At 61.6% G+C, this 57671-nt stretch carries 49 protein-coding genes, 2 tRNA genes and 1 pseudogene (2 of these 52 running past the window's edge); 28 read left to right on the forward strand and 24 right to left on the reverse strand.

Annotation, left to right across the window (positions count from 1 at the left end):
• A protein-coding gene (locus tag ACP7B9_RS02690; protein ID WP_425860512.1) for a macrolide 2'-phosphotransferase crosses the window boundary here: on the reverse strand, positions 1-103 show its 5' end (the start). 1118 nt of this gene lie to the left of the window's left edge; 103 of the gene's 1221 nt are visible here — the first part of the coding sequence; the start codon lies at positions 101-103; its stop codon lies beyond the left edge, outside the window.
• 198 nt (positions 104-301) lie between these two features.
• Here ACP7B9_RS02690 and nudC point away from each other — a divergent pair, with 198 nt between their 5' ends.
• Positions 302-1279 carry an NAD(+) diphosphatase gene (nudC, locus tag ACP7B9_RS02695; RefSeq protein ID WP_425860514.1) on the forward strand — a complete coding sequence of 326 codons (978 nt, stop codon included), beginning with the start codon at positions 302-304 and terminating at the stop codon, positions 1277-1279.
• Positions 1276-3423 (forward strand): ATP-dependent DNA helicase UvrD2, encoded by a 2148-nt coding sequence (locus ACP7B9_RS02700; RefSeq protein WP_425860516.1) that lies wholly within the window; start codon positions 1276-1278, stop codon positions 3421-3423. Before nudC ends, ACP7B9_RS02700 begins: the two co-directional genes overlap by 4 nt.
• Here ACP7B9_RS02700 and ACP7B9_RS02705 read toward each other — a convergent pair.
• Positions 3384-4457 (reverse strand): TOMM precursor leader peptide-binding protein, encoded by a 1074-nt coding sequence (locus ACP7B9_RS02705; RefSeq protein ID WP_425860518.1) that lies wholly within the window; start codon positions 4455-4457, stop codon positions 3384-3386. The two genes, ACP7B9_RS02700 and ACP7B9_RS02705, sit on opposite strands and share 40 nt — an antisense overlap.
• Positions 4458-4615: 158 nt before the next feature.
• Here ACP7B9_RS02705 and ACP7B9_RS02710 point away from each other — a divergent pair, with 158 nt between their 5' ends.
• Positions 4616-5263, forward strand: coding sequence for a M48 family metallopeptidase (locus tag ACP7B9_RS02710; protein ID WP_425860520.1), 648 nt, complete (start codon positions 4616-4618; stop codon positions 5261-5263).
• Between the two features lie 114 nt (positions 5264-5377).
• On the opposite strand, the gene ACP7B9_RS02715 is transcribed toward ACP7B9_RS02710, so the two are convergent.
• A complete protein-coding gene (locus ACP7B9_RS02715; protein WP_425860728.1) occupies positions 5378-6811 on the reverse strand; it encodes a zinc-dependent metalloprotease in 1434 nt (477 codons plus the stop codon).
• 266 nt (positions 6812-7077) lie between these two features.
• On the opposite strand from ACP7B9_RS02715, the gene ACP7B9_RS02720 reads away from it, so the two are divergent.
• The 3 genes from ACP7B9_RS02720 to ACP7B9_RS02730 all read left to right on the forward strand — a co-directional run bounded on the left by ACP7B9_RS02720 (position 7078) and on the right by ACP7B9_RS02730 (position 11498).
• Complete coding sequence (locus ACP7B9_RS02720) at positions 7078-8172, forward strand: YlbL family protein (protein ID WP_425860522.1); 1095 nt, start codon at positions 7078-7080, stop codon at positions 8170-8172.
• A 178-nt stretch (positions 8173-8350) separates the two neighbouring features.
• Positions 8351-11284: a UPF0182 family protein gene (locus ACP7B9_RS02725; RefSeq protein WP_425860730.1), complete on the forward strand. Its 2934-nt coding sequence runs from the start codon at positions 8351-8353 to the stop codon at positions 11282-11284.
• A 140-nt stretch (positions 11285-11424) separates the two neighbouring features.
• Positions 11425-11498: transfer RNA gene (locus ACP7B9_RS02730), tRNA-Met, on the forward strand.
• Between the two features lie 82 nt (positions 11499-11580).
• Here the strand turns inward: ACP7B9_RS02730 and ACP7B9_RS02735 are convergent.
• The gene (locus ACP7B9_RS02735) at positions 11581-13389 is read right to left on the reverse strand and encodes an SLC13 family permease (RefSeq protein ID WP_425860524.1); all 1809 of its coding nucleotides are present in this window, start codon (positions 13387-13389) and stop codon (positions 11581-11583) included.
• 195 nt (positions 13390-13584) lie between these two features.
• On the opposite strand from ACP7B9_RS02735, the gene ACP7B9_RS02740 reads away from it, so the two are divergent.
• The 4 genes from ACP7B9_RS02740 (at position 13585) to cls (ending at position 18683) form a co-directional block, all read left to right on the forward strand.
• Positions 13585-13962 (forward strand): SHOCT domain-containing protein, encoded by a 378-nt coding sequence (locus ACP7B9_RS02740; protein WP_425860526.1) that lies wholly within the window; start codon positions 13585-13587, stop codon positions 13960-13962.
• Positions 13963-14026: 64 nt separating this feature from the next.
• Positions 14027-15580: an AbgT family transporter gene (locus ACP7B9_RS02745; protein WP_425860527.1), complete on the forward strand. Its 1554-nt coding sequence runs from the start codon at positions 14027-14029 to the stop codon at positions 15578-15580.
• A 29-nt stretch (positions 15581-15609) separates the two neighbouring features.
• Complete coding sequence (locus ACP7B9_RS02750) at positions 15610-17115, forward strand: leucyl aminopeptidase (RefSeq protein WP_425860529.1); 1506 nt, start codon at positions 15610-15612, stop codon at positions 17113-17115.
• A gap of 101 nt (positions 17116-17216) precedes the next feature.
• Entirely contained in the window at positions 17217-18683 is a 1467-nt protein-coding gene (gene cls, locus ACP7B9_RS02755; RefSeq protein ID WP_425860731.1) for a cardiolipin synthase, read from the forward strand.
• A 51-nt stretch (positions 18684-18734) separates the two neighbouring features.
• On the opposite strand, the gene ACP7B9_RS02760 is transcribed toward cls, so the two are convergent.
• Positions 18735-19865, reverse strand: coding sequence for an AI-2E family transporter (locus ACP7B9_RS02760; protein ID WP_425860531.1), 1131 nt, complete (start codon positions 19863-19865; stop codon positions 18735-18737).
• A 140-nt stretch (positions 19866-20005) separates the two neighbouring features.
• Here ACP7B9_RS02760 and ACP7B9_RS02765 point away from each other — a divergent pair, with 140 nt between their 5' ends.
• From ACP7B9_RS02765 to ACP7B9_RS02775, 3 genes are read left to right on the forward strand one after another with little or no spacing between them, the layout of a single operon-like run.
• On the forward strand, positions 20006-21223 hold the full coding sequence (locus ACP7B9_RS02765) for an acetyl-CoA C-acetyltransferase (protein ID WP_425860533.1): 1218 nt from the start codon (positions 20006-20008) through the stop codon (positions 21221-21223).
• A gap of 19 nt (positions 21224-21242) precedes the next feature.
• Positions 21243-23408: a 3-hydroxyacyl-CoA dehydrogenase NAD-binding domain-containing protein gene (locus ACP7B9_RS02770; protein WP_425860535.1), complete on the forward strand. Its 2166-nt coding sequence runs from the start codon at positions 21243-21245 to the stop codon at positions 23406-23408.
• A complete protein-coding gene (locus ACP7B9_RS02775) occupies positions 23408-24238 on the forward strand; it encodes a crotonase/enoyl-CoA hydratase family protein (protein ID WP_425860537.1) in 831 nt (276 codons plus the stop codon). Before ACP7B9_RS02770 ends, ACP7B9_RS02775 begins: the two co-directional genes overlap by 1 nt.
• Before the next feature lie 91 nt (positions 24239-24329).
• Here ACP7B9_RS02775 and ACP7B9_RS02780 read toward each other — a convergent pair whose 3' ends face one another.
• Complete coding sequence (locus ACP7B9_RS02780) at positions 24330-24866, reverse strand: MarR family winged helix-turn-helix transcriptional regulator (RefSeq protein ID WP_425860539.1); 537 nt, start codon at positions 24864-24866, stop codon at positions 24330-24332.
• Positions 24867-25102: 236 nt separating this feature from the next.
• Between ACP7B9_RS02780 and ACP7B9_RS02785 the strand changes: the two genes are divergently transcribed.
• The 6 genes and pseudogenes from ACP7B9_RS02785 to ACP7B9_RS02810 all read left to right on the forward strand — a co-directional run bounded on the left by ACP7B9_RS02785 (position 25103) and on the right by ACP7B9_RS02810 (position 30437).
• Positions 25103-26056, forward strand: coding sequence for a cytochrome b/b6 domain-containing protein (locus ACP7B9_RS02785; RefSeq protein WP_425860541.1), 954 nt, complete (start codon positions 25103-25105; stop codon positions 26054-26056).
• A 110-nt stretch (positions 26057-26166) separates the two neighbouring features.
• Complete coding sequence (locus ACP7B9_RS02790) at positions 26167-27303, forward strand: acyl-CoA dehydrogenase family protein (protein WP_425860543.1); 1137 nt, start codon at positions 26167-26169, stop codon at positions 27301-27303.
• An 18-nt stretch (positions 27304-27321) separates the two neighbouring features.
• Positions 27322-28386 (forward strand): enoyl-CoA hydratase/isomerase family protein, encoded by a 1065-nt coding sequence (locus tag ACP7B9_RS02795; protein WP_425860545.1) that lies wholly within the window; start codon positions 27322-27324, stop codon positions 28384-28386.
• Positions 28387-28451: 65 nt separating this feature from the next.
• Positions 28452-29417: pseudogene (gene mmsB / locus ACP7B9_RS02800) on the forward strand (3-hydroxyisobutyrate dehydrogenase); the annotation flags it as partial.
• A 62-nt stretch (positions 29418-29479) separates the two neighbouring features.
• Positions 29480-30256: an enoyl-CoA hydratase gene (locus tag ACP7B9_RS02805; RefSeq protein WP_425860547.1), complete on the forward strand. Its 777-nt coding sequence runs from the start codon at positions 29480-29482 to the stop codon at positions 30254-30256.
• Between the two features lie 107 nt (positions 30257-30363).
• A tRNA-Met gene (locus ACP7B9_RS02810) sits at positions 30364-30437 on the forward strand.
• A 60-nt stretch (positions 30438-30497) separates the two neighbouring features.
• Here ACP7B9_RS02810 and ACP7B9_RS02815 read toward each other — a convergent pair.
• The 6 genes from ACP7B9_RS02815 to ACP7B9_RS02840 form a co-directional block, all read right to left on the reverse strand.
• Positions 30498-31448 carry an alpha/beta fold hydrolase gene (locus tag ACP7B9_RS02815; protein ID WP_425860549.1) on the reverse strand — a complete coding sequence of 317 codons (951 nt, stop codon included), beginning with the start codon at positions 31446-31448 and terminating at the stop codon, positions 30498-30500.
• A gap of 255 nt (positions 31449-31703) precedes the next feature.
• A complete protein-coding gene (locus ACP7B9_RS02820; protein WP_425860550.1) occupies positions 31704-32762 on the reverse strand; it encodes a sulfate/molybdate ABC transporter ATP-binding protein in 1059 nt (352 codons plus the stop codon).
• Positions 32759-33616, reverse strand: a complete 858-nt coding sequence (locus ACP7B9_RS02825) for an ABC transporter permease (RefSeq protein ID WP_425860733.1) — start codon at positions 33614-33616, stop codon at positions 32759-32761. The genes ACP7B9_RS02820 and ACP7B9_RS02825 overlap by 4 nt, the downstream gene beginning before the upstream one ends.
• A gap of 1 nt (position 33617) precedes the next feature.
• Positions 33618-34427: a molybdate ABC transporter substrate-binding protein gene (gene modA, locus ACP7B9_RS02830; protein WP_425860552.1), complete on the reverse strand. Its 810-nt coding sequence runs from the start codon at positions 34425-34427 to the stop codon at positions 33618-33620.
• Complete coding sequence (locus ACP7B9_RS02835; protein ID WP_425860554.1) at positions 34424-34834, reverse strand: TOBE domain-containing protein; 411 nt, start codon at positions 34832-34834, stop codon at positions 34424-34426. The genes modA and ACP7B9_RS02835 overlap by 4 nt, the downstream gene beginning before the upstream one ends.
• Before the next feature lie 167 nt (positions 34835-35001).
• Positions 35002-35877 (reverse strand): helix-turn-helix transcriptional regulator, encoded by an 876-nt coding sequence (locus tag ACP7B9_RS02840; protein WP_425860555.1) that lies wholly within the window; start codon positions 35875-35877, stop codon positions 35002-35004.
• 162 nt (positions 35878-36039) lie between these two features.
• Between ACP7B9_RS02840 and ACP7B9_RS02845 the strand changes: the two genes are divergently transcribed.
• Complete coding sequence (locus ACP7B9_RS02845; RefSeq protein ID WP_425860557.1) at positions 36040-36891, forward strand: aldo/keto reductase; 852 nt, start codon at positions 36040-36042, stop codon at positions 36889-36891.
• Positions 36892-36974: 83 nt separating this feature from the next.
• On the opposite strand, the gene ACP7B9_RS02850 is transcribed toward ACP7B9_RS02845, so the two are convergent.
• Positions 36975-37751, reverse strand: a complete 777-nt coding sequence (locus tag ACP7B9_RS02850) for a PspA/IM30 family protein (protein WP_425860559.1) — start codon at positions 37749-37751, stop codon at positions 36975-36977.
• A 129-nt stretch (positions 37752-37880) separates the two neighbouring features.
• On the reverse strand, positions 37881-39950 hold the full coding sequence (locus tag ACP7B9_RS02855) for a TPM domain-containing protein (RefSeq protein WP_425860561.1): 2070 nt from the start codon (positions 39948-39950) through the stop codon (positions 37881-37883).
• Positions 39951-40207: 257 nt separating this feature from the next.
• On the opposite strand from ACP7B9_RS02855, the gene ACP7B9_RS02860 reads away from it, so the two are divergent.
• On the forward strand, positions 40208-41905 hold the full coding sequence (locus ACP7B9_RS02860; RefSeq protein WP_425860563.1) for a S1C family serine protease: 1698 nt from the start codon (positions 40208-40210) through the stop codon (positions 41903-41905).
• A 116-nt stretch (positions 41906-42021) separates the two neighbouring features.
• Here ACP7B9_RS02860 and ACP7B9_RS02865 read toward each other — a convergent pair whose 3' ends face one another.
• Together ACP7B9_RS02865 and ACP7B9_RS02870 are read right to left on the reverse strand one after the other, a co-directional pair.
• The gene (locus ACP7B9_RS02865) at positions 42022-43371 is read right to left on the reverse strand and encodes a permease (RefSeq protein WP_425860565.1); all 1350 of its coding nucleotides are present in this window, start codon (positions 43369-43371) and stop codon (positions 42022-42024) included.
• Positions 43368-44195 carry an ABC transporter ATP-binding protein gene (locus ACP7B9_RS02870; protein WP_425860566.1) on the reverse strand — a complete coding sequence of 276 codons (828 nt, stop codon included), beginning with the start codon at positions 44193-44195 and terminating at the stop codon, positions 43368-43370. Before ACP7B9_RS02870 ends, ACP7B9_RS02865 begins: the two co-directional genes overlap by 4 nt.
• Positions 44196-44432: 237 nt before the next feature.
• Between ACP7B9_RS02870 and ACP7B9_RS02875 the strand changes: the two genes are divergently transcribed.
• Positions 44433-45257 (forward strand): electron transfer flavoprotein subunit beta/FixA family protein, encoded by an 825-nt coding sequence (locus ACP7B9_RS02875; protein ID WP_425860567.1) that lies wholly within the window; start codon positions 44433-44435, stop codon positions 45255-45257.
• Between the two features lie 10 nt (positions 45258-45267).
• Positions 45268-46236: an electron transfer flavoprotein subunit alpha/FixB family protein gene (locus ACP7B9_RS02880; RefSeq protein ID WP_425860569.1), complete on the forward strand. Its 969-nt coding sequence runs from the start codon at positions 45268-45270 to the stop codon at positions 46234-46236.
• Positions 46237-46329: 93 nt separating this feature from the next.
• Here ACP7B9_RS02880 and ACP7B9_RS02885 read toward each other — a convergent pair whose 3' ends face one another.
• The 3 genes from ACP7B9_RS02885 to ACP7B9_RS02895 form a co-directional block, all read right to left on the reverse strand.
• Entirely contained in the window at positions 46330-47133 is an 804-nt protein-coding gene (locus ACP7B9_RS02885) for a class I SAM-dependent methyltransferase (protein ID WP_425860571.1), read from the reverse strand.
• A gap of 62 nt (positions 47134-47195) precedes the next feature.
• Positions 47196-47669 (reverse strand): tRNA (cytidine(34)-2'-O)-methyltransferase, encoded by a 474-nt coding sequence (locus ACP7B9_RS02890; RefSeq protein WP_425860573.1) that lies wholly within the window; start codon positions 47667-47669, stop codon positions 47196-47198.
• A gap of 57 nt (positions 47670-47726) precedes the next feature.
• Positions 47727-48698: a DnaJ domain-containing protein gene (locus ACP7B9_RS02895; protein WP_425860574.1), complete on the reverse strand. Its 972-nt coding sequence runs from the start codon at positions 48696-48698 to the stop codon at positions 47727-47729.
• Between ACP7B9_RS02895 and ACP7B9_RS02900 the strand changes: the two genes are divergently transcribed.
• Both ACP7B9_RS02900 and ACP7B9_RS02905 read left to right on the forward strand, forming a co-directional pair.
• A complete protein-coding gene (locus ACP7B9_RS02900) occupies positions 48675-49769 on the forward strand; it encodes a diacylglycerol kinase family protein (RefSeq protein WP_425860576.1) in 1095 nt (364 codons plus the stop codon). The genes ACP7B9_RS02895 and ACP7B9_RS02900 overlap by 24 nt on opposite strands.
• Before the next feature lie 50 nt (positions 49770-49819).
• The gene (locus tag ACP7B9_RS02905) at positions 49820-50539 is read left to right on the forward strand and encodes a hypothetical protein (protein WP_425860578.1); all 720 of its coding nucleotides are present in this window, start codon (positions 49820-49822) and stop codon (positions 50537-50539) included.
• A 14-nt stretch (positions 50540-50553) separates the two neighbouring features.
• On the opposite strand, the gene ACP7B9_RS02910 is transcribed toward ACP7B9_RS02905, so the two are convergent.
• The 4 genes from ACP7B9_RS02910 to folE form a co-directional block, all read right to left on the reverse strand.
• Positions 50554-51381: a pyrimidine reductase family protein gene (locus ACP7B9_RS02910; protein ID WP_425860580.1), complete on the reverse strand. Its 828-nt coding sequence runs from the start codon at positions 51379-51381 to the stop codon at positions 50554-50556.
• Positions 51338-52291, reverse strand: coding sequence for a dihydropteroate synthase (folP, locus tag ACP7B9_RS02915; RefSeq protein ID WP_425860582.1), 954 nt, complete (start codon positions 52289-52291; stop codon positions 51338-51340). The genes ACP7B9_RS02910 and folP overlap by 44 nt, the downstream gene beginning before the upstream one ends.
• Before the next feature lie 8 nt (positions 52292-52299).
• On the reverse strand, positions 52300-53556 hold the full coding sequence (locus ACP7B9_RS02920) for an NAD(P)/FAD-dependent oxidoreductase (protein ID WP_425860584.1): 1257 nt from the start codon (positions 53554-53556) through the stop codon (positions 52300-52302).
• 111 nt (positions 53557-53667) lie between these two features.
• A complete protein-coding gene (gene folE, locus ACP7B9_RS02925; RefSeq protein WP_425860586.1) occupies positions 53668-54261 on the reverse strand; it encodes a GTP cyclohydrolase I in 594 nt (197 codons plus the stop codon).
• A 138-nt stretch (positions 54262-54399) separates the two neighbouring features.
• Here folE and ACP7B9_RS02930 point away from each other — a divergent pair, with 138 nt between their 5' ends.
• Both ACP7B9_RS02930 and ACP7B9_RS02935 read left to right on the forward strand, forming a co-directional pair.
• Complete coding sequence (locus ACP7B9_RS02930; protein ID WP_425860588.1) at positions 54400-55113, forward strand: helix-turn-helix transcriptional regulator; 714 nt, start codon at positions 54400-54402, stop codon at positions 55111-55113.
• Positions 55114-55265: 152 nt separating this feature from the next.
• Positions 55266-55412, forward strand: a complete 147-nt coding sequence (locus tag ACP7B9_RS02935; protein WP_425860590.1) for a hypothetical protein — start codon at positions 55266-55268, stop codon at positions 55410-55412.
• Between the two features lie 97 nt (positions 55413-55509).
• On the opposite strand, the gene ACP7B9_RS02940 is transcribed toward ACP7B9_RS02935, so the two are convergent.
• Positions 55510-57015: a S8 family serine peptidase gene (locus ACP7B9_RS02940; protein ID WP_425860592.1), complete on the reverse strand. Its 1506-nt coding sequence runs from the start codon at positions 57013-57015 to the stop codon at positions 55510-55512.
• 97 nt (positions 57016-57112) lie between these two features.
• On the opposite strand from ACP7B9_RS02940, the gene ACP7B9_RS02945 reads away from it, so the two are divergent.
• Positions 57113-57671, forward strand: partial view of a cysteine desulfurase family protein gene (locus tag ACP7B9_RS02945; protein WP_425860593.1) — the 5' portion only. The gene runs 662 nt beyond the window's last position; only the first 559 of its 1221 coding nucleotides appear in the window; its start codon is at positions 57113-57115; the stop codon falls past the right edge of the window.

Raw genomic sequence — 57671 nt, forward strand, 5'->3', positions numbered from 1 at the left:
CCGAGCAGAAATCGGCCGTATCATCAGGCTCTGGCCCAAACGCTGTGACATTAAGTCCGGGCACGGCGGCGCTGGCGATCGCGGCCAATTCGATTGCTGTCATTCGTCTCACCCCTCCACCGTAGAACGCGAACGCGCCAACGCCGCGCCGTTGGGGCGGCGAGTCGCGAGAAGTCGTTCGGCGGGATGCCTGACACTCGATCCTCAATAAATGGTCGTGGACCCCGTCAGGACGCCGAAGTTGTCCACAATCACGCCTGCAGGAATGTAAATATTCGTCACCGATGCGTACGGTAGAAACATGACCAATTCCAACCCGTCCCCCGAAACCCTGCTCGATCGCCAGTGCGAACAGCGCAGTGAGCCCGGGTATCTGGAGACGGTGCTGGAATCCGGCACCCGCCGCGTCGTGATTTTCCACCGCGGCAAGGCCCTCATGAACGGTAGTTCGTTGGGCTACTTTGCCCCGGCAACGCTTCCGTCGGAGCCGCCCGCCGGCACCACATATGTTTATCTCGCCAAGGCGCTCGCCGGTCATGGCCTGCCCGTGGGCACCGACCTTGTGCTCCAAGTTCTCCCGTACGACGCCGGAGATCTCACCTGGGTGCCTGCCGGAACCGAATTTGCCGGGTACCGGGACGTCGCCAGTGCGTTGACTGCCGGAGATGTTGAGGTGTTTGTTGAGGCGCAAGCCGTGGCCAACTGGCACGCAACGCATACGCATTGCCCGCGATGTGGCACGCTCACGGAGTCCCTCAGCTCGGGCTGGATGCGTCGTTGCGGCCAGGACGGTTCCGAACATTTCCCGCGCACTGACCCGGCCGTCATTGTGGCGATCGTTGGCCCGGACGACCGGATCTTGTTGGCCAACAACTTCGCGTGGGCTGAAAATAAGTACTCCACCGTGGCCGGTTTTGTTGAGGCTGGCGAGAGCAGCGAGCAGGCGGCTGTCCGTGAAATTGCCGAAGAGGTGGGGGTTGTTCTTGATTCCCTGAGTTATGTGGGCTCGCAGGCCTGGCCGTTCCCGCGTTCCTTGATGCTTGGATTCATGGGTTACACCAATTCGAGCGTATCCACTCCCGATAACGTTGAGGTCAGGGCTACCCGCTGGTTCAGCCGCGAAGAACTGCAGGCCGAAGTTCTCAGCGGCAGCGCTGGGATTCCGGGCAGGCTCTCCATTGCACGCGAACTGGTGGAGCGTTGGTACGGCGGACGCATCACGGAACCCGGTGACGTGGTGGAACCAGCTGAACTTGTGGCTCCCGGTGCTGCCGTATGAGTTTTGACCCGCTGCAGTCAGGACTTCCGGTCATGGATGAGCGCACGGCCGAGGAACGCATCCTTGCCGGTCTAGATGACGAACAACGCACGGTGGCAACCACCCTGAACGGCCCCTTGTGTGTTTTGGCTGGCGCCGGAACCGGTAAAACCCGGGCCATCACGCACCGCATTGCCTACGGCGTGCATACGGGTGTTTACAACCCCAATCGTTTGTTAGCGGTCACCTTTACCGCACGGGCGGCTGCCGAAATGCGTACCCGGCTGCGTGATCTTGGTGTGGGCACCGTCCAGGCCCGGACCTTCCACGCCGCGGCGTTGCGGCAGCTGCAGTATTTCTGGCCCCACGCAGTCGGCGGCCAGTTGCCTGGCTTGCTCGATTACAAGGCACAGATCATTGCCGAGGCCGCACGTCGTCTGCGGCTGCCCACCGACCGGGCGGCCATCCGCGATCTTGCCGCCGAAATCGAGTGGGCCAAGGTCTCCATGCTGACGCCTGAAACTTACCTCCTCAAGGCCGAGGACCGTGGTGAGCCCGGCGGCCTGGACAAGGTCGCCGTTGGCCGGTTGTTTCAGGCATATGAGGACGTCAAGGCTGATCGAAACCTCATCGACTTTGAGGACGTCTTGCTCATTACGGTGGGCATCTTGCAGGAGGACCCACGCGTTGCCGCCACGGTGCGTGACCAATACCGGCACTTTGTGGTTGATGAGTACCAGGATGTTTCCCCGCTCCAGCAACGCATGCTTGATTTGTGGCTGGGCGGGCGTGATGAACTCTGTGTTGTGGGTGACGCGAGCCAGACCATTTACTCCTTCACGGGTGCAACTCCGCGGCACCTGCTGGACTTTCCCAAGCGTTTCCCCGACGCCAACGTTGTGAAGCTCGTGCGGGATTACCGTTCCACGCCGCAGGTGGTTGGACTGGCCAATTCACTGCTGGGCAACCGCCGCAGTGGCGGGCTAAGCGCGGATGCCCTGTGGTCAAAGCCCCTGGAGTTGGTAGCCCAGCGCCCCGGCGGGCCGGCGGCCGAGTTCCTTGAATGCAGCGATGATGAGGCCGAGGCCGCAGCCGTTGCCACCCGGATCAAGGCGCTGATTGCCAATGGCACCAAGGCCAGTGAAATAGCTGTGCTCTTCAGAACCAATGGACAGTCCGAGGCCTACGAACAGGCCCTGACCTCAGCCAATGTTGGTTACCAGCTGCGCGGTGGTGAACGCTTCTTTGCCCGCAAGGAAGTCCGCGATTCCATGTTGCAATTGCGGGCGGCCTCAAGGGCGGCCGAAGATGAACCGTTGGGCCAGCTGGTTCGGGACGTGTTGAACAACCTCGGCTACCAGGAGGAAGCGCCAAAGACAGGCGGCGCAGTGCGTGAACGGTGGGAGTCACTTGCTGCCATTGTCGCCCTGGCGGATGAATTGGTGGTTTCACGGAGCACGCCGGAGCACACCTTCACGCTCATTGATTTTGTCGCCGAACTTCAAGATCGTGCCACGGCCCAGCATGCGCCAACGGTCCAGGGCGTTACTCTTGCTTCCTTGCACTCTGCCAAGGGTCTCGAATGGGACGCCGTGTTCCTTGTGGGGTTGAGCGAGGGGCTCATGCCCATTTCCTTTGCCGACACTCCCGAGACTGTGGATGAAGAGCGCAGATTGCTTTATGTGGGGATCACCCGTGCTAGGGAATTCCTGAATTTTTCCTGGTCAACCGCCCGCACACCCGGCGGTCGCGCCAACCGCCGGCCGTCACGATTCCTTGATGGACTGCGCCCCAATACAACGGCCAGCGCACCCGCGTCGGACCGGGTGCCCGGCGCCCGGAAATCACGCAAAGCCGTTGGACCGTCCGTGTGCAGGGTCTGCGGGAAGATCCTCAACACGGGTGCTGAACGTAAGGTTGGCCGTTGCCCCGACTGTCCACCCGGCTACGACGAAGCTGTTTTTGAGCAGCTTCGTGAGTGGCGGCTGGGCGAGTCCACCAGCGCGTCGGTCCCTGCTTTCGTGGTGTTCACCGATGCAACCCTGATGGCCATTGCCGAGGCGTCCCCGCAGGATCTGGATGAACTTGCGGCGCTGCCTGGGGTGGGTCCGTCAAAGCTCGAACGCTATGGCGAGGCTGTGCTGGATATCTTGGCGAACGGCTGATTCTGCCACTGGCAGCCGCAACCCGGATGCGGGGCAAATTCCTGCCGCGACCAGCGGCCGTTACCGGGGTGAAAGGTCATAACCGCCGAGTAGGAACCGGGCTGGTTGACGGCGTCCAAGAACAGCAGGGCATGTGTTGCCGCCATGCCGGCCAATGTTGTCGCCAAGGCGACGTTTTCCAAAAATCCTGAATAGCGCCCCGACACAGCCGGCGGGAGCTGCGCATCCTGCCATCCGGGGTTATGCACGCCGCGATGGCGTTCAACGCACTCGGCGCACGCCGTTTCTCCCGGGACAACGAGCGGTCCCAGAGTTCCGTCCTGCTCTCGAAGCAAAACGAAAATGTGCGGCCGTTCGGCAGTCAGAAAGCGGGCAGCGGTATCGGCGGGGACAATATCGTGGTCTGTCACAACGGCAAGGTCAAGGCAACGGGCATCGGGGCCTCCGGTCCCGCCGTCGTGCACTATGTGGGCATGGGCACCGGGGTCGATGCGCAGCAGGCGGCGGCGGACGGCCACCGAACGGGCAAGGCCCAGATCGCTGAGCTTGAACGAGCCTGGCCCAACGTCGCTGGGGACTACCGGTAGGTCATCTTCAAGCAAGAGGGTGCCCACCCCGGCACCCACGAGAACACCAGCCAGGGCAGCGCCCGTGCGGCCCAAGCCCACGAGATGCACCACGGCATGCTCGCGCCTGGCCATCAAGGGTTTACAAGACTTCTGGTGGATTCCCAGCAGGGCAACGTGCTCGGGCAATAGCCGCTCGCCGCGGAAACCTTCGACATGCAGCTCGGCGTCGCTGAAAAGGTGGGTGGCCAGCTTGTTGCAAATTTCCGTGGCCCGCCGTTCTTCCACGCCCAGTGCATCTGCGCGGTCCAAGACCTCCGAATCGGGGATTCCTTGACCGAGCGCATCCAGGAATGCGAGTTCACAATCCTGGAGCCCTGCCAAGATCATGCCCCCTGAGCCAAGGCCGATCTGGACGCTGGTGGCGGAGAGGCGAACCATCCGGAGGCCCGGATTGATGGTGGTCATGGCACCCTCCTGCAACAAAAGCCTTCGTGGGTTGTGCTTCTGTTCTGATCTTGGCACTTAAGACCAGAATGCGTGCGGAGTTATCCACAGGTCCACGTTATCCACAGAGGGCGTCGAGAAGATTCGAAACCACGGGCTTGAGGTTGTACCGTCGAGGTATGGCAGCACGAACAGCATCGCGTCCCAAAACCATCGGCCGGGGAACCCCCGGCCCATTGGGTGATTCAGTTTCTGCCCACAAGCTAAGCAATGGCGAACAGGTTGTTGTCAGGCGGACCGCCCGGCGGAAAACGGGTTTGTCGGCATTCTTCGAAAGCGGACAGGCAGTCATAGCCGTCCCGGCACGCTTGAGCGTTGAAGATGAAAGCTACTGGGTGCCGCTCATGGTGGCTCGGCTGGAACAAGGTGCCGAGCAGCGCGGCGGACGCCGTGGAATCCCCGCCAGCAATGACGTGCTCATGCAACGTGCCTTGATGCTGTCAAAAACATTTCTGGGCTCACGCGCCATCCCGGTATCTGTGCGTTGGGTGACCAACCAAAATAGCCGCTGGGGATCCGCGACCCCTGCCCGCAAGTCCATCCGAATCTCTCACCACGTGGAAGGCATGCCTGATTGGGTGCTGGACTATGTACTCCTTCACGAGTTGTCCCACCTGATTCATGCGGACCACAGTCCCGCGTTCTGGGCCCAAATGGATGGCTACCCCCATCTTGAACGCGCCAAGGCGTTCCTCGATGGCGCCTCGTTTGCGGCGGCAAGGAACATCAGCGGCGCCAATGGTGTCGAGGACATCGACCAGGCCTAGTTCGCTAAAGAAAAACGGCGGTCGATTCGGCCATTCGCAGGCGGTGGGAACCACCAGCGAACAAGCAAATCGACCGCCGAAGCGTAAAACGTGAAACTACCGTGAGATGGGGAACTACTTCAAGGGATCTTCCGGCCCTGCGCTGAGGTCAGTGCCGTCCTCTGTACCGTCGGCCGTGCCATCCTCCTGCTCTAAGTTCTCCTGCGCTAAGTCCTCGAAGCCGCCGTCGAGCAGCTTGGCCAGGGCCGCGTCGACATCCGATTCGGAAGCGTCTTCGGCGCTGCGCCGGGCGCTGAAGCCCGCTGCGTCGTCGAGGTCGGCAGAGGTGGGAAGCAGATCCGGGTGGGCCCAGATGGCGTCACGGCTGGCAATGCCGCGCTGCTCCTTCAAGGATGCCCATAGTGCCGCTGCCTCGCGAAGCCTGCGCGGGCGCAGCTCCAAGCCGACAAGGGAGCCAAAGGCGTGCTCTGCGGGACCGCCCGTTGCCCGGCGGCGGCGGATGGTTTCACGGATGGCTGCGGCGGCCGGCAGATTGGCGGCCGCCTCAAACGTCAGCTCGTCAACCCAGCCTTCAACCAGCGCCAAGGCAGTTTCCAGTTTGGCCAGTGCCGCGTCCTGCTCAGGGGTGCGGGCCGGCATGAAAACACCCTCGGAGAGGGCCGCCTGCATGGATTCGGGATTGGCAGGATCAAGGTTGTGGGCAAGATCCTCGATCCGTGACATGTCGATGTGGATGCCGCGGGCATACGATTCGATGGCACCGAGTAGATGACCGCGCAACCACGGAACCTGTACAAAGAGGCGGGCGTGTGCGGCCTCTCGCAGGGCAAGGAACAACCGGATTTCCTGTTCGGGAACCTCAAGGCCCTCACCGAATTCCTTGATGTTGGTGGGCAGCAGCGCCATCTGAAGATCAGCCAGCGGGATGCCGATGTCGGTTGACCCAACAACTTCCTTGGCCAGTGCGCCAACGGCCTGGCCCAGCTGCAGACCGAACAGCGCGCCACCCATGTTCGTCATCATGTTGGCGGCATCGCCCACCATGTTCTTCATTTCCTCGGGCAACTGCTCATTCATGGCCTTGGAGATGGCAAAGGCGATGCTGTTCGCTACCGGTTCGGTCAAACGCTGCCAGGTACCGAGAGTTTCCTCAACCCACTCGGCGCGCGACCAGGCCCGGCCGATGATGCCGGTCGGGGCCAGGTCCGTGAGGGGATCCAGCCACAGTTCGGCAAGGCGCAGCGCTTCATCGATGGCCTGCTGCTGTGCCTGCGTGACCGAGGGATCGTCTCCGGCTGCCGCCTTGCGGGCGGCATCGCGGGCAAGCTCCCAGTTCACCGGAGTGTCAGAAGAACCGCTCATCATGGCCTGAACCTGGGAAAACATCTGGGCCAGCACGTTTGGATCTGAGGGAAGGCCGGCGGCCTTGGCCAGCTCGGCAGGGTCAAAGCCTTCCATGCCCTGGCCACCCAAAAGGTTCGCCAGCATTTCCTGCAGCGGATCCTTCGGGGTGTCGTCGTCGTCGTTATTGGCTGGTGTGGATGACATGATGGCCCGTTCCTTGGCATTGATGCTGAATGACTTCACGTTACCGCCGTCCTTCGGCGTTGTCGCCCCATGGGCGCCCCCTGTTCGCTATAGGCAAAGGGGCTCGCAACCGCGCCGGGCCAAGGCCGGGAAACTGCCTCGATTCATTGTCAACTCTCAGTGCTGGCACACACGGGGCACACAATCACAGCGTAGGCTTAGGGTTCGGTGCCCGTTTTTGCGTGGGATGCCGGTGAGGTCCGGGAAAACTTGGAAAGGTCACAGCGTTGAGCCAGGAGATTTTAGAGACGGCGGCACAGCCAGAGACTTTCCGTGATCGCAGAATCACCATGATGATGGTTTCCGGGGTCATTGCCGTGGTGCTGGCCGTTGCCGCGATGACGCTGCCCGTGCCGTATGTTGTTGAATCCCCGGGACCGGCCATCAACACGATCGGCAAGCTCAACGGACATCCCATTATTACTGTGACGGGCCGCGAGAGTTTCCCTGCCAGCACCGGCAGCCTCGATCTCACCACGGTCCACTTGAATGGTGGCTTGCCCGACAGTCAGATTAACTTCTTCGAGGCGCTCACCTCTTGGCTCACGCCGTCGAACACGGTTTACCCTGCCGAGATGATCTACGCGCCCGGCGTCAGCCAGGACGCTGTCAACAGCGAGAATTCGGCAGCCATGACAGGCTCACAGGAAAATGCCACCGCTGCCGCACTGAAAGCTCTCGGGATCGACTTCGAGGCGAACCTTGCGGTTGCTTCCATCCCCGACGACGGGGCCTCGGCCGGAATCCTTAAGCCCGACGACGTCCTTCTCACCATCGGCGCCCAGCAAGTGAGCGACCTTTCGGTCATCCAAACCGTACTCGCCGACGGCAAAGGCGCCCCGGTGGAACTCAAGGTTCGCCGTGATGGGAACGAGAAGACGCTGACGGTGACGCCCAAGTTGGGCAGTGAAGGTAAATACTTGCTGGGAATTGCCCTGCAAAACACGTTCAAGTTCCCCTTCGACGTGAAGATCTCCCTTGAAAATATTGGTGGTCCAAGTGCCGGCATGATCTTTGCCCTTGGCATCATGGACAACCTCACCGAAGGCGAGCTCACCGGCGGCAAGGAGTTTGCCGGGACCGGAACCATCGATCCGGAGGGAAACGTTGGTGCCATCGGCGGAATCGCCCAGAAGATGATCGGTGCACGCGAGAACGGGGCCGACTACTTCCTGGCCCCCGGCGCCAACTGTGGCGACGTCGTCGACCATATCCCCAAAGGTCTCCAGGTCATCAAGGTCGATACCTTGACCGAAGCCTATGACGCGGTCTCCCTGATTGGTTCGGGCCAAGACGGCTCGGCCCTGGCGGGCTGCAAGTAACAATTGAGCATCACACGGAACTTTGGCCGCGAACCATTCGTGGCACAACTATAGAAGTAACCGGCATGAACGTTTATGCCCCCAGTTGAATAACCAGTTGAGTAAGAGGTAGAGAGTGACATCCCGACCATCCCCATCGCCCAGCAGGCCGGTCAGGCCTAAACGCCGCAGCGCGCTCATGCCCACCATCATCGTGGTGGCCGCATTGGTGGTGGCCCTGCTGATCTTCTCGGGGGCCTATACCGAGCTGCTGTGGTTCAATCAGGTTGGCTTCACTGAAGTCTTCTGGACAGAACGCATTGCAAAATTGCTGATCTTCCTTGCAGCGTTCCTGGTCATGGGGGTCGGAGTTTATTTCTCGATCCGTGTGGCCTACAAGGCCCGTCCCGTCTACGCCCCCGACAGTGCGCGTGAGGACAACCTCAACCGCTACCAACTGCAGCTTGAGCCCGTGCGTCGCGTGGTCATGATTGGTATTCCCATTGTCTTTGGCCTGTTCGCCGGAACTGCCGCTATGGCCCAATGGGAAAAGGTCATGCTTTTCCTGTACCGAGTGCCCTTTGGCTCCACCGACCCGGAGTTTGGCCTTGACATCGGCTTTTACACGAACACCTTGCCTTTCCTTGGTTTCGTGACCGGCATGCTCATCAGCGCCACCGTGATTGCCTTTATTGCCGGGCTGCTCACGCACTACCTTTACGGCGCCATCCGGCTGACCGAACGCGGTGTCTTCGCCTCGCGCGCTGCCCAGATTCACATTTCGATTCTGGCTGGATTCTTCCTGCTGCTGCTGGGTGCGAACTTCTGGCTTGGCCGTTTTGAGACCCTGCAGGACAACGGCGGCTACCGTGCCGGTGCAATGTTCACAGACGTCAACGCCGTGATCCCCACCAAGGCCATCCTGGCTGCGGCTGCCATTATCGTGGCCATCCTGTTCATCGTTGCGGCCTTCATTGGCAAGTGGAAACTTCCGCTGATTGGCACCGGCGTGCTCGTTGTCACGGCCATCGTGGCTGGCGGCATCTACCCGTGGGCTGTCCAGGAATGGCAGGTGAAACCTTCACAGGGATCCAAGGAAGCGGCGTTCATTGACCGCAATATTGAAATGACTCGGGACGCCTATGGCCTGACAGACATGGAAGTCACCCCCTACAATGCAACGGTTGACGTGGAAGCCGGAGCACTGCGGCAGGATGCCGACACGGCAGCCAATATCCGGCTTCTGGACCCCAACCTGCTCTCGGCCACCTTCCGTGAGCTGGAGCAGTACCGCCCGTACTACGAGTTCCCCAAGACTCTCAACGTTGACAGATACACCATCGACGGCAAGGTCCAAGACGCCGTTCTGGCCGTGCGTGAACTCAACCCCCAGGGATTGAACCCCGCGCAACAGAACTGGTACAACCAGCACCTCGTCTACACACACGGTTACGGTGTTGTGGCAGCTTATGGCAACACCGTCACCTCGGACGGCAAGCCGGAATTCATGCAGAAGGGTGTGCCTTCCGAGGGCGTTCTGGGCACCGACAGCAGCTACCAGCCACGCATTTACTTCGGTCAGTCCATGACCGATTATTCCTTGGTGGGTGCCCCGGAAGGCACCGCTCCCATTGAGCTGGACCGCCCGCAGGGCACGACGGCGGCTGAAGTCAAGGACGGTGCCGGTGCCGAATCATTGACAACGTTCGCTGGTGACGCTGGTCCGAACGTCGGCAACTGGTTCAACCGCATCATGTATGCGCTGAAGTTCCAGTCGACTGACTTGCTGCTGACAAATGGGGTCAACGAAAGTTCGCAGATCCTCTACGATCGCACCCCGGCGGAACGCGTGTCCAAGGTGGCACCGTACCTGACCCTTGACGGCAACCCGTACCCGGCCATCGTTGACGGCAAGGTCAAGTGGATTGTTGATGGTTACACCACCAGCTCCGCCTATCCGTACTCCCAGCAGCAGCAGCTGCAGGAAGCAACCACGGATTCCGTGACCGCAGCCGGCGGCCCCGCGGCACTTCCGAACGCATCCGTGAACTACATCCGCAACTCGGTCAAGGCCACGGTTGATGCCTATGACGGTTCGGTTGACCTCTTTGCTTGGGATACCGAAGATCCCATCCTGAAGACGTGGCAGAAAGTGTTCCCTACGAGCATCAAGCCGTTGACGGAAATGTCGGCAGATGTCATGTCGCACGTGCGCTACCCGGAAGACCTCTTCAAGGTCCAGCGTGAACTGCTTGGCCAGTACCATGTCACGGATCCGGACAAGTTCTTCGCGAACACTGAAGCGTGGTCCGTCCCCGATGACCCCACCACCAAGGCCGTTGACAAGCAGCCGCCGTACTACCTGTCGCTGAAAATGCCGGGCGCAGACAAGACCGCGTTCTCCCTGACAACTTCATTCATTCCGCAAGAGGTTGCTGGAAAGTCGCGCAACGTGTTGTACGGCTTCATGGCGGCCAACGGCGACGCCGGAAACACCAAGGGCGTCAAGAGCGCCGACTACGGGAAACTGCAGTTGCTCGAGCTGCCGGTGGATACCCAGGTTCCCGGACCGGGACAGGTGCAAAACAAGTTCCAGACCGACCCCACGGTCTCGAACGAGTTGAACGTGTTGACCCTTGGCCAATCCGAGGTCAAGAACGGCAACCTACTCACGCTGCCCGTGGGTGGCGGGCTCCTGTACGTACAGCCGGTGTATCTGCAGTCGACAGGTTCGACGTCGTACCCCACACTCCAGCGTGTGCTGGTGGCGTTCGGCAGTAAAATCGGCTTCGCAGCCACCCTGGATGAGGCCCTGGACCAGCTCTTCGAAGGTGACTCTGGTGTTGCAGCCGGGGACGCCGGAGTAGACAAGGCGCCAGATGCGGGAGGTGCTCCGTCAGGCGGGTCGACGCCACCAGCAGCCAGTGACAATGAGGCGCTGTCCAAGGCGCTCACTGACGCCAGTGCCGCTATCACGGAGGGTCAGGCCGCTTTGGCCAAGGGCGACTTCACCGCCTATGGGGCGGCGCAGAAGAAGCTCGAGGCAGCCATTGCGGCAGCCATCGCAGCCGAAGGTGCTGCACCGGCAACGGCTGCACCCACTGCGACAGCGACGCCGACCGCGGCACCCTAGTTCCGCCGTCGTGCTTGTGTAGCGTGCTTGAGTAGGAGGGGTCTGGCCATCACGGCTGGGCCCCTCTTGCTGTAGGAGATGAACGTCACGTGCCCTCAGTTTGTCCGCAGAGTTAATGGACGGTAAAGTAATAATCACATCGCGGGGTGGAGCAGTTCGGTAGCTCGCCGGGCTCATAACCCGGAGGTCACAGGTTCAAATCCTGTCCCCGCAACTCCACAAGAAAAGCTCCTAGTCTTCGGACTAGGAGCTTTTCTGTTTCTCCAGGCGCTCGCTCAAATCAGGGCCCGCTAAAGCTAAAACGGCCAGAACACGGGCACCAGGAACACGCCAACGGCCAGGTAGAGAACCATGATGACGCCGCCAAACTTCCAGTAGTCGCCAAATCTATAGCCAGCGGGGCGCATGATCATCATGTTGGCCGGTGTGGCAATGGGCGTCAGCAGTGCCGCCGCAGATGCCACGCTGACGCACATCAGCACCGTGAAAGGGGACAGCCCGGCCTCAGTTGCCACGGAAAGCGCGATCGGGATGATGATCAACGCCGTGGCCGTGTTGCTGATGAGTTGGCCCAAAACAGCTGTGACGAGGAAGATTCCGATCAGCAGCAGATAAGGGCTGCCTCCGCCAGTAAGAGTGATGATGCCATCGGCCAGCAGCGTGGCCGTGCCGGTCTTAGTGATGGCGGCTGAGAGTGGAATCATTCCCGCCACCAGAATGAGCGTCTGCCACGCCATGGACTTGTGCGCCTGGCCCATGGTGACAACGCGGCTCAGGACCATTGCCATGGCCGCCAATAGCGCAGCTACCGCCGCCGGAACAATGTTGCTTGTCATCAGGATCACCATGGCGAGAAGGATGATCAGGGCCGGTATGGCGCCGGGCCCCAGTGGGACGGTTTGGCGGCGGATCGCATCGGGTGAATCAACGAGCAGTACGTTATGGTCCAGCGTGTGCTTGTCCAAGGCCTGCCAGCTACCGTGCAACAGCAGCGTATCGCCGGCTTTAACGTGGTTGACCTCGGTTGCCGCCGATTTACCTGCACGTTGATGAGCGAGCACCACCAGCGAACCACTCTCGGTGATCATTCCCGGGAACACCTCAGTGCCAATCAGCTTCGAGCGCGGTGAGACCAGCACCTCCGCCACACCAAAGGACCTACTGACCAGCCCGCACGCAACCTCAGCGGAGCCGTTGGTTTCCGTCGCAAGTTCGTGCTCCATGGCGAAGTTTGCAATGTCCGACGCCGTTCCCCGAACCACCAAGTAGCTCCCGGCTTCCAAAGATTCCGCTGTAAGTGGTTTCCCGGCTGCGTTCTGAATACTCAGCAGGTGGACGGCGCCGCGGGTTGTGGGCAGGACTCCGGCAATGGCCTCGCCAACATGCGCTGAACCGGCCGGAACCTGCAGCCTGACCAACTCATGCGCATCGGGCCAATAGTGCTTGAGGATCACCCGGGGATGTTCGCCAAGATCCTTGGGTGTCATGTCCGGGACGCGAGCCGGTAACAGCTTCGGCCCCAGATAGACGGCGGCCAAGATGGTGCCGGCCAGCAACGGCAAGCCCACCAAGGCAAATTCAAAGAACCCAATGCCTTTGCCGGTGGCGTCGAGTGCAGCCTCAAGGATCAAGATATTCACCGGGGAGCCGGTCAGAACCAGGAGAGAGCCAGCGTGGGCGGCAAAGGCCATAGGCATCAATAACTGGCCGGGCTCGCGTTTGAGCCGCACGGCCAAAACCACCACCATCGGCAGGAGCGCGGCCACGGCGCCGTTGACGCTGATGACCGCGGTGAGCAAAGCGGTGAAAAGCATAATGAGGGCGATCAGCCGTGGGCGGCTGTCGCCGGCGAATCTCACTAACTGTCCGCCCATCCAGGTGGTGATGCCAGCCGCATCTATGGCTTCTGCCACCACAAAGAGTGCGGCGATCAGGATGACTGTTTGAGATCCAAAGCCTGAAAATGTTTCATTTACATCAACAATTCCTGTGGCGAAAAGAAGTAGAGCAACACCGAGTGCGACTATTTCTACGGGAATCTTATTCCACACGAATATGACAATCGTGATTGTCAGAATAAATAGCATTGCGGTGATATCGCTCATACGTATAGGCTAATGAACGGCGACTGTCAGGGCAATTATGTGGCACCGCTGGATATTCGGAAATTTGTCCATTTGGCTATATGCAAATGCTTTGTTGTGCTGCTACTGTGGCAAAACAATCACGCAAACGGGCATTTTGTGCTCCGTCGTGGAATTTATCGAGCCTTCGGGCATAAAAAAATATTGGGGAAAATAATGCAGTTCTTTGAAGTATTTTGGTCCATTACCGTAGCATTTTTGTTCCTTGCCTACCTCATCCTGCTCTTTCAAATTGTCGGCGACATTTTCCGGGACTCCAGCCTTTCCGGAGTGTTCAAAGCAATATGGATCTTCTTCCTGCTGGTCACACCCTATATTTCGGCGCTAATTTACATCGTTGTACGTGGAAATGGCATGACCGAACGCAACGTGAAAGCCGCTGCTTCTGCGCAGCAACAAGGAGAAGAATACCTGCGGCGCGTGGCTGGAACCCAGAGCCCGGCAGATCAGATACAGGCTGCCAAGTCACTGCTCGACGCAGGCACCATCAACGACACCGAGTATGCGCAGCTCAAGGCCAAGGCACTCGCCTAAGGGTTTATGGCTTCACCCTCACTTGTCATAAGCAAAACATCTTCGCCATTGGGGTATGCAGATCATGTCCAGAAAAGAATCAGCAATCAAGCCGCAAAAGAAGTCCGTTCTTGAGAAATTCCTGACGGGCGTTGAAGTGGTGGGGGACAAGGTTCCGCACCCCGCAGTCATCTTCCTTATTCTCATCGGCTTGGTCATGGTCTTGTCGGTGATTTTCTCCGTGGTTGGCGCCAGCGCAACGTTCCAAAGCGCAAATATAGTCACGGGCGAGATCGAAGACGTCACCACCAATGTGCGAAGTCTCCTCGACCCTGATGGCATCCGGTTCCTCTTCACCTCCATGGTCAACAACTTCACCAACTTTGGTGTTGTGGGAGTGATCCTTGTGGCCATGCTCGGTGTAGGCCTTGCCGAGGAAGCCGGGCTGATTTCGGCACTCATCCGCAAGCTGGTGCTCGTGACCCACCCGAGCATGATCACCTTTGTGATCGTGCTGCTGGGCGTTATCTCAAGCATCGCCACAGACGCCGGCTATATGGTCCTGATCCCACTTGGTGCGGCCATTTACCATTCACTGGGTAGACACCCCTTGGCCGGTTTGGCCGCTGCGTTCTCCGGTGTGGCCGCAGGATTCGGTGTGAACGTGCTGATCACTCCGCTGGACGGCATGCTCACCGAGGTCACGAATGAGGCCATCCACATGATGGACCCAGCCAGGAACCTCGATGTGACGGCCAATCTGTTCTTCAGCATCGCGTCCACCATTTTGGTGACGATCGTTTGTACTATCCTTACGGACAAATTCGTCGAGCCCCGCCTAGGCGTCTATGAGGGCGCCTCCGCCGGTCACGAGGATGGCGTCATCAGCCCGGAGGAAAAGAAGGGCCTGCGTTGGGCTCTGTTCACAGCGGTAGGCATTGCCGCCGTCGTGCTTTTCCTTTCGCTGCCATCCTGGGGCCCGCTGCGTAACCCGGAAACAGGCTCACTCATTGTGGGCGCACCCTTGCTGGACAGCATCATCTTCCTAGTCATGATCGTGTTCCTCGGCTGCGGAATCGCGTACGGCCGCGGCGCCGGCACCATCAAAAACAGCATGGACATCATCAACCCGATCGTGAAGACCTTCGCGAACCTAGCCAGCCTAATTTTCTTGCTACTCGTCATCGCCCAGTTCATCGCCTACTTTGCGTACACCAACCTGGCCACCGTGGGGGCTGTGGGTATGGCCGACTGGCTGGAAGAATCCGGCTTTGGCCCCATACCTCTGCTCATAGGCTTTGTCATCGTCGCATTGATCATCGACATCGTGATGCCCGGTGGCTTGCCAGCCTGGGCCATCTTGGCACCGATCTTCGTGCCACTGTTCATGCGTCTGGGCATTGAGCCCGAAGCTGTGTTGGCGGCCTATCGCGTAGGCGATTCACCCATGAACATCGTCACCCCACTCATGCCGTACTTCGCCATGATCGTGGTGTTCGCCCAGAAGTACCGCCCCAAGTCCGGCGTTGGCACCATCGTGGCCATGATGCTGCCCTACACCGTGGTTCTGATTGTGGTGTGGACCGCGTTCTTGGTGCTCTGGTTTGTCACCGGCATCCCGTGGGGTCCAGCTTCTTAACCGCATTTTCTTGAAAGGGTCTTTAATTCATGGCACATTCACCCATTAAATTGATTCCGGCCTCCTATGATCCGGCGCCTTCTCTGCACCTCGATCCGGAAGTCGCGGCAGCCGCAGCCCCCAGCGGCGGGGCATCCGCCGTCGGATATTTTGTATCCCTGGACGGGGAGGTTCCGGCCGAATTGAAGCTGAGCCGGGAGGCACTGGCCGGAGCCGGCTTCACCGGAGCCGCCGGTCAGGCCGTTTATGTTCCCCGTGAAGGTGCGACGGCGGTGGTTGCGGTGGGTGCCGGAAGCGGTGCCGCCCGCTCGGTGGATGAGTTGCGTGACGGGGCGGCCGCTTTTGCGCGCGCCGCGGCTCGGCATTCGGCACTCGCCCTGGTACTGCCTTCCGGACACGGTGCCGACGGGGCCCTGGCAGCACAGGCAGCCGTGGAGGGAGCGTTGCTGGCACGCTACCGGTTCAACGCCTTGAAGAATGATCCTGCGGACCTTGGCATTGAAAGCCTTGAGATCATCGGCGCCGGGGCGGGCGCCGAGGCCGGTGCCGCCCGCGGCAAGGTGTTGGCGCGTTCGGCTGCACTCGCCCGCGACCTCGCCAACAACCCGCCCGGTCATCTGACGGCCGTTGAGTATGCGGATTTTGCCGCGGAGCAGGGCCCGGCTTTTGGGCTCAGCGTGGAAACCTTTGACAAGGCTGCGCTCATCGAGATGGGTTGCGGAGGACTACTTGGCGTCAATGCGGGCAGCGACGAGGAGCCTCGGCTCATTGTGCTTCGCTACAAGCCTTCGGGTGACCCCACTGCGCATCTGGCGCTCGTGGGCAAGGGCATCATGTACGATTCCGGCGGCATTAGCCTCAAGCCTTCGGACCCCATGCACCTCGCCATGAAAATGGACATGGCCGGTTCGGCTGCCATCCTGTCAGCCATGACGGGGCTGCGTGATCTGGGTGCCACCGCCGAGGTCAGCGCTTGGCTGGTATGTACCGACAACATGCCTTCCGGGACGGCCACCAAGCTCGGCGATGTGCTGACTGCCCGTAACGGCACCACCGTGGAGGTCAAGAACACCGACGCCGAGGGTCGCCTGGTCATGATGGATGCGCTGTGCTTGGCCATGGAGGAAACGCCTGACGCCATTGTTGATGCCGCAACGCTGACGGGCGCTGCCATGGCAGCACTCGGAACGCTGGTGGGTGCCGTGATTGGCAACGACCAGCCGCTGGTGGAGCAGCTCAAGGTAGCCGGGGGCTCCTCGGGTGAGTCCATTTGGCAACTGCCGCTCGAACAGCGGTACCGCAAGCAGCTGGATTCGAATATTGCTGACATCTCCAACATGGGCGGACCCACTGCCGGAGCCATCACAGCGGCGTTGTTCCTCTCGGAGTTCGTCAAGGGCACCCCGTGGGCGCATCTGGATATTGCCGGGACCATGAAGAGCGATTCCGATGACTCCTGGCGTCCAACTGGTGCCACCGGCTACGGCACCCGACTGTTGAGTGAATTTCTCGTGGGATACACCAAGAATTCTTAACCGGTCTGGCCTAAACTTGCAAGAATCATGGTGGCGCAACGGCGGACTCCTCAGGGTCCGCCGTTGCTCACGCTTAATAGGGGGAGCGTAGTTCTTTGAGCATTCGCGAATGGTTCAGCGATGCCGACCATCTGACCTGGGTTCTCTTGGCACTCCACGTGATCCTCGGTGCCATTGCCGTGGCCTACATTTCGGCCCGGCGCCGCCCGGCCACCGCAATCGCCTGGATGCTGACCATCATTTTTATCCCCTATGTGGGCGTTGTGGCGTTCCTGCTCGTGGGTTTTTCGCGCCTGCCCAAGTCTCGGCGGGACAAACAACAGTTCGTCAACGAACTCATCCTCGAGCGCACCGAGGGATTCGACCAGCTCAGCCACAAAGATGAATGGCCCCAAGGCCTGGCCGGGCTCGTCACCCTCAACAGCACCCTGGGTGCGTTACCCATGGTGGGAGGCAACGACGTCGAACTTCTCCCGGACTACCATGGCTCCATTGCGGCGATGGCGGCGGAGATTGACCGAGCCGAGAACTACGTCCATGTGGAGTTTTACATTTTGGTGCACGACGACGTCACCCGGCCCTTCTTCGACGCGCTGGCCCGGGCGGTGGCTAGGGGAGTGAACGTCCGGGTGCTCTCGGACCATCTGGCCTCGCTCATGAATCCGGGGCGTAAGGAGACGCTCGCCCGGCTGAGCGACATGGGGGCTGAGTATCACGCCATGTTGCCGCTGCGGCCGTGGAAGGGGCGGTGGCAGCGCGTGGACCTGCGTAACCACCGCAAGCTCTTGGTAGTCGACGGGCAGGTGGGGTTCACGGGCTCGCAAAACCTGGTGCACGAGAGTTACAACAAAAAGAAAAACATTGCCCGCGGGCTGCGCTGGCATGAGCTGATGATGCGGATCCACGGGCCCGCTGTCAGGGAGCTCGACGCCGTATTCGTCACCGACTGGTTCAGCGAGACTGATGTGCTGCTGGAGCTGGATACCTCGGCGGTGGTTTTGGACCCGGCCTCGCATCGCGTAGATGCGCAGGTGGTTCCCAGTGGACCGAGCTTTGAAAATGACAATAATCTGAAGCTCTTCGTGGCCATGATTCATCAGGCCACTGAACGGGTCAGCATCACGAGCCCTTACTTTGTCCCCGAGGACTCGGTGTTGCTGGCCATCATTACGGCGGCCGGGCGGGGACTGTCGGTGGAGTTGTTCGTGTCCGAGATCGGCGATCAGGCCATGGTCTACCACGCACAGCGTTCCTACTACGAGGCGTTGCTGCGGGCGGGCGTGAAGATTTATTTGTACAAGGCACCCGAGGTGCTGCATTCGAAGCATTTCAGCATCGACTCCGACGTAGCCGTGATTGGCTCCTCCAACATGGACGTGCGCTCGTTCTCACTGAACATGGAGATTTCGGTGTTGATCCACAGCGAAATGTTCGTGCAGGAGCTGCGCGTCATCGAGGACGGCTACCGCGCCAACAGTCGTGAATTGGAGCTGGCCGATTGGGTCAAGCGCCCGGTCATGGAGAAGTTCTGGGACAGTGCGGCAAGGCTGACATCCAACCTGCAGTAACGCCCCCTCCAACGCGGCACCACTTTCCGGCGGGTTTTTGCCGACGCCGCATCACTTTCCGGCGGTTTTAGACCTAGCTGCCTTGGCCGCAGCACGCTGGGCTGCAAGCATCGTCTTGGACTCGGCAATGTCGCCGATGAACGGTCGAAGCCAGGCTGCTTGCGGGTGCGAATCCACCAGCAGCGCCCGGGCAAATAGCGAGAGCGGGACGGCCATCAGCGCGCCGAGCGGGCCCAGCAGGGCGGACCAGAAGATGACAGAGAGGAAGGTCAGTGTCATGTTCAGGTTGACAGTGCCGGAGACAAATTTGGGCTGGATGATCGACTGGATCAGGGAATTGATGACGCCGTAGAACGCCACGACCCCAATAAAGGTTGGCAGGCCACCGGCAAGCAGGGCCATGATGGCCGCCGGAACCAGCGAGATCCAGAAGCCGATGAACGGGATGAAGCCGCAGACAAACGAGAGCAACGCCCAAAGCCCGGCGCCAGGCACTCCCAAGACCAACAGGAGCGCCAGGTTGAGCGCGGCCACGATGGCTCCGAAGATGGTGGTCATGACCATGAATGAACGGGACAGTTTGGCGAAGTTGGACAGCGCCTCAACCACCGGCGCCCGCTTTTCCTTCACGACCGCCAGAATCGTGGGGAAGTAGGTGGCGTCGATGCTCATGAACATGATTAAGAGCAGTAAGAAGACCAGACCAGAGCCCACGTTCATGGCGCTGCCGAGTAGGTTGTAGGCCGTGCCGATGAGGACCCGAAGGTCCAAGGAGTCAACGACGGCCCGGACCTGCTCGTCTCCAATGCCAAGGGTGTCGTGAAGGAACACCCTCAGATCGTTACTCAGTTCGGTGATCTGCGGAGCGAATTGGGGCAATAACCGGGTGAGCTGGACGGCGGAGACCCACAGGGACGCCACTAGTGCCCCGATCATGGCGTACACAGCCACAATGGTGGAGAACGCGGCCAACGCAGCAGGGACTCCCCGGTTGATGAGTCGCTGCTTGAGCGGGTAAACGCAAATAGTCAGGACCAGCGCCAAAAAGACCGGGCCAACAATGGAAGAAATGCGGCTCAGCCCAAATAAGACAATCACGGCCGCCGCGAGGCTTATCAGGACCTTGCCGCCAGAAGACTGGGGGGCAGCTTCTGGCACCGATGAATCGTGCGAGGTGCTCATGGGATATCCGTTTCAATGCCACTAGAAAATGCCCCAATGGCATTGCAAGTATCCTAGCGGTCGACGGACCTTTTTGGCGGGAAAGTTCGGTCATGACCAGCTGCTAGTGTCAGTGCCAACGCATTGGAAGGAAGTCCCACATGAGTGAACAACCTGAAGCCTTCATCTACGACGCCGTCCGCACGCCCCGAGGGCGCGGCAAGAAGGGTGCCTTGCACGGTACCAAGCCCATCGATCTGGTGGTGGGCCTGATCCAGGCACTGCGGGAACGGAATCCCGGCCTAGATGAGTCACTCATCGACGATCTCATTCTCGGCGTCGTGTCACCCGTGGGAGACCAGGGCGCCGTCATCGCCCGCACCGCCGCCATTGCTGCCGGGCTGCCAGACACCGTGGGTGGCCTGCAGGTCAACCGCTTTTGCGCCTCGGGACTTGAGGCCGTCAATACCGCCGCCCAAAAAGTGCGCTCGGGCTGGGACCAGCTCATCATCGCCGGCGGCGTGGAGTCTATGTCCCGTGTGCCCATCGGGTCCGACGGCGGAGCCTGGGCCATGGATCCGGCCACGAATTACGACAGCTATTTTGTACCGCAGGGCATCGGCGCGGACCTGATTGCCACGATGGAAGGCTTTAGTAGGATCGACGTCGATGCCTACGCCGTGCGCTCGCAGCAACTGGCCGCTCAGGCCTGGAAAGAGGGCCGCTTCGCCAAGTCGGTCATCCCTGTAACGGACCAAAACGGCTTAGTGGTCCTGGATCATGACGAGCACATGCGTCCCGAATCAACTCCGGAATCGCAGGCGGGATTGCGCCCCGCTTTTGCCGTCATGGGGGAAGCGGGTGGCTTCGACGCCGTCGCGCTTCAAAAATTCCACGCAGTCGAGAAGATCGACCATGTCCACACGGCCGCAAATTCCTCGGGAATTGTCGACGGCGCCGCCCTGGTTTTGGTGGGCAGCGCGGAGGTTGGCGAGCAGCTGGGACTGACGCCGCGGGCCCGGATCGTGGCCACCGCAACGTCCGGCGCCGATCCCACCATCATGCTCACCGGTCCCACCCCGGCCACCGAAAAGCTGCTGGCACAGGCAGGTCTGGGAGTCGATGACATCGACCTCTTTGAAATCAACGAGGCCTTCGCCTCCGTCGTGTTGAAATACCAAAAGGATCTGGGCATCCCCGATGACAAGCTCAACGTCAACGGTGGCGCCATCGCCATGGGCCACCCGCTGGGGGCCACAGGAGCCATGATTCTTGGCACCGTGCTGGATGAACTTGAACGCATCGACAAACGCCGGGCCGTCATCACCTTGTGCATCGGCGGCGGCATGGGCGTAGCAACTTTGATTGAGAGGGTTTAGATCCGTGGGCGGAAAACGAGTGCGCAAGGCAAACACCATCCACTGGGAGCAGGACGCCGATGGCGTTGTCACCCTGACCATGGATGACCCGAATCAGGCAGCCAACACCATGAACGGCGATTACATCGCCTCCATGCAGATTGCCGTGGACCGACTCGCGGCAGAAAAGGAGAGTGTCACCGGCGTCATCCTGGCCTCGGCCAAGAAGTCCTTCTTCGCCGGCGGCGAGCTCAAGGACCTGATTGCCGCCACGCACGAGGATGCCGCGAAGATCTTTGAGCTTGGCCAAAAGGTCAAGGCCCAGCTGCGTACGTTGGAAACCCTCGGCAAGCCGGTGGTGGCGGCGATCAATGGTGCCGCGCTGGGTGGCGGACTGGAAATTGCCTTGGCCGCCCACCACCGCATAGCTGCCGACACGAGCGGATCGGTCATTGGTCTGCCCGAGGTCACGCTTGGGCTGCTGCCCGGAGGAGGCGGAATTGTTCGTACCGTTCGCCTCATGGGTATAGCCGACGCCACCATGAAGGTCCTGCTCCAGGGACAGAAATACAAGCCTCGCAAGGCGCTCGACGTCGGACTTGTCCACGAGGTAGTGGACACGGTGGAGGAGCTCATCCCGGCAGCCAAGGCTTGGATCGCCGCGAACCCCGAGGCAGTGCAGCCGTGGGACGTGCCCAAGTATCGGATCCCCGGGGGAACCCCCACCACTGCTGCCTTTGCCGCCAATCTGCCGGCGTTCCCGGCCAATCTCCGCAAGCAGCTCAAGGGCGCCAACTACCCGGCCCCGCGCGCCATCCTTGCGGCCGCCGTCGAAAGTTCCCAGGTTGACTTTGATACGGCGCTGGAGATTGAATCACGCTACTTCACGGAGGTGGTGACCGGTCAGGTTTCCACCAACATGATCAAGGCGTTCTTCTTCGACATGGGCCACATCAGCTCCGGTGGCAGCCGCCCGGCGGGCTTCGAGAAGTACACGGCTAAGAAGGTTGCCGTCCTCGGCGCTGGCATGATGGGGGCGGGCATCGCCTACGTGTGTGCCCGCGGCGGCATGGACGTTGTTCTCAAGGACGTCTCCCTCGAGGCGGCCGAGCGGGGCAAGAGCTATTCCACGACACTCACCGATAAGGCAGTGGCGCGCGGCCAACAAACTCAGGAGCAAGCAGACACCCTGCTGGCCAAGATTACGCCCACCGCACAGGCTGCCGATCTGGCCGGCTGTGATCTGGTGATCGAGGCGGTCTTTGAAAACGTCGAGGTCAAGCAAAAGGCCTTCGCGGAAATTCAGGACATCGTCGGATCCGGCGCGGTGCTGGGTTCCAACACCTCGAGCCTGCCCATTACCGCGCTCGCGGAAGGTGTGAAGGCGCAGGAGAACTTCATCGGCCTGCACTTCTTCTCGCCCGTTGACAAGATGCCGTTGCTGGAGATCATCGCCGGCAAGAACACCTCCGATGAGACCCTGGCCAAGGCCTTCGATATCGCCGTCCAGATCCGCAAGACCCCCATTGTTGTCAACGATTCCCGCGGCTTCTTCACCAGCCGCGTCATCGGCACGTTCATGAATGAGGCCATTGCCATGCTGGGCGAGGGGATCGCGGCGCCCTCCATCGAGCAGGCCGGGCTGCAGGCAGGGTACCCGGCCGCACCGCTGCAGCTGGCTGACGAGCTGAACCTGACTCTCATGGCCAAGATCCAGAAGGAGACCAAGGCTGGATTGGAGGCCGACGGTGGCGTGCAAAAGTACCAGCACCATGCCGCCTACGACATCGTCGAGAGGATGATCGAGGAGTTCTCACGCAAGGGCAAGTTGGCCGGAGCCGGCTTCTACAACTATGCCGACGGACACCGGACCGGGCTCTGGGAAGGGCTGAAGGAAACGTTTGGCGGCACCACCGAAATCCCGTTTGCGGACATGCAGGAACGCATGCTTTTTGCCGAGGCACTCGAGACCGTCAAATGCCTGGACGAGGGAGTGCTGCGCAGTGTGGAGGACGCCAACATTGGCTCCATCCTTGGCATCGGCTTCCCGGCCTGGACCGGCGGCGTGGTCCAGTACATGAACGGGTACGACGGCGGACTGGCCGGTTTTGTGGCCCGCTCCCGTGAGCTGGCGGCCAGCTATGGCGAGCACTTCCTGCCGCCGGCCTCGTTGGTAGCCAAGGCGGAAAAGGGAGAGCAGTTCTGATGGGCTGGACTGCTTTTGAGGTGAGCCAGGCGCCCCAGCCGGGTGTCGCCGTCGTACGTCTGGTGGGGCCGGGCCGCGGGAACATGATGGGGTTGGCCTTCTGGGCTGAACTGCCGCAGGTGTTCGCGGCGCTCGATGCCGATGACACGGTCCGGGCCGTGGTGCTCGCCGGTGCCGGTGCCAACTTCAGCACGGGCCTTGACGTCCAGGAGGTGCTGGGCGGCTGGCTGGGCAGGCTCGGATCCGGCACCCCGGCACAAGCGGCGCAGCGCACCGAATTGCTCGGCGTCATCAAGGACCTGCAGGACGGCGTCACTGCCGTGGCCAGCTGCAAGAAACCTGTCATCGCGGCCGTCTCCGGCTGGTGCATCGGCGGCGGTGTGGACCTCATCAGTGCGGCCGATGTTCGTCTGGCCTCGGCCGAAGCAACGTTCAGCATCCGGGAAGCGAGGCTTGCCATCGTGGCGGACGTCGGCAGCCTGCAACGGCTACGCGGGATTGTTGGCGAGGGGCATCTGCGGGAGCTGGCCTTCACGGCCAAGGACTTTTCGGCCCAGCATGCTGAAAAGATCGGCCTGGTCAATGACGTATATCCCGATCCGGAAACCCTGATGGCCGCCGCGTTGGAGATGGCGGCCGCGATGGCCGCGAATTCCCCACTGGCCGTTGCCGGTACCAAGATGGTTTTGAACGAGGGCAGGGAAGAAACCATTGCGCGCGGGCTGCGGCACGTGGCGTTGTGGAACAGCTCATTCCTGCATAGCGAGGACCTGCTGGAAGCGGTGGCGGCCATGGGGGAGCGCCGTCCGGGCGTGTTCACCGGCAAGTAGTGGGGCGGTTGACGCGTCGCGGAACCCATACGTGAAGGAGCGTTGGCCGAAACACCCCCAGAAGTGAAGGAGCGTTTGAAAGAGGAAAGCGCTAGAGGGGCTCGGGGTATTCCACCGGGTCCGTAAAGTCGCCTGAATCGCGCCGGAACCGAGCCAAGATCGCGGTCATCAACGTCAGATCGGAAGCGGGGATGCCGGGGGTGGCGAACACATCGGCGTTCAAAACAGTTGTAGCGTCCTCCGCCAACCGGCGCCCGGCGTCGGTCAACACCACCAGGGTGGCTCGTCCATCGGAAGGGTGGGCCTCCCGGCGGACCAGGGCGTCCTTTTCCAAGCGGTGCACCACACTTGTCACGGATGTGGGATGCACCTGGAGGCGGGCGCTGGCGCTGGCCATCGGCAGGGCGCCGTCGCGCGTGAAAGACAGCAGCCGCAAAAGTTCCAGCCGGGCGTAGGACAGCCCCAGGGGTTTCAGTGCCGCATCGACCCTGCTGTACATGAGCTGGTGTGCGCGCATGACAGAGGAGAAGGCGGCCATGGCGTCGGCAGCGTCGGCCCAGCCGTGGGCAATCCACTGGCGTTTGGCCTCGGCAATGGGGTCCATGGGCAACGGAGATGCGGGTGCCATGGCGGTCCTTTCCGATAAGCGGCAATGAATATTCACGCCTGCCAATAATTTACTTGGGATACCTAGTAAATACTAGTGGGGCCTAGTATTCTTCAAGAGAAGTCCGGGACGCCGCGTATTACATCACGAGACGTCCCATGTAGTCAGGCGTAGTACAGAGACTGCGACAATGGATGCCAAACTACGTACAGTATCGCCAGCGCAAGAAGCAGTGTTCCCGAAAGAGGTTTTAGACCATGTCGACCCCCAAGACCAAGCAGAGCGCCGGCATCGCCGCGCGCTGGAACGGCCTCGGCCTGTGGGCCAGAATCGGCGTCTCCGCGGGTGCCTTGATCCTGCTTCTGGCAGTGGCGGTGCTGGTGGCCCGCGGCTTGACGAGCCTTGATGGCGTGAAGTCATTCATGGCCACCTACCCGGGGCATTCCGAACTGCCCTCGAGCGCACCGGTGGGACTGCCTGCCTGGCTCGGCTGGCAGCACTTCATCAACATGTTCCTGATCCTCCTGATCATCCGCTCGGGCTGGCAGGTGCGCACCACTAAGCGCCCGGCCGCTCATTGGATCCGCAATAACAAGGGCCTCATCAAGACCCCCGGGAACCCCACCAAGATCAGCCTCGACCTCTGGTTCCACCTGACCTTGGATGCCCTCTGGGTGCTCAACGGCGTCATCTTCATCGTGATCTTGTTCGCCACCGGCCAGTGGATGCGCATTGTGCCCACTAGCTGGGACGTTTTCCCTAACGCCATTTCGGCCGGACTGCAGTACCTCTCGCTGAACTGGCCCACCGACAATGGCTGGGTCAACTACAACGGTCTGCAGCTATTGACGTACTTCATCACTGTCTTCATCGCCGCCCCGCTGGCCATTCTCACGGGTCTGCGCATGTCCGGCGCCTGGCCCAAGAACGCCACCGCGCTGAACAAGATCTACCCGATCACGGCAGCCCGGGCCATCCACTTCCCGGTCATGCTCTACTTCGTGTTCTTCATCGTGGTGCATGTGACGCTGGTGCTGGCCACCGGCGCCCTGCGCAACCTGAACCACATGTATACCTCCTCCGACGTCGTGAACTGGTGGGGCTTCGGCATCTTTGCCGGCTCCCTCGTGGTCATGGCGGCCGCCTGGTTCCTCGCACAACCCCTGTTCCTGCGCCCCGTCGCATCCCTGATGGGCAAGGTCACCAAATAGTACGACGGCGGACCCCTCACCTGGGTGGGTCCGCCACCGAGGTAGCCCCACATCCCGAGGGCTGCCGCCACGCACCGCATGCCGCAACGACGCGGCCTAAGGAGGCACACATGAACGCTCTCACGCCTGACCAAGCCGACCTGGTAGAGATGGTGCGCGATTTCGCCACCAACGAGCTGGCTCCACACACGGCCCGATGGGACGAGGAGAAATTCTTTCCCGTGGACGTACTGGCGGAGGCCGGGGCGCTGGGAATGGGTGGCATTTATGTGGGGGAGGAGCATGGCGGATCGGCACTGAGCCGCACCGACGCCGTCCTTATTTTTGAGGAACTGGCCGCCGTGGACCCGAGCATCGCCGCCTACATCTCCATCCACAACATGGTGGCGTGGATGATCGATGCCTTCGGTAACGATGAGCAGCGCGCGGCCTGGCTGCCGGGCATTACAGCCATGACAGAGCTCACCAGCTACTGCCTCTCCGAGCCAGGTGTTGGCTCCGACGCCGCGGCTATCACCACCCGCGCCGTGCTCGACGGCGATCACTACGTCATCAACGGAACCAAGCAGTTCATCTCCGGTGCCGGCGCCTCGGCCTGGTATCTGGTCATGGTCCGAACAGCCGAGCTGGGCGCGAAGGGGATCACCGCCGTCGTTGTTCCCCATGACGCCCCGGGGCTGAGCTTTGGTGCCAACGAGAAGAAGATGGGCTGGAGGGCGCAACCCACCCGCCAAGTCGTTTTCGACAACGTGCGCATCCCGGTGGGAAATCGGCTGGGGGCCGAGGGCGACGGTTTCGGTATCGCCATGAAGGGCCTCAACGGTGGGCGGGTCAACATCGGGGCCTGCTCGCTGGGCGGAGGTCGGGCCGCGCTGGAGAAGTCCATCGCCTACCTTAAAGAGCGCCAGGCCTTTGGTGGCCCGCTCATCGAGAAGCAGCATCTGCTCTTTGAAATTGCGCAGATGGACACCGAGCTCGAGGTCTCCCGCACCATGCTCCGGCGTGCTGCGGAGGCGCTCGACACGGCCGCGCCCGATGCTGTGAAGCTGTGCGCCATGGCGAAACTCGTCGCCACCGACGCCGGTTTTCGCGTCGCCAATCAGGCGCTGCAGCTGCACGGCGGCTACGGCTATCTCAGCGAGTATGGGCTGGAAAAACTGGTCCGCGATTTGCGGGTGCACCAAATTCTTGAAGGCAGCAACGAAATCATGCGTTTGATCATTGGCCGTCTGGCCGTGGAGCGCTGAACCGTGGAGGATGGGTACATGGAGCACACTGAGGTTCTCGTGGAGCGGAACGGCCAGCTGGGTCATCTCATCCTGAACCGGCCCAAGGCCATGAACGCGCTCAACCACGCCATGGTATTGACCCTGGCGCGGGCACTCGATGACTGGGAAACGGACGACGGCGTCGAAACAGTCCTCATCTCGGGTGCCGGTGAGCGGGGCTTATGCGCAGGTGGCGACATCGTCTCGATCTACCATGACGCCCGCACCGGTGGGAATTCCTCGGAACAGTTTTGGCGCGATGAGTACCATCTCAATGCCCGGATTCACCGCTATCCCAAGCCCATCGTGACGCTCATGGACGGCGTGGTGCTAGGCGGTGGTGTGGGGATCTCGGCACACGCCTCGCACCGTATCGTCACCGAGCGGTCACGGATCGGCATGCCGGAAACGGGGATCGGTTTTGTGCCGGATGTTGGCGGCACCTATCTTTTGGCCCAGGCTCCCGGAGAGCTGGGCACCCACGCCGGACTGACAGGTGCCATGGTCAGCGGCGCCGACGCCATCGTCATGGGCTTGGCCAGCCACTACGTCGATTCGGCCGTGCTGCCCACGCTGGTAGCCGAGCTGTCCGAGCGCAACGCCAGCTCCGTCGTCGGACGTTATGGGCAAGTGGCTCCGGAATCCGAGCTTGCCAAGGCCCGATGGTGGATTGATGAAGCCTATGCCTCGGATCGCGTGGAGACCATCCTTGAGCGGTTGGCTAGCGTTGGCGACCCCGCTGCCACCGCGACGGCGGAGAATATTGCGGCAAAATCACCCACCGCTGTTACCGTCACCCTGGCCGCACTGCGGCGGGCACGGGAGCTGACCTCGTTGGAGGAAGCGTTGAACCAAGAGCTGCGGGTCTCCTTGCGTGCGCTGCGGTGGCCTGACTTCGCCGAAGGGATCCGCGCCCAGCTCGTTGACAAGGACAGGAACCCGCAGTGGCAGCCGGCGACGTTTGCTGACGTTGCCCATGACACGGTGGATGGTGCTTTCGCTGACTTGGGTCCGGGTGAATTGGATTTGCGGGCGCCAGCCGATGACGAGGTTGTGGGATAACGCCAGCGGCGCAGTTTAGATTGAGGGCCTTGAATTGAGCAGTTTGGAGCGAGCGAAGGAGCTGGACCATGAGCGAGGATTCATTGGCAACGCGTGAGCTGAGCGAGCTACGGATCGCCTTTATTGGACTGGGCCATATGGGCGGGCCTATGGCGGCGAACCTTGTGGCCGCCGGATACTCGGTCGCGGGTTTTGATGTTGTTCCTGCAGCGCTTGAGGCCGCTGCGGCGGCCGGTGTGGTGGTGGCTGAGTCTTCGGCCGCTGCGGCACGTGGCGCCGAGGTCATCATCACCATGCTGCCGGCCGGGAAACATGTTTTTGCCGCTTTTGAGGGTGACGGTCCCGGTGGTGGACTGCTGGCTGCGGCCAAGCCCGGTGCGTTGTTCCTTGAATGCTCCACTATTTCCGTGGACGACGCGCGGGTGGCCCATGAGATGGTGGTGGCCAGCGGACACAGGGGGCTGGATGCGCCCGTTTCTGGTGGGGTTGTGGGCGCCGAAGCAGGCACCCTGACGTTCATGGTGGGTGGTTCCGAGGATGATTTCGCCGCCGGGGCCGCTATCTTTGAGGTGATGGGCAGGCGCATTGTGCACTGTGGCGGGCCAGGCGCCGGCCAGGCCGCGAAGGTCTGCAACAACATGATCCTTGGAGTGTCCATGATTGCCGTCAGCGAGGCATTTGTGTTGGGCGAAAAGCTCGGACTGACACATCAGGCGCTGTTCGATGTAGCAGCCAATGCCTCCGGGCAATGCTGGTCGTTGACCACCAACTGCCCCGTCCCCGGACCCGTTCCCACAAGTCCCGCCAACCGCGACTACCAGCCAGGTTTTGCCGGAGCGCTCATGGCCAAGGACCTGGGGTTGGCCGTTGAGGCGCTCAATGCAACGGGTGTGGACGCCGTGCTGGGCCGCTCGGCCGAAGAAATCTACCGCGAGTTTTCCCTGAACGGAGGCGCTGGGACTGACTTTTCCGGAATCATCAACACTATTAGGAACGCCTCAGATACGAACGCCCCGAGCGGCGCAGACTGACCTTTAGCCATACTCTCTTCTTACTCTTTACCTGACCGCACCGAACCGAACGGAACGCATCCATGACGCAGTACTCCCTGATCCTGACCGAACAACGCGGCAGGGTTGGCCTGATCACGCTCAACCGTCCCGAGGCCCTGAATGCCCTGAGCGATGCCATGGGCAAGGAGATTCTGGCGGCCGCACAGGAGTTCGACGCCGATGCCAGCATCGGGGCGATTGTCATCACGGGTTCCTCCCGAGCCTTTGCCGCCGGCGCCGACATTAAGGAGATGAGGGACAAATCCTCGGTGGATATGTACCTCGCCAACTGGTTCTCAGCCTGGGATGAGCTTGCGCGCGTCCGCACCCCTATGATTGCGGCCGTTGCGGGCCACGCATTGGGCGGCGGCTGCGAACTGGCCATGATCGCCGACTTCATCATCGCCGCCGACAACGCCAAGTTTGGCCAGCCCGAAATCAAGCTCGGCGTCATTCCCGGCATGGGCGGCTCACAGCGCCTCACCCGGGCCATCGGCAAGGCCAAGGCCATGGAGATGGTGTTGACCGGCCGGGTTATGGGTGCCGTTGAGGCGGAGCTGGCCGGGCTTGTGGCCCGCGTGGTTCCCGTGGACTCGCTGCTGGAGGACGCCCTCGCCACAGCCGAGACCATTGCCTCCATGTCCAAGCCGGTGGCCATGATTGCCAAGGAAGCCGTCAATGCCGCGTTTGAGACCACCCTTGCCGAAGGGGTCCGCATGGAACGCCGCTCCATCTTCGCCTGCTTCGCCACGGAGGATCAAAAAGAGGGCATGGCCGCCTTCACCGAAAAACGTGCGGCTGAATTCAAACACCGCTAATCGGGGGACAGAGCCCATCCCGCTGGTCGAGCCTGTCGTGACCCAATGCGTCCACCACCCTCTCGAGTTGGTGATTCGGCCAAACACATGTACTGTTGAGGACGCAACGCGGGGTGGAGCAGTTCGGTAGCTCGCCGGGCTCATAACCCGGAGGTCACAGGTTCAAATCCTGTCCCCGCAACTATGATGAGGAAAACCCTCGGCCATTAGGCCGGGGTTTTTTCGTTTTGCCGGCAAAATCCTATTTCTGGTTCTCGCTTACGGAGGCCATGAATCGGGTGAAATTCTCAACGATTTCCTTGGACTTTGCGTGATGGAGATAGTGCGTGGCATCTAACTGCACCAATTCCCCGTTATCCACACTGGCCACCTGCTCCTCATGCAAGGCCAGCCAGCCTTCGACGTCGGTGTTGTTCTTTTGGGCAAACTCAAGGACGGGAAGATCGCGCGGGAACGACTGTGCTTGGCCGGCAACGAAATTGGTGGTGAAGTGCTCCATTTCATTTGAATACGTGGCGGACATGGAGTTTTTCAAGGACAGCAGCTTCATTTGCTCCTTGGTGTCATCGTCGTAGGGCAGTCCGGCGTAGGGGTCGCCGGCCACCGCCGCCAATATCCGGGTCAGCCCCAGATTTTTGGCTGCCTTCATTGCGGCGACGGGAAGTGCTTCATCGATGCCCGGCTGGGTAGGGACGCTGCTGTCGATACCGACGAAGGATGTTAGTTCCCCTCGATACCTATTGGCGTAGTCAAGCGCATAGATGCCTGCGATCGAATGGCCCATCAGGGCGTAGCGATCAATGTTCAGATCTGCCAAGGCCGTGTGAATTTCCGTGGTGATGTTCTGCGTTGTTCTGGCCTTGTCAGTAGTGTCGCTGAGGCCATATCCGAACGGTTCAACCACCACCACCCGGTAATGCGGCGCCAGCTCGGCGATGAGGGGTGTGAAGTCGAGTGCGGGCGCAGCGGTTCCGAACCCTGGCAGCAGCACTACCGTTTCGGCACCTTCTCCCTGAATCAGAACATTCATGTTCTTGCCATCTACGGAGACCCGCTGGCCATAGCTTTTGATCTTGCCAGCCTCGGACCTGCTTGCACTGGCGTTGACGATGGTTGTTGTCGCCAGAGTGGCAATGACCACCGCCACAAGAGCGGCGATCACCTTGCCCACAATTTTTAGAAACTTTCTCATTCTTATCCATCTGTAGATTCTTTGTGGGATCGGCCACCGCATACAGAATAGCTTCGAGCGACATTTCGAATTGTAATAAGGATATGAAAGGTGCACGTCACTGAGAATTGAATATTTGAAACTATTCCAATTATATTTACGCACAGCCGGAGTTCTTAATACCAGCTCGAAAGGATAAATCATCATATGGGATGATCGTTTTTTAGTTTCCGTCGTCCAAGAGAGGTATCTATTGGCCTCGGGATCTGCGGAATCTTACGCCGGGTACAAAACCACTTCGGCGGCCTTGACCACAAAGAAAACTTCTGAGCCCGGCGCCAATCCGAGCTCGGCCGTCGCTGCGGGTGAGATATCGGCCGCCAAGAGGCCTGCCCTGACCCGGATGTGTCCACCGTGGGGTTCCAAGGCGTCGACGCGCACCAAGAAGCAGTTGCGCGGGCTTCCCAACGGTGGCGTCATGAAGACAGACACGGACGACGGCCTGAATGCGGCCAAGCCCGCACGGTCGCCCGTTGCGCCGTCGCCCGTTCCGCTGACGGCCTGGCCGGCGACCTGAACGCCGTCGGGCATCATAAGGGTGGTGCCGCTCAATGTGCCCGGCAGGACATTCAAACCGGCCAAGGATGCGGCAAAGGTACTGCGCGGATGAGCCAGAACGGCGGAGGTGGGCCCCGATTCCACGATCCGCCCGGCCTCGATGACGATGATTCGATCGGCGAGCATGAGTGCATCAAGGACGTCGTGCGTGACGATGATGGCCCTACGCCCGGCCAAGACGCGCTTGAGGAGGCTGCGCAGAAACGGGGTGGTGTTCACATCAAGGGCAGCCATGGGCTCATCGAGCAGGAGCAATTCCGGATCGGTGGCGAGCGCGCGGGCCAGCGCCACGCGTTGAGCCTGACCTCCGGAGAGCTGGGCCGGTTTGCGCCCTGCCAGATCGGCCGCGTCCACCTCACGCAGCCAATGCCACGCGGTCTTGGCTGACGCCGCCTTGGAGGCGCCCCGGCTGCGTGGCCCGAAAGCCACATTGTCCAGCACCGTCAGATGCGGGAACAGCAACGGTTCTTGGGCCAAGGAACCAATTCCGCGCTCATGCGGCGGCAGCCAGGAACCGCCTGCACCCAAACGAAACAGGGGCTGGCCACTCAACGTTGCGTGCCCGGCGTCGGGCTTCAACAAGCCTGCAAGGGCCTGGATGATAGTGGACTTGCCAGCGCCGTTGGGGCCCATAATGGCGACCGTCTCGGTGGGACCGACATCAAAGCTGAGCTCAAGATTGCGGGCATCGATGGTGATACTTAGATCCAGTGTCATGGCGCTTCCAGCTGCCTCGGCTCGACCCTGTCTGGACCTTCGAGGGCAGAGCGCATCGGTGACCGTGGAGCCCGGTAGGCCAGCGCCACCACCACCAGCGCCACGGCGATGAGTACGAAGGACAAGGCCACGGCGGCATCGGGGTCGCTTTCGCGCTGCAGGTAGATCTCCAGCGGCAGCGTGCGCGTGACCCCTTGGAGACTGCCGGCGAAGGTGAGCGTGGCCCCAAACTCACCCAAGCTCCGGGCGAAGGCCAGTACCGCACCCGAGATCAGTCCAGGCAGCACCAACGGCAGCGTTATTCGGCGCAGCACCGTGGACGGGCGGGCGCCAAGAGTTGCGGCAACGGCTTCATATTTTTGCCCGGCGGTGCGCAATGAACCCTCCAAGCTGAGGACCAAAAACGGCAGGGCCACGAAGGCTTGGGCCATCACAACAGCCGTGGTGGAAAACGCAATGTCCAGCCCGAACTGCCGCAAGGACCGGCCGATCAGACCCTCGCGGCCAAAGGTATAGAGCAGTGCCAGTCCGCCGACCACCGGTGGGACCACCAGTGGAAGTAAGACCAGGGCGCGCAGGATGCGTTGGCCGATGAATTGTGCCCGGGCCAAAGCCAGCGCCAGCGGCACGCCAAAAATAATACACAGGACTGTGCTGGCCATTGCTGTCTTCAGGCTTAGGCTCAGTGCGGCCACGGATGATTCTGAGGTGATGAGAGGGATGAACTGCGCCCAATCGACCTTGGCGACCATGCCAAGGAGTGGAAGTAAGATGAATAGCCCGCCTACCGCTGCTACGAGAAAAACCCATCGCGGGACCGTCTGGAACTGCCACGGTTCCACAGTGGGCCGCATTTTACGGCGCACCAAATCCGGCATCCTGAAGCACCTTCTGGCCGTCCGGGGCAGTCACCAAGGCGATGAAAGCAGCGGCGAGTTCAGATTGCTTTGAGCTGCCTACTGCGGCAATGGGGTATTTATTGACCGTTGGCGCGGCCACATCGAGGGGGATGGCCTTGACCTTGTTGCCAGCGGACTTAGCATCGGTGACGTAAACCAGACCGGCGTCGGCCTCTCCGGAGGTGACCTTGCCCAACACGCTGGTGACGGAGAGTTCCTCGCTGACGGGAGTGAGCGTCAATCCCGCCTTGGCAGCGTCGGCTTTGGCTGCCGCTCCGCAGGGGACTTGAGCCGCGCAGATCACCAATTTGATGCCTGGTTTGGCTGCATCGGCAAAGGTGGTGATGTTGGCCGGATTGTCGGCCGGGACAGCCAGTGTCAAAACGTTGGTGGCAAAGTCCACGGGAGTCCCTGCCGTAAGCTTCGCGTCGCTGAGTTTCTTCATGTTCGCGGCGTCTGCGGAGGCAAACACGTCAGCCGGCGCGCCTTGGGTGATTTGGGTGACAAGCGTTGCCGAGCCATCAAAATTTAGTGCGACGTCCACCTGGGGATGGGCCTTTTCAAACTGGGTGGCCAGATCCGTGAACGTTTGTTTCAGGGATGCCGCAGCGAACACCGTCAAGGTTCCCGACAGTTCCGCTGCGGACGGATCACCCACGGCCGAGGCCCTGGGTGATGTATCGCTGGAGGTGGAGCAGGCTGCCATCGTTGTTATCAGCACTGCGGCAGTGGCCAGTGCAGCGATCTTCCTGAGTGGGAAATTCATGCGACCTTCCCACCGTTCGGCACTTCAATGATGACGTTCGTGGACTTCACGACGGCGGTAGCCACCGAGCCGGGCTCCAGTTTCAGGTCGCGCACTGCCTCGCTGCTCATGAGCGACACCACCCGGAAGGGGCCGCACTGAAGTTCAACCTGGGCCATGACCTTGTCCATGATCACGTTGGTGACAAGCCCAACGAACCGGTTGCGGGCAGAACTGCCTACGCCCGTGGGGTCCTGGGGCAGCAACGATTGGGACTTGGCCATGGCGGCGAGTTCAATGCCATCGATGACCAGTTTGCCCTGCTTGTCCTTCTGGCCATTGAGGGTTCCGTTGTCTAGCCACCGCCGGACTGTATCGTCACTGACGCCAAGGAACCGGGCAGCCTCGGATACGCGAATGAGGGTCATAATGCGAGTCTATATCCTCATACGAGGAGTCAACAGGGCAAACGAACCGCAAATACGCTAGTCGGCCTGCTTTTTGGTGGCTAGTGGGCGGCAGCGTCGAGGGAGATGTCCAAGGTAGGGCTTGGGAATGGACAGGCCGCTGCGACCCAACTGCGTGTACTTCATGTTCACTTAATTCCGTCGGATGTAGTGGAGACAGGGTGGCTAACGGGAACGGAGCTGCCAGCCCAGGACGAGAGCAGTTTCAGTGCGTCCTGCGACGGCGAACCATTCTTGGCCGTGTAGATGCGCAGGGTTTGGTCGGGATCGTCCGGGAGCAGCAGGTGCTCGAAATCAAGCGCAACATCGCCAACCACGCCATGGCGCAGATGCAGCGTGCCGGAGGATTTGCGGGCCACCGTGTGCCGCGCCCACCACTGGCGAAAGTCCTCGCTGTTGACCGCGAGTTCGCCCACCAGGGCCGTGGCCGCAGGATCGCCCGGGTGCCTGCCAATATCGGCGCGTAAGGTTGCCACAGCATCTGCCGCCGCGTCATGCCAGTCACGGAACAAGACTCGTGCAGCAGGATCCAGCATGATCCAGCGCGTGTAGTTTCGTTGTTCCCGGGCCATGGCCGGGAAGTCTGCAAAAAGCAGGCCAGCCATGCGGTTGCTTGCCAACACGTCCGTTCGCCGGCCCAGTACGACGGCGGGCACCTCACCTACCGCTTCCAGCAGCTGGCGTATGGAGGGGCGGACACGTTGGGCGCCGGGCGGGTTGGTGACTTTCCCGCCGCAGTTTTCCAAGAGGTCGAACATGTGGGCGGATTCGGCGTCGGTGAGCTCCAGCGCGCGGGCAACCGAGTTCAAGACGGAACGCGAGGGATGAATGTTGCGGCCCTGCTCCAGCCGCGTGTAGTAATCGGTGGAGACGCCCGCCAGCCTTGCCACCTCTTCACGGCGCAATCCCGGCACTCGCCGAGTAGTCGGGATGGCATCCGGACCAGGCTGCAACCGGGAGCGCATGGCCGAAAGGAAGCTGCCGAATTCTATGCTTTGACCCATGCTTACATTCTGCCCCGATGCAGCGGCGTCACCTAGTGTCTGGGTAGGCCTGCCAAACCTAGGATCAATCGACACACCTCAAGGGTGCTTTTGTAGTGCTTCGCAGCCTAGGCTGGTTGGAAAGCGCCCTTAGGGCGGAGGCAATGAAAGGAAAGAATCGCAATGACTGATTCGAACACCCCGGCAGTGGTTATTCCGGAGCTGACCTTGAACAATGGCGTCACCATTCCGCAGCTCGGGTTCGGCGTCTTCCAAATTCCGCCGGAGGAAACCCGGGTGGCTGTTACTCAGGCTCTCGCAGCGGGATACCGCCACATCGACACGGCAGCGGCGTATCGCAACGAATCCGGCGTCGGGGCGGCGATTGCCGAATCCGGTCTGGCTCGTGAAGACCTCTTCATCACCACCAAGCTGCGCAACGGCGAACAGAGCAGCCCCCGTGCCGCCTTTGAGGCCAGCCGCAAGGCCTTGGGCGTCGATTGGATCGACCTGTATCTGATCCACTGGCCGGTCCCATCTCAGGGGCTTTTCACACAGGCGTGGAAAGAACTCGAGTCCCTCTATGCCCAGGGTCTGGTTCGGGCTATCGGCGTCTCCAACTTCCTGCCCGATCACTTGGATACGCTATTGGCGGGGTCTACCGTGGTTCCGGCCGTGAACCAGATCGAAGCGCACCCGAGCTTCCAGCAGGGCGGCCTTGCGGACAAGAGCAGGAGCCATGGAATCGCTGTGGAAGCCTACAGCCCCCTCGGCCAGGGCAAGGACTTGGACAGCCCAGTTATTACCGCACTGGCCGACGAATATGGTGCAACCCCGGCCCAGATCGTGCTCGCCTGGCATATGGGAATCGGCAACATCGTGATTCCTAAGACGGTTTCCCCGGCCCGCATGAGCGAGAACCTTGAGGCGGCCGGGATCAAGCTCAGCGAGGACGCGCTGAACCGCATCAGTGCGTTGGACACAGGGGAGCGCATCGGTGCAGATCCGGCCGTTGCGGCCTTTACCCAAATGTAAAAAGACACACGCTGTCATAAACAAAAGATGAGGGTGCGCCACCGCGAAAGCGGTGGCGCACCCTCATCTTTTGGTGATTCTATTTACAGCTTGTCGAAGTCTGCTTCATCCACGCTCGCCGGGGCGGTGATGGCGGCCGGAGCGGGAGCGCCTCCGGACTTCAATGCAGCCAAGCGTGCCTCAACCTCGGTCTGCTCACCCAAGTCCTCCAAGGAGTTGAACTGGGCGTCAAGGCTGGAAGCTGCCAGTTCGTTCTGGCCGCGGACCTTAGCCTCTTCGCGACGGATCTTTTCCTCGAAGCGGCTGACTTCGCTGGTGGGGTCCATGATGTCGATGCTCTTGAGAGCGTCGTGAACCTGGGTCTGGGCAGCGGCAGTCTTGGAGCGGGCAATGAGTTCATTGCGCTTGTTGGCCAGCTCGTTGAGCTTGCCCTCCATCTGGGTCAGTCCGGTCTTGAGCTTTGCCACAATATCGTTCTGCGCGGCAATGCTGGGCTCCGCCGCACGGGCTTCATTCTCTGCGGTGATCTGGCGCTGCAGGGCCACCTTGGCCAGGTTGTCGAACTTCTGCGCATCGGCGGCATCGCCTGCAGCACGGAATTCGTCGGCCTTGCGGCTTGCGGCAAGGGCCTTTGAGCCCCAGTCCTGGGAAGCCTTGATGTCCTCGTTGTAGTCATCCTCGAGCATGCGCAGGTTACCAATGGTCTGTGCCACTGCGCCCTGTGCCTCGGTGATGTTCGCCTTGTAATCGCGCACCATTTGGTCGAGCATCTTCTGTGGATCCTCGGCCTGATCCAACAACGCATTGATATTGGCCTTGGCCAACTGTGCGATCCGGCCGAAAATTGACTGCTTTGCCATTCTTTTCCCCTTATATTTGCTGGTTTGCATCACATGAAAATCGTAGAAAATATTCGTTGGAGCCGTCCGTAAACCGAGTCTAGAGGACGGACCCCCATTCTTTACCGAAGCCGAAGCCGAGGGAACGGGCTAGAAGTTGCCGCCGCTTCCACCGAAGCCGCCGCCACCGCCACCGCCGCCACCTCCACCGAAGCCGCCACCACCGCCTCCGCCGAAACCTCCTCCGCCGAAGCCACCGCCTCCGCCGAAACCTCCTCCGCCGAAGCCACCGCCTCCGCCGCCTCCGGAGAGGAGACCGCCAATGATGCCACCGAGAATGGCGCCGCCCATGCCCCCACCCATGGAACCGCCACCGCCGCCGCCATAGCCTCCGCCACCGCGACCGCCGAAGCTGTCCACATCATTCTGGGCGTATTGAATGGCCTGCTGGGCCAATTGTTGGGCTTGCTGCGCGTAGCTCAGGGCATTGCTGGGATCCGAATCGGCGATCGAGCGCGCGTAGTCAAAGTTCCGTTCGGCCTCGGACAAACGCGTCCTGGCCTCAGATCCCACGCCTCCTCGCCGTGCTGCAATGAAGTCCTTGGCTGTGGCAATCGTCGACTGGGCCCCGGAAAGCGTCTGCTGCAGGGAGGCCTGCGCCCGGAGGGTCTGCTGCTGCTGGTCGCGGATACCTGTCAGCAATTCATCGAGCTGGCTGTGGGCCTGCTGAACCGCAGCAAGCTGCCCCACCGGATCGGGCTTACCGGCGGCCGTGTTCATACGGACGTCGTTGAGCGCGGCTTCGGCGGCCTGGACGGTCGGGGCGTAGCGGGCAAACTGGGCCGAGGCCACCATTGACTTTGCCTGTTCCAAGTCTGCCAATGCTGCCGGGAGCGCCGATTGCAAGGTGGCGGAGGCGTCGTGGATTGCGCCCCCTGTCTTGGAAATCGCCTCCAGTAGCACGGTGGATTGCTGCAGACTCTGCTGGGCGGCATGGACGGAAACGGCGGCTCCGGCCGTATCAGCGGCCGCCAGCTTCGCATCGGCATCGGCAGCGGCCGTGTCAACAAAGTCCAGACGTTCATTGGCCTGGGCCACGTTATCTCGCACCGGTGCCACAGCGGCATCGGAGTACTGGGAGGTCAACGCGGCCAATTGCTGCTCGGCGTTGGCAACGGCTGCACGCGCTGCACCGGCCTCAGTGCGGATGGTGCCCAGAACCTGCGGGGCCGTACGTTCCAGCTCACGCAACTCGTCAAAGGAGACCTTCTCGGCATCCAAGGCCGCATTGGCGTCCTCGCTGCGCTTGATGATTTCACCGAGCCACGTGCGCTGTTCCTCGACGGTGTCCGGAATCTCGTCGTCGAGTTGCTGCTGCAACTTGAAGGACTCCGAAAGATGCATCTTTGCGTTATTCAGGGCCTCTTGGAAAGGCTTCACGGCGGCATCGCCATAGGAGGCCTGCGCAAATCCGATCTCGTTTTCGCTGGTCTTGATCGCATCATCGGCGGCAATCAACAGGGAGCCGGCCTTGGCGCGCAACTCCGGAACTGTCATGCCAGCGTTGGGATCCAGCGGCTGGCCATCGGAACCGTAACCCTTGCCTGTGGCTTCCGCGGCGTTCTTCTTGCGCTTGTTGCGCAGGTACATGGCAGTGCCTGCACCGCCGACGACGACGGCGCCGCCCACTCCCAGCGCCACGAACCCACCGGTTGGGTCAGGTACTGTGCCACTACCGCCACCGGCGGCATCGCCCAGTGCTGCGGCTCCATCAATGGCGGCCTGAGCCCAATTGCCGTCGGCCAGCTGTGGCTTGATGGCGTTGGCCTGAATACTTTGATTCTTGGTTTCAGTGATTACGGACTGATCGGCCAGGAGTGCATATTTACGGTCCTGAACGGCGATCACCAAGAGAGCGTCATTGGCGCCTAGCTGCTTTTTGTTTGCTACCTGTTGGCCCCAATCGACTCCCGTCTCGCCGTCAAAGGAATCCACGTAGACAACAAAAAACGTCATGCCGTGGTCCTGGCCAAGTTTGTCGATGGCCGTCTGGACATCGGCCTTCTGACTACCAAGGACGTTGGCGTTGTCAACGATGTAGCTTCCGCCGGGAATGTCCACCGGAGATTCGGCCTGTGCCAGTCCGACGGGGCCCACCATGAGGGCAAGCAAGGCCAGCACCGCTAGGAGGGGGGAAAAACGCTTCAACCGTGCAAACATCGCTCACCTTTGACTGTGGGACCACTGTGGAGATCGGCCTTAGTACTTCAAACGATACTATGGCGGTGTTTGAATGGCGTGAGTGATTTTCCGCTCTGCGAATAACCGTTCCATAGTGGTCCGTCAGGAGATAATGAAAGCTGGGAGACCTTCACAGCTACCTTCCAGCAAACGTTCGCCAAGGCCTCAGCCTAGGTCGAGAAGATGAGACTCAGATAAAGAATTCGTCACATGAGATTTCAATGAAGGGAAAGCTGATGAACGAGAACAACGGTGAAGACACCACCGGCATCAACCAGCAAAACATCCACACCTCTCAGGTGCCGGAGACCGCAGCTGTTCCCGAGAATGAAGTTCCTGAAGCAACTGCTCCGGAAACACCCCGCGCCCCCCAGCCTGTTGCCTCTCAGTCGTGGCAGTCGAGCACCCCACCGCCTCCGCCAGCACCAACTCCTGCTTACGGCGCTCACCGCTATGGTGCCCCGGACGCCTCACAGAGCCAGGTGTCCTCACAGAACCAGGCCTCTCCCCAGAATCCCACGGAGCGCATCCCCACGTACGGTGCGTCCGCAGCTGCCGGGGCGCCAGCCCCGACGGCGGCCATCCCTACTTCCGCCAACCCCACGGAGCCCATCCCGTCGCCCTCTGGGGCAACTCATGCGGCAACGGGACACGCCGGGCCGGGGTATCCGACGTCGAACGCGTATCCGCACGCCTTGCCACCGGCGGTCACAGCGCCGCCCAAGGAGCGCAAGAAGGTTGGCATGGGGTTGTTTGCGGGCAGTGTTCTGGCCGCGGCCCTCGTTGGCGGTCTGGTGGCAGGTGGATCCATGTTCCTGGTAGACCAGCAGAGCAACGGATCGGCCACCGGTGCGAGCCAGCAGAGCGCACCGCTGGTAGTCAATAACACCAGCGACGTGAACGCTGTGACGGCGGCAGCGGCCAAGGCCATGCCGTCCGTTGTGACGATCTCGGCCACCAGCGGAAGCTCGGGCGGCACAGGATCGGGCATCATTTTGGACGCAGAAGGCCACATCCTGACCAACACGCACGTTGTGACGCTCGACGGCGCAGCAGCCCATGCCACCATCGAGGTCCAGACCAGCGACAACAAGGTTTATGCGGGGACGATCGTGGGAACCGACCCGCTCTCGGACCTGGCGATCGTCAAGATCGACGCCCCGAATCTAGTGCCAGCCACGCTCGGTGAATCCGGGAAGATCAATGTTGGCGATACCGTCATCGCCATCGGCTCCCCGCTGGGGTTGAACGGAACTGTCACCGACGGCATTGTCTCTACGCTTAACCGCACCATCCAGGTGGCATCCTCAGCCGTACCGGAGGAGACCAGTGACGAGGCCCAGACCCCTGATGACAGCGGCAACGGCTTCCGTTTCTCTCCTCCGGGTGGCGGCACGGATACCACCGCAGCGCAGGGGACCGTCAACCTGAACGTAATCCAGACCGACGCGGCCATCAACCCCGGCAACTCCGGCGGCGCACTGGTCAACTCCAACGGTGAAATCATCGGCGTCAACGTGGCCATTGCCTCAACCGGAAGCTCGTCCGACGCCAGCAGCCAGAGCGGCAACATCGGTGTGGGTTTCTCCGTGCCGATGGACCAGGCCAAGCGGGTTGCGGAGGAAATCATCAAGAACGGCTCGGCCAGTCATGGTCAGCTCGGTGTTTCCGTCAGCGGAACCAGCTCGAGCGGATCGGACAGCGCCTTCTCCACCGGCGCCACCGTTGGCGAGGTAACCTCCGGCAGCGCCGCGGACAAGGCAGGTCTGAAGAAGGGCGACGTCATTACCAAGCTCGGCAACCGCACCATCAGCGACCCGGCCGAACTGACCGCAGCAGTCCGCGAGCAGGCCGGAGGTGCCACCGTTGCCGTGAACTTCACCCGGAGTGGCAAGGAACAGTCGGCAGACGTCACGCTGGACACCATGAAGTAACCTTTCGCTGGCGGCTCATCAGCCCAAAGCACACAGCCCCATCCGGCGCCACAATGGCAGCTGGATGGGGCTTTTTTATGTTGCGCGGATTGTGCCTCGAGGATTACACCTTGCGACTATGCCTCTCGAAGAACCGAGTTCAACACGGGGGTCGACGCGGCCAGCCCCGCCCAGACTAGACCGATGCCACCAGCCAAGACTGCCGCGATCACCAACACGGACAGGGGTGCAAAGATCATGGCCATACCCGTGAGCGGGAACAGGAGGACTCCGGCCAGGGCGGCCGAGCCCGCTGTGACAATTTGTACCGGCCACATCACGGCCCGCTTGCGGGCTGCGTCCATGACAGAGCGCGGCATGCCCAGCCGGTCAAGACTTATGTACAGCTCGCGGCGGTCAAGGATGGCAGCGGCCTGATTCACGCCGGCGCTGGACGCCACGAGCAGGAAAGAAGCGACCACAGTAATTAACACACCCGTGCGCATATCGTTGAAGAGAGTCTCATCGGCGGTATTTTGGGCCTCGCCTGCGGAGTTGAGGATCGCCAGACCCGTGCCAGCCACCACGGCGATGAAACTTGTCATGGACAAGGAGCTGACCTGCCGCCAAGCAGCCTTGGGTGATTCAAGAATGGTCCGGGCTGCCAAAAGCCGCACAGGGGTAGTGGCCTTGCGCAGGCCCCGGCCGGCCAGCAACTTCAAGGCAAACGGGCCCATGAGGTTCAACAGGGCCAGACCGCCCGCGAAACTACCGCACAGGACCACTATCATGATGGCAACCGAACCACTGGCTGTAACGCTGGACATGACGGCGTAGAGAACCACGGCGGCTCCGGTCCCAAGGGCCAATCGGAGCCAATGGACCGTGGGCGGCTTTTGCCGCGTACGAACCCCCAAAGGTGACAACACCACAAGGCGTAGGCCAATAGCGGAGCTGACGGCGGCTAGCAGAATCAGGGATGCCACGGCTATCAATAGGGCGCCTGCTGGGAGCCACAAAGTCGCCAGCCCCAGGGCTTGGCCTTGAAAGGGAATCAGGGCAATGGCGGGTAAGGCTGCTGCATAGAGGAAGATTCCAGCTACCACACCCACTACGGCGACGAGCGTGGATTCAACCACGGTCAGAACAGACACCAGCGCTGGCGTCCCGCCCAGCAACCGCAGCGTGGATAGTCGCTCGTCACGGCGTCGGGCAGAAAGTCTGGCCGCAGAACCGCCAAGGGTCAGCATGGGCAGCACCATCAGGGACACGGCAAACGCTGCCAACATTTGGTAGGTGCCCGCGGTACCGGAGGGGTCATTGGGCGTGGCGTTCGTGAAGAAACTCATGGCACCGGCCAGCACAATCAGCAGCAGGGCCGTCACCAACGCAAAGGCGAGGGCAGGCAGCGCGATGACCGCTTTGCTCCCCGGCGCCGGCCGGGACATCATCCAGAGAATAGAAAAGGTGGATTTCACGGCTTTCACGGCTGGCCCGCCCAATCTTGGCCGGTAACAGTGGTGCCCTGACCCATCGAGGGATGCGCGGACATGGGGTTGAAAGGCTGCTGCATATAGGTGGTTCCCGCGGAGAGTGGCGCTGGCCTGCCGGGTATGACCGCAGCGGCACCCAGGTGGGCCGACGGCGAGTGGGACAGCACGCCGTCGTGCATAAACAAGGTGCGGCTGCAGCGGGAGGCAACAGTGGGATCGTGGGTGACAAGGACCAGGGTGTTGCCGCGTCCGGCCGTGGCGTCAAGGAGTGCGCCCATGACGTCGGCGGAGGTGTTGGAGTCCAGCGCACCGGTGGGTTCGTCGGCGAAGACGATGCGGGCGCCGGTGACTTGGGCGCGGGCAATGGCGACGCGCTGTGCCTGCCCTCCGGAGAGCTCGCCGATGCGGCGGTTCTCCATCCCCGTCAGGCCGAGGTGGGCCAGCCATCCGGCGGACTGTGCTTCGGCGTCGCGTCGCGGAACACCATTGAGCATGAGCGCCAACGCCACGTTTTCGATGGCCGTCAGCTCGGGAATCAACAACCCGGACTGGAACACAAATCCAAAAGCCTCGCGGCGCAGCTTGGATCGCTGGGTCTCATTGAGGGCCGTCACATCGGTGCCGGCATAGTGGACGCTGCCGGAATCAGGGGTGGTGATGCCAGCCAGCGTGTGCAGGAGGGTGGTCTTGCCCGAACCGGAGGCGCCCATGATGGCCACGGATTCGCCGGCATGGATCTCGAGATCAACGTTGTTCAGGGCGATGCCCGCGCCATAGCGTTTGGACAGGGAGCGTGCGCTCAAAATTGATGAAGTCATACCTCCACTGTGCCGTCGGTTCGGGGGCGTAAGCATCGGGCCACAGGGTGAAAGTCTTGCGGCGGCGTCCACCCGGGGGAGGAGAAGCTGGCCGCTCCCGTGTTCGCTTGGAGTAAAGAATCGTCCCGCCAAATTCCGGCTCCGGGCCGTCACGAACTAAGCTGTGGGAGTAGGCCAAGGGCGAACTGGCGGCACCCGCCCCGACAAGGGGGAAGGGCGCCGCTCAACCATCCGTCCATGACACAAAGGACAGCAGTGGAAAACTCAGCACTGAACGTTGTCGTACTGGTCAAATATGTGCCAGACGCACAATTTGACCGACACCTCACAGGTGATGCCCGCACGCTTGATCGCAGCGAGAGCATCCTTTCCGAACTCGATGAATACGCGCTGGAAGCGGCGCTGGCATTGACAGATGCCCGCGGTGGCGCCAAAGCCGGCAACACCGTCACGGCGCTGACACTTGGCCCGGCTTCTGCCGCGGCCGCCGTAAAGAAATCACTGCAGATCGGCGCCACGCAGGGCCTGCACGTCACGGATGACGCGCTCGCAGGCTCCGACGCCTCCGCAACGTCGCTGGCACTGGCCGCAGCCATCAACACGCTTGGTCCGGTGGATCTGGTCATCACCGGCATGGCCTCCACCGATGGTGAAACCTCCATCATCCCGGCGCAGCTCGCGGCGCGTCTGGGTCTTGCCCAGATCACTTTTGCCTCATCCCTTGAGCTGGACGGCACAACCCTGACCGCTCGCCGCGACGGTGACGATTTCTCCGAGGAAATCCAGGCCACGCTGCCTGCGCTTGTTTCCGTGACGGATCAGGCCAACGATCCTCGCTACCCGAACTTCAAGGGCATCCTCGCCGCGAAGAAGAAGAAGGTGACCACGGTGTCCCTGGCAGACCTGGGGTTGGCACCGTCCGCCGTCGGGCATGCCGGGTCCCTGACCCAGGTGTCCGCGGCAGCCGAACGCCCCGCCCGCACCGCAGGCACCATCATCACCGATTCCGGCGATGCCGGCATCCAGCTCGTTGACTTCCTGGCCGCGCAGAAACTGATCTGAGGAACCATACATGACTGCAATTGTTGTTTACATTGATCAGCTCGACGCCCCCGGCAAGCTTTCAAGCACGACGCACCAGCTGTTGACTCTTGCCCGGGGTGCCGGCGAACCGGTGGCTGTTGTGGCCGGAGCCGTCGGAGCCGAGGTGCTCGCCGAGCTTGGTGCTTATGGCGTGACCCGCGTGCTGCACTCCGAGCAATCCGAACTGGGCGAGTACCTGGTTGCGCCCAAGGCCGATCTCGTGGCGCAGGCCGCTGCCGCCGTATCCGCTAGCGCAGTGCTGGTGGATAACAGCGCCGCTGGCAAGGAAATTGCCGCACGAGTCGGTGTCACACTCAACGCCGGCGTCATCACCGACGCCGTTTCCGTGAGCTACGACGCCGGCACCCTGGTTGCGCACAAATCCGTCCTTGCCGGGTCCTACACTGTGGAGGCGCGGGCCACTTCGGCTGTGGCCGTCATCAGCGTAAAGTCGCACAGCGTGGAAGCCGCCGTTGCGGAATCGGCTGTTGTTCCCGCCGTCGAGCTTGTGGACGTGGCGTTTGCCCCGGCCAGCCTTGCCGCACGGGTTGTTTCCCGTACGCCGCGTGCAGCCTCGGGCCGCCCGGAGCTGGAAGACGCCCGCATTATTGTCGCTGGTGGTCGCGGCGTGGATGGCGATTTCACCCCCATCGAGGAACTTGCCGACGTTTTGGGTGCCGCCGTTGGTGCTTCGCGTGCGGCAACCGATGCTGGCTGGATCTCCCACGCGTCGCAGGTGGGCCAGACAGGAAAGAAGGTCTCCCCGCAGCTGTACATCTCGGTTGGTATTTCCGGTGCCATTCAGCAGAAGGCTGGCATGCAGACCTCGAAGCTCATTGTGGCGATCAACAAGGATTCCGAATCGCCCATCTTTGAGATTGCCGACTTCGGCATTGTGGGTGACCTGTTCCAGGTCCTGCCGCAGGCCGTGGAAGAAATCAAGAAGCGCCGGGCGTAGCCTCCGCTGCAAAAATGCCGCTGCTCCTGCTTATTGCCGCCCGTACAACGGTGGCAATAAGCAGGAGCAGCGGCATTTTTCGGTGACTGGAATTTAGTTCGGCACAGTTCCCGTGGCGATCATGGCGTCGGAGTTCATTTCGACGTGCGGGCCCACAGATTTGATGAAGTCGCGCCGGACACGGGCGATGGCTTCGGGGTCGCGGGGGAGCAGGGTCCGCCATCCGCTGCCCATGACTAGGTTCCAGGCCATGGCGTCATCGACGGCAAGGGTGAGCGGATGAGTGGTCACGGAGACGTTTTCCAGCCCGCGATCCCCAAGCCAGGTGCCCAGTGATTCAACAGTGGCCACGCGTGACATGTTTTGGTTGGGCAGCGGAATCACGCCGGCCAGCCGGGGGCGTTCCTTGATGGCAGCCTCAAGAATGCGGCCGGCAAAAGGCTCAAGGGCGCCCTCGATCCACGTGCTCGTGACGAGGCGGCCACCGGGGCGGAGCATGGAGGCCAGGTGTTCAACACCGGCTTCCATGTCGGAAAAGAAAAACATGCTGTAAGAACACAGCACCGCATCGAAGGTGCGGTGCCCGCGCCACTGCGTGACATCGGCTTCCGTCAAGGTGGTGTTAAGGATGCCGCGTTCGGCAAGGTTCGCGGCAGCGATGCGCAGCAACCCGGTGGAAATGTCGACGCCGTCGACCGTCCCCTGCGGACCTACGGCCAGGGAAGCCGGAATGGTGGCTGCCCCTGTTCCGCAGCAGGCGTCCAGTACCTTCTCGCCCGGCGCCAACCTAGCCGCGGCAACGACGTCGCGGCCCATGGGATCCCAGAGCTTGTCCGACCACGCCTCAAATTGCAGCGCTCCGTCGGTGAACGCCAAACCAGGATCGCGAGCGGACATGCATACCTCCAGTAGATAAAAAAAGTTCCGGCCGGACCTTGTACAGGACCGGGCAGTGGGTCTTATGCCTGGATTTGTGCCCCGGCGAAGTCATTTTGACGCCATGCCTCGAAGACGGCGATCGAGGCTGCATTGGCAAGGTTCAGTGACCGCAATGCGGGCAGCATCGGCAGCCGGACGCGGGCGGTGACGTGAGGATCGTGTTTGAGCTCATCGGGCAGGCCGCTCGATTCACGGCCAAACATGAGCACGTCCCCGGGCTGGTACGAAATGTCGGTGTAGTTACTTTCACCGTCGGAGGTGAAGGCGAAGACCCGCTCGGGTGCCAGTGCTGTCCAGGCGTCCTCAAGACTTTTATGGACAGTCACCACGGCAAGATCGTGGTAGTCCAGCCCGGCCCGGCGCAGCTTGGCGTCCGAGAAGTCGAAGCCAAGAGGCTCCACCAGATGGAGTTCGGCGCCGGTGATGGCAGCCAAGCGGATGGCATTGCCGGTATTGCCGGGAATTTCGGGGGTCATAAATAGGATGCGGAACACGCCTTTTATCCTACGCCAGCCGTCGAGATGTCATGACCGGCACTCGGGCCCGGACGCCTAGTACATGCCGCCAAGGAGCCGATCAAGCACGTGCAGATCCACAACGTTGGGCGAGGGACCGGAGGCCAAAAATTGCTTGGTCTCACGCACAAAACGGGCCGCGTTGGCAACGTTGACCGTGTTGGAGCCGTCCGGGTCGGTGCCGCGGGTGTAGTCAATGACGGGTTCAAAAAGGTTGCCGGTGCTGCTGTGAACGCAGACCCAGGCCGTCACATTGCACTCGGGGAAAAGATCCTGCAGCGCTCGCGCGGCAGGAATCAACTGCGGCGGAGCCGCAACGCGGCTGCCGTGAATCAACACATTGCCGTCCCAACGGAAAGCGCCGTCGGGAACCAACATGGAACCAATGATGGCAATCCGGTACCCGGACACCAGGACGTGATCCATATAGCCGTTGCCGTGCGGCGCGGTGAGCCCGTTGATGAGCCGTGCTGCCGGAATCCCCGGCAGCACCTGCTGCATGATGAGCTGCGCGGTACGGGCCTCCCGGGCCAGCCTTGATGACGCACCAAATAGCCCGCGCTTCCGGGGTGCTCCGTGGACGGGCTGGGCCGCGGTGGGGCGGGGCATGATCGGAGTCTCGCCCGCAGCGAGGTCTTCGTAGGCGGGAAAGTAGATGGCCGGATCGCCGGCGGTACGCCGTTCCTCCGGTGCACGCCGCGTCGTGAACCCGTCAAAGCCGCTGGGTGAACCGTAGCCCGGTGACTCGTTCTGGGATCCGGATGTCCCTGCGCGTGAACCCTTGGCGCCCGAACCACCAGAACCATAAGAGCGGTCATATGCCTGCCTGCGCGCCGGATCCGCAAGGATCTCGTACGCTTCCGTGATTTGGCGGAACAGGGCAGGGTCTCCGCCCCTGTCCGGGTGCGCGATCCGGGCAGCCTTCCGGTACGCGATTTTCACGTCGCGTTCGGAGGCAGTGCGGGCAAGTCCCAGGACTTGGTAATGAGTGAGGTGCTTCTCGCCCACGAGGGACCTTTCGCTAGCCAGGCTGTGCAGGAGTTCATTCTAGCCGCCGACACTGGCCGTTATATCAGGGCACAATTTCCCCGCGGAGGCTCCGGCGCTGTCATACTTTCACTTGCCATGAACACGTTCCCCAGTACCCCAGCCAAGTCCGCCGCGGACACCGCACGCACCATTGCCGTGGCCATCAATCCGCGCGCCGCCGTTGGCCGAAAAGGTGCCAAATCACCCGGGCAAACCGGTGAGATGGTGGTAGCCCGCCTCCGCGCAGCCGGGCACCATGTCAGTGTCCTGCGCCGCCGTGACTACAAGGCGCTGGCAGAAGCGGTCGACGCCGAGATCACCGCAGGTGCCCAAGCCCTAGTTGTGGTCGGAGGCGACGGCATGGTCCATCTCGGGGTCAACGCCGTGGCGCACAAGAAGGTCCCACTGGGCATCATCCCGGCGGGAACCGGCAACGATACCGCCCGCGGATTGGGCCTCGATCTCCACAATCCGGGCGCCGCCGTCGACCATTTCCTCAGGTGCAGCCAGCGGGACCCGCGCGCCGTGGATTTGGGCCGGATCGAACGGGCTGGCGCCGGGCCGGTTTGGTTCATGGGTGCGCTCTCGGCCGGCTTCGATGCGCTGGTTAACGAGCGCGCCAACAGGTGGCGATGGCCGCGCGGACCCATGCGCTACAACCTTGCGATCCTGCGCGAACTGGCTGTCTTGAAGCCGCTGAACTACTCCCTGGTGGTCGACGGCCTGGCTCGCAAACAGCAGGGTGTGCTCATTTCCATCTCCAATGGCACCTCGATCGGTGGCGGCATGAAAATCACCCCCGAGGCAAAGTACGACGACGGCCTGCTGGATCTGTTCATTGTCTCGCCTGTGTCGCGGAGCAAGTTCCTGAGGATTTATCCGCTGGTTTTCTCGGGCCGGCACACCGGCAGCCCCGAGGTCAGGATTGAGCAGGTTGTGGAGGTGGCGATTGATGCGCCCGGACTGGTTGCGTACGCGGACGGGGAACGGATCGGGCCGTTGCCGGCGACGGTCAGGGTGGATCCCGGCGCAGCGTTGTTGTGGGCGTAACGGCGCGGTCCTGTGGCAGGATTTGCGGGCGCATCGGTACAGTGGAACGTGTGAATCAACAAAGGGGATCCAAGCTGCGGGCAGCCTCCGGTATGGCAGTCGTGGCGCTGGCTATCGCTCTGACGGGGTGCAGTATTGCCGTCCCGTCGCCGTCGCAGCCAACGGCCGGGAACTCAGCCCCGCCACCCACCTACGCGGCGCCCACCGTGGTGGCCGGACACGATGCTGCCAAAGTTGCCGCCGCACCCATGACCTTTGAAGCCGGAAACACTCTTTCGGACGGCGTGGCTGTGGAATTCAGCGATATTCTCGGCCAGCCGCCACAGGATTACTCCGCGACGCCGGGACCGCCGGAGTGGAAAATTGTCAAGGACAAGGTGGCTGGGCAGACTCAGTACACGAATGACGCCGGCTGCCAGGTGGCTTACTGGACCACCACCCATCAGGGTCCACTCATTACGGCTGGCGATGACAAGACATCCACCCTCAATTTGCTGAAGTACCTGATTCCCTCCGTCATCGCTGAATCCCTCGGTGAAGCCAAGTTGCCGTGGGTGGCTGAGGCGGGCAAGGCAGGAGCGGCCATTACCTTTTACAGTTTCACCACCAAAGCTGGGAAGGACGTCATGGCCAGCACGGTGTGGGCGCGCATGCTTGGCACAGCTGATACGGGTCTGCTGGTGAGTCTTGCCTGCCCCACCGACGCACTGCTGGCCTCCACGACGCCAAAGGTGATGGAGAAATTGTCGGTGGCCCCGCCGTCGAGCTAGACGGGCTGACGGAGCTAGTTGGGCTGGTGGACGTAGCGCAGGAACAACATGGAGTCCGCTTTGAGGATCCGGGTGAGTGACATGGCGCTGGCCGCCGCTGACGCCTGCGGGCCGTGGGCGATCCGGCCGGCCGGACCGCCCACCAGGAGCGGTGAAACTGTGAGGTTAAGTTCGTCAACCTTTCCGGCAGCCGCAAAGGTGCCCAGCAAGGTGGGACCGCCTTCGGAGTGGATGCGCTTGTAGTTCCGGGCGGCCAGTTCAGAAATCACCAGCGCAGGATCCAAGGCATCCTTGCCAACGGTGACCAGCTCGGCAACTTCTGCCAATGTCGCGACACGATCCCGCGGCGCCACATCCAACGCCGATTCAAGGGTCAGAATGAGCGGCCTGACTGGCGCCTGGGTGAATACCTCGAGGTCCGGGTCAAGGTTTAACGACCCCGAAACGATCGCCAACGGGGGATGTTCCGGAAGCCAATGGTCATGACGCCATCGCTGTGCGGGCGCACTCAATAGCTCTCCGCCATAGCCTTCGGCCCTGATAGTTGCGGCGCCGACAAGGATGACGTCGGCCGTTTGCCGCAACAGCGAGAAGACCCGCAGGTCCCAGGGGTTGCCCAACTTTCCAGACAGGCCGTCCATCGTGGCGGCGCCGTCAATGCTAGAGATGAAATTGAAGCTCACCCACGGCCGGACGGCTGCCCCGTTTTCCGGCGGCGCTGCCAGCAGTTCCTGGTCCAGTTCCGCACCGGAAAGCAGGGTGGCGTGGGGGAAGATTCTCTCGATCATGGCCGTGTCCTCAACCGTTGCTGCGTTCGGGGTGGGCAGGCTCGTTGAGGTCACCCATATTGTGTTTGAGATAGGCCGGTGCCCGCCATCCCAGCGTTGCCTCGGTCATGCGAATGGCCGAGTTGGCCGATGCAACATTGTGCATGCGCAGGATCCGGGCGCCTCCCAAAATGCAGATCACGCCCGTGGCCAGCGAGCCCTCGAGCCGCTCATGCTTTTCCTGATTAAGGGATTCGCCGATGAAGTCCTTGTTGGATACGGCGGCAAGGGCGGGGAAGCCCAACGCGGCAATCTCGCTGAAGCGGCGGGTGATTTCCAAGGTGTGCAAGGTGTTCTTGTTGAGGTCGTGCCCGGGATCGATGATGATCTTATCGGCAGGGACCCCCAAGGAGATGGCCAATTCCACCTTCTCAGCCAGGAATGCTGCCACCTCGGTGACAACGTCGTCGTAGTGCGGCCGAGGGTAGACCGTTCGGGGCTTTGCCAACGAATGGGTGATGACCAGGTGCGCGCCGTACTCCGCGACAACGGAAGCGATCTCCGGATTGGCCAGCCCCGTGGTGTCGTTGATGACGTTGGCGCCGGCAGCGATGCTGCGGGCAGCGACCTCGGGCAAGAACGTGTCCACGGAGATGATGACATCGCTGGCCGCAGCCACCGCGGCGATCACCGGCACCACTCGATCACTTTCCTCGTCGGCGCTGAGCGCCGGCCCGGGCGCAAACGGTACGCCACCAATGTCAACCCAGTCCGCACCGTTTTCCACTGCCGCAAGCGAGGCGGCCACCGCAGCATCCAGCGCAAAGGTGGCTCCGCCGTCGTAAAAGGAATCCGGGGTGCGGTTGATGATGGCCATGAGCGCAACCTGGCGGCTGAAATCCAAGGTGCGCGGCCCAAACTGGTGGACAGGGTGGATCAGCGGTGGCGCGTAAAACGGGGAAGTCGCTGTGGGGAAAGTCCTCATACTCACCATCAAATAGCCTCGAGCGGGGTTTGCGGGTCAGCCAGCTTAAGCGTGTCGATATTCCGTTGGGATGAAATCAGCTCCTTGATGGTGTCCTGCACATCCCACATGTTCACGTTCATGCCCGCCACCACCCGGCCATCGAGCACCCAGAAAGCGATGAACTCACGCTTTTCAAGACTGCCGCGAATCACCAGCTCGGCGTCCTTGGTTAACGCACCGAAGCCGGAATACTCCATGCCCAGGTCAAACTGGTCGGTGTAAAAATACGGAATGTCATCCAGCATGGCGTCCTGGCCCAGCATTGACCGCGCGGCAACCTTTCCAGCGGCAATCGCATTGGCCCAGTGCTCCGAACGAGCGAACGATCCGGTGACCGGATGCATGGCATTGGCCACATCTCCGGCCGCAAAAACATCGGGTGCGGAGGTTTGCAGCCCGGCCGTGACCTCAATGCCATTGTTGATGGTGAGCCCAGCCTCCCGCGCCAAGGCGATGTTGGGGATCACGCCCACGGCCACAATGACAATGTCGGCCGGCAGCCTCACGCCGGTCGTGGTCAACACATGCGTCACCACACCGTTGCTGCCTTGGATCTCGGTAGCGCTCGCCGGCAACACAAATTTCACGCCTGCTTCCTTGTGCCGGTTCGTAAAGACGGTGCCAAGCTCTGTTCCGATGGCGGCCGACAACGGCACCTCCTCCAAGCCCAGCAATGTCACATGGTTGCCCAACTCGGTGGCCGTGGCGGCGATTTCCATACCAATCCACCCGGAACCAATCATGACGACGTTCTTGCCGCCGCCAGTGAATTCGGATTTCAAGGCAACGCTGTCGGCCTTGGTTCGAAAGGTGTACACACCCTTAAGTTCGACGCCGGGCAGCGGAATGTGGCGCGGGGCGGCACCTGTCGCGATAAGCGCCTTGGCATACGGGAGGGTGGTGCCGTCGTCGAGGGTGACCGTGTGGGCCTGTGGGTCTAAGGCCGTTGCTGCCGTTCCGGTCATGAGGGTCACGTTGTTCTCGGCGTACCAGCTTGCGGGGAGGGGGAGCAACGCGTCCTCGCCTTCCTTGCCGGCGAGGAAGCCCTTGGACAGCGGAGGACGCTGATAGGGAGTCTCGGATTCCTCAGCGATGATCGTGACGGTGCCGGCGTAGCCCTCCTTACGCAGAGTTTCGGCGGCCGTGGCGGCAGCCAGACCACCGCCAATGATGACCATGCCGACGGCGGGGGAGTGGGCGGAGGTGCTAAGTGGCTCATTCATGATCGAAACTCTTTCCGGTGGAAAATTGTGTTCCTTGTATGAATTTGTATGAATCGGTGGCCCAACCGGTGCGTGGGGCAAAGCGGATCAGCGGCACAGAGACACAGCGGATCAGTGCGGGAATTGCTCGCGCAAGGGACCGGCGTCGGACAATAGGCCAGTAAAGACCGAGGTGCGGGTCATGGTTCCGGCGGTCTGGACGCCCCGCAGGGACATGCACATGTGCTCGGCCTCCATAACGACGCCAACGCCGCGTGGGGACAGCGTGTCCTCGAGCCAGTTGGCCACCTGCTGGGTGAGTCGCTCCTGGACCTGCAGGTCACGCGAGAACAGCTCCACGCCGCGCGCCAGCTTGGACAGACCGAACAGGCGATCGCCGGGCAGATAGCCGACATGGGCCACACCCCGGAACGGCAGCAGATGATGCTGGCAGAGGGAGTGGAACGGGATGTCCTTGACGAGGACCAGGCCCTGATAGCCGTCTTCGTTGGGGAATGTTGTCCAAGACGTTTCGCGCGGGGTCAGCATTTCCGCATAGGCGGTCGCCACCCGGCGCGGGGTGTCGAGCAGATGCGGATCGCGTTCATCGCGGCCCAGTGCTCGCAGGAATTCTGCAATGGCTGCTTCGGCGCGAGGGAGGTCAATGGCGGATTCCTCGGCCAGCGGGTCCTCGAATGTCAGCAGGTCCGCATTGGTGATGGACATATTCACACCTTTCTAAAGCTTGTATTATTGACTTTAGAAGCGCAGACTCAAAGCGTCAAGCAGGAACCACACAAATCGCTACATCGCTATTTACAGGGCGGCCATCACGCCGCGAATGAAGGGGCAAGGCCAACAATCGTGAACCAACCGGTCCAGCAACCATCCCTCCAGCCCGTCGCCGAAACACATGCAGGGTTCGACGACGCCCAGCGCCTGCGTGCCCTGGCCTCCCTTGGTGACCCGGTGCGGAAGCAGTTGTTCGAGCTGGTACTCAACTCCGGCCAGGCTCTTAGTTGTGAAGATTGCGCCGAAAGCCTTGGCCTGCCACGAAGCACCATTCGGGTTCATCTTGACCGCTTGGTGGATGAACATCTGCTGCTGGTGGAGTTCCGCAAAATCGGGGACCGGACCGGTCCGGGCTCCGGCCGACCCACCAAGTTGTACACGGCCGCGCACCATGAAGTCAGCGCCTCCGTCCCGTCACGGCACTATGATCTGGCCGCCCAGTTACTTGCGGCTGCAGTGCAACACTCGATCGACGATTCTGTGGATATCCAACAGGCCTTGGCCGTGGTTGCTCACGACGAGGGAAAGCGCATGGGGCGGGCGGCCGGGACCATCCAGGAGATGCTCGCCAGTACCGGTTATGAGCCCGAATCCGATGGGGAGGGCGGCACCATCATGGCCAATTGCCCTTTCCATAGGCTGTCATTGGAGCACACGAGCGTGGTGTGTTCACTCAACGGCGCACTGCTCGGCGGCGCCCTCGAAGGCTGCGGGGATTCGCTCCATGATCTGGCGCCCGATCGCGAGATTTCCCACTGTTGTGCCCGCTTGGTTCCACGGAACTAGGCTGCGGAAATGGATGCTGCGAGCGGTGCCGAAGGCCAGAGCATCGCTGATGCGCTGAGGCGTACGATCGCATCTTTCACCCGCTCGGCGGCTACAGTGAGCCGGAAATCCGCTGGGCTGATCTTGCCTGGCCCGCAGACCGCAGTTGGTGCATGGCCACCGAAATCGACTTCGACTCCACGCTGGTGGGCGGAACAGCGGAACTGATTGCCGCCGTCGTGCATTCACCGGGGTTGGAGGCGCTTGAGGTGACGCCGAGCAGTGACCTCAGCGCGGAGGGGGACACTGTCAATAGCTAATCCGTGCCCGGTACCGCCCAACATTAAACAGTTCAGCGTTAAACGGTTCCGGCGGCCATCGTGAACGATGGCCGCCGGAACTGTGGGAGCGTTGGTCCTAGAGGACTGCCTTCAGGGCGTCCACAATTCCTTCGCCGTAGTAGCTGTTGTTGCCCACCGTGCCGGTGCACTCGGCACCCTTGGGTGTCGCCGATGGCATGCACGCGTGATCCTCGGCTTGCTTGCGCAATTCAGAGATCAACTGACTGGGCTTCCACCCGGGGTGCTGGGACTTCATCAGAGCCAGCACGCCGGCGACCTGCGGCGAAGCCATCGAGGTGCCGCTGAGCAAGCCGTAAGTGTTGTTCGGCAACGTGGACAGGATGCGTGATCCTGGGGCCGCTACGTCAATGACGTTCAGGCCGCGGTTTGAGAAGGATGAGAGCTTGCCGGCCTGATCTGTCGAGGCCACTGTCACCACGCCATCCAGTTCGGTGGGCATGTCCTTGCAGCCGTTGTTGATCTCGCGCTCTATCCCGGCGACATCGTTCGGGCTGACGTCGTCCGTGGTTTTGTTGGCCAGATCGTAGGAGGCGTTTCCGGCAGCAGCGGCGTGAACCACGCCTGCCTTCGTCGACCAGCTCACTGCGCGCTCAACGGCCGTCATGACGGCTGCCTGATCGGGCTGATCGCCACACCAGAACTGCATGGGGTCAATGTAGTAGCTGTTGTTGGTGACATCCATGCCCTTCATTCCGGCCCACATGAAACCGCAGATGGCGTACTCGGGGTAGATCGATCCAGCATCGTTGACGACCTTGACGGAGGCCATGCGCACGTTCGGCGCTACGCCGACAATGCCAACACCGTTACGGGCGGCGCCGATGATGCCTGCCACGTGGGTTCCGTGCGATGACGTCGTGGGGAACCAGCCTGTGGGCGAGGTGTCCGGACGTCCGCCATTGGTGCAGTTGACCGAGTTGGCCACATCGATGTTGGCGGCGAGATCCGGGTGGACCGGGTCGATGCCGCTGTCCAAGACGCCCACCAAAACATCCGGTGAGCCGTCGGTGATCTCGTTGGCCAGATCAGACTTGACCTGAACGCGGCTCCATTGCTCGGATTCGCGCGGATCGGCTGCGATGGCGTCGAGCGTGGCATCACCGTAGAGCACATCGGTGTTGGCAAGTTGCCGGCTGCGGAGGGAAGGGGCCGTGGCCGTCTGCCATGGGGTGGCAATGCCCTCCGGCGTGCCTTCAGCAACGGTGATGGTGCGGGTTGCGCCCACCGATTCAACTGCTGATTTTCCGAACTTCAGGACGTCTGCCCGGAAGTTGGCCCGATCCGATTGGACAATGACCACGCCGATCTCGGGCCACTGCTGAACAGCGACGCCTCCGGCGGCCTCAATGGCCTGCACGGCATCCTTTGTCTTGTTGGCGTTGGCGGCCTTTGCGTTGACAACGTAACTCATGAGCTGGCCGTCGGCTGCTGGAAAGTCAACGGGTGTTGACTTTGTAGTAGCCGGCGCAGCCATGGCGCTGCCACCGATCAATGTGGTTGCTGCCATGGCGACTGCGCACAGAGCGGCGGCCGTTGTACGGCGGAAGAAAGCTTTCTGCATGGAATTAATCCCCCCGGGATCATTGTGTGATGTGGGACACCCCGATCCTGCCATTGAGGGCGGATCATGACAAGGCGACGTGCCGTAGAATTAGAGCGTGCCCGTGTATCTAGATCACGCGGCGACCACGCCTATTTCGGCCCCGGCCCTCGCCGCACTCACCTCCGTTATTGCCCGTAGCGGCAATCCGTCCTCCCTCCATGGAGCGGGCCGTCGCGCTCGAGCCACGGTGGAAGCGTCCCGCGAAACCATTGCCAGGGCAGCTGGCGCCCACCCCACGGAGGTCATTTTTACCTCCGGCGGCACAGAGGCCGACAACCTCGCCGTGAAGGGCCTGTTCTGGTCACGCAACGCAGCCGAGCCTGTCCGGAAGCGAATTCTGGCCTCCAGTGTTGAACACGCCGCCGTGCAGGACACTGTCGAATGGCTCGAGAAGCATGAGGGCGCCGAGGTCGTCTGGTTGCCGGCCGATGAGAATGGCACTGTCAGTCTTTCGGCCCTGAAACAAGAAATGGCCGACGGCGGAGCGGACTTGATCGCGCTGGTCACCTGCATGTGGGCCAACAATGAAGTCGGAACGATCCAGCCCATTGCTGAAATCGTGGCGCTCGCGGCTGCCCACGGCATTCCCGTGCATTCTGACGCGGTCCAGGCGT

This window comes from Arthrobacter sp. TWP1-1, from assembly GCF_049897845.1.
Classification (GTDB): domain Bacteria; phylum Actinomycetota; class Actinomycetes; order Actinomycetales; family Micrococcaceae; genus Specibacter.

Coding starts and splice junctions, on each gene's coding strand:
- ACP7B9_RS02780 (WP_425860539.1), bottom strand. CDS start 24,866: ATGGCACCCGCATCTCCGTTGCCCATGGACCCCATTGCCGAGGCCAAA.
- ACP7B9_RS02820 (WP_425860550.1), bottom strand. CDS start 32,762: ATGACACTGGATCTAAGTATCACCATCGATGCCCGCAATCTTGAGCTC.
- modA (WP_425860552.1), bottom strand. CDS start 34,427: ATGAATTTCCCACTCAGGAAGATCGCTGCACTGGCCACTGCCGCAGTG.
- ACP7B9_RS02935 (WP_425860590.1), top strand. CDS start 55,266: ATGGCCACCGAAATCGACTTCGACTCCACGCTGGTGGGCGGAACAGCG.
- ACP7B9_RS02710 (WP_425860520.1), top strand. CDS start 4,616: ATGGCAGCACGAACAGCATCGCGTCCCAAAACCATCGGCCGGGGAACC.
- ACP7B9_RS02790 (WP_425860543.1), top strand. CDS start 26,167: ATGAACGCTCTCACGCCTGACCAAGCCGACCTGGTAGAGATGGTGCGC.
- ACP7B9_RS02765 (WP_425860533.1), top strand. CDS start 20,006: ATGAGTGAACAACCTGAAGCCTTCATCTACGACGCCGTCCGCACGCCC.
- ACP7B9_RS02885 (WP_425860571.1), bottom strand. CDS start 47,133: ATGTCCGCTCGCGATCCTGGTTTGGCGTTCACCGACGGAGCGCTGCAA.
- ACP7B9_RS02860 (WP_425860563.1), top strand. CDS start 40,208: ATGAACGAGAACAACGGTGAAGACACCACCGGCATCAACCAGCAAAAC.
- ACP7B9_RS02700 (WP_425860516.1), top strand. CDS start 1,276: ATGAGTTTTGACCCGCTGCAGTCAGGACTTCCGGTCATGGATGAGCGC.
- nudC (WP_425860514.1), top strand. CDS start 302: ATGACCAATTCCAACCCGTCCCCCGAAACCCTGCTCGATCGCCAGTGC.
- folP (WP_425860582.1), bottom strand. CDS start 52,291: ATGAGGACTTTCCCCACAGCGACTTCCCCGTTTTACGCGCCACCGCTG.
- ACP7B9_RS02855 (WP_425860561.1), bottom strand. CDS start 39,950: ATGTTTGCACGGTTGAAGCGTTTTTCCCCCCTCCTAGCGGTGCTGGCC.
- ACP7B9_RS02775 (WP_425860537.1), top strand. CDS start 23,408: ATGGGCTGGACTGCTTTTGAGGTGAGCCAGGCGCCCCAGCCGGGTGTC.
- ACP7B9_RS02795 (WP_425860545.1), top strand. CDS start 27,322: ATGGAGCACACTGAGGTTCTCGTGGAGCGGAACGGCCAGCTGGGTCAT.
- ACP7B9_RS02900 (WP_425860576.1), top strand. CDS start 48,675: ATGAGTGAGGTGCTTCTCGCCCACGAGGGACCTTTCGCTAGCCAGGCT.
- ACP7B9_RS02870 (WP_425860566.1), bottom strand. CDS start 44,195: ATGACTTCATCAATTTTGAGCGCACGCTCCCTGTCCAAACGCTATGGC.
- ACP7B9_RS02840 (WP_425860555.1), bottom strand. CDS start 35,877: ATGGGTCAAAGCATAGAATTCGGCAGCTTCCTTTCGGCCATGCGCTCC.
- folE (WP_425860586.1), bottom strand. CDS start 54,261: ATGTCCATCACCAATGCGGACCTGCTGACATTCGAGGACCCGCTGGCC.
- ACP7B9_RS02940 (WP_425860592.1), bottom strand. CDS start 57,015: ATGCAGAAAGCTTTCTTCCGCCGTACAACGGCCGCCGCTCTGTGCGCA.
- ACP7B9_RS02745 (WP_425860527.1), top strand. CDS start 14,027: ATGTCCAGAAAAGAATCAGCAATCAAGCCGCAAAAGAAGTCCGTTCTT.
- ACP7B9_RS02850 (WP_425860559.1), bottom strand. CDS start 37,751: ATGGCAAAGCAGTCAATTTTCGGCCGGATCGCACAGTTGGCCAAGGCC.
- ACP7B9_RS02880 (WP_425860569.1), top strand. CDS start 45,268: ATGACTGCAATTGTTGTTTACATTGATCAGCTCGACGCCCCCGGCAAG.
- ACP7B9_RS02920 (WP_425860584.1), bottom strand. CDS start 53,556: ATGAATGAGCCACTTAGCACCTCCGCCCACTCCCCCGCCGTCGGCATG.
- ACP7B9_RS02815 (WP_425860549.1), bottom strand. CDS start 31,448: ATGAGAAAGTTTCTAAAAATTGTGGGCAAGGTGATCGCCGCTCTTGTG.
- ACP7B9_RS02705 (WP_425860518.1), bottom strand. CDS start 4,457: ATGACCACCATCAATCCGGGCCTCCGGATGGTTCGCCTCTCCGCCACC.
- ACP7B9_RS02715 (WP_425860728.1), bottom strand. CDS start 6,811: ATGTCATCCACACCAGCCAATAACGACGACGACGACACCCCGAAGGAT.
- ACP7B9_RS02875 (WP_425860567.1), top strand. CDS start 44,433: ATGACACAAAGGACAGCAGTGGAAAACTCAGCACTGAACGTTGTCGTA.
- ACP7B9_RS02750 (WP_425860529.1), top strand. CDS start 15,610: ATGGCACATTCACCCATTAAATTGATTCCGGCCTCCTATGATCCGGCG.
- ACP7B9_RS02725 (WP_425860730.1), top strand. CDS start 8,351: ATGCCCACCATCATCGTGGTGGCCGCATTGGTGGTGGCCCTGCTGATC.
- ACP7B9_RS02825 (WP_425860733.1), bottom strand. CDS start 33,616: ATGCGGCCCACTGTGGAACCGTGGCAGTTCCAGACGGTCCCGCGATGG.
- ACP7B9_RS02740 (WP_425860526.1), top strand. CDS start 13,585: ATGCAGTTCTTTGAAGTATTTTGGTCCATTACCGTAGCATTTTTGTTC.
- ACP7B9_RS02735 (WP_425860524.1), bottom strand. CDS start 13,389: ATGAGCGATATCACCGCAATGCTATTTATTCTGACAATCACGATTGTC.
- ACP7B9_RS02835 (WP_425860554.1), bottom strand. CDS start 34,834: ATGACCCTCATTCGCGTATCCGAGGCTGCCCGGTTCCTTGGCGTCAGT.
- ACP7B9_RS02845 (WP_425860557.1), top strand. CDS start 36,040: ATGACTGATTCGAACACCCCGGCAGTGGTTATTCCGGAGCTGACCTTG.
- ACP7B9_RS02785 (WP_425860541.1), top strand. CDS start 25,103: ATGTCGACCCCCAAGACCAAGCAGAGCGCCGGCATCGCCGCGCGCTGG.
- ACP7B9_RS02760 (WP_425860531.1), bottom strand. CDS start 19,865: ATGAGCACCTCGCACGATTCATCGGTGCCAGAAGCTGCCCCCCAGTCT.
- ACP7B9_RS02805 (WP_425860547.1), top strand. CDS start 29,480: ATGACGCAGTACTCCCTGATCCTGACCGAACAACGCGGCAGGGTTGGC.